Raw genomic sequence first — 56,189 nt, 5'->3', positions numbered from 1 at the left:
TCGAAAAGCGCATCGTTACGAGTAGTTCTATTCCCGGATCGGTAACGGCCATCTTTGAGGCCAACGTCACCTTGCTCACGATGTGCCTTTATCCATTTCTGAATTGCCCGGACGCCAGGAAACCTTTCTGCATGCTTTGCGAAACGCAAATCCGCAAGAAAGTGCTTACGCATCAATATGATCCGTTCTTCCCAATTGAAGCCATCTTGCCTCAATCTCTCGGCCATTTTGATGACTTCAGATCGAAACTGAGCGTTCAATCGCTCTTCGATACTTATGTATCGACCAGAAGCTGATGCCTGTTCATCAGGCGCAACATTGCCACGCGATATTTGAAGCCGGAAATCTATGTCGGATATCTCGTGAACCACGCCCTCAGGCGATTTGAGCTGCACTGCAGGCCGCCCGACAACTCGACCGATGACTTCATGCTGAACGCCATCGATACCACTCTGGCGCCCGTCATACTTTTCGATCATCTCTGTCATAGCGCAAGAATCTCCAGATGCGCAGTGCTTCCACCTGCAGCCTTCAGGGTTGTTTTGGGGCCGAGGTCTTGGTTCTGGATGTCGAAAGCAAGGATTCCGGTCAGGATAGATCGGATGATGTCGCTTTGGCTGAGACCAGTGGCACGCATTGCGTCGGCGAAAGTAAATGGACCCTCACCAAGGTTGGCAATCGCAGAGGCAGGTGCTTTTGCCAATTTTTCCCCGGCATACGGTCTCATGTGTTTGGCGTTTAGCGAGAGCGTTTCTGTGAGGATCTGTTCAGTTATCAAAAGCAACTGGTGACCAAGTTCGGCCAGTTGAGCAGGCAACCTGCGGTAGTCAGGATTGTCTGCAATGAAAAACGTGCTTTTTGTCTCGACGAACACGTGACCGCCACAGTTGAGGGTCAACTTGAGATCCGGAGTATACGGGCGTGGCGTTGTTCCGGAGCCTGCATATTCGAGCGTCAGATCCTCCTTCGTCGCATAGATCTTCCCGGTGTCCAGATCGAAGGTCAGCGGTTGCGGGCGGATCTTCTGCACGCGCGGATCAATCATGGCCAAATACACCGCTGCTGATTCAAACCGGCTTTCCGTCTGAACAATGCCATCCAGCTTATGTCCAGACAGGAAGTTCGCCTTTTGGTTCTTACCGCGTTTGTGAATCCGGCGGGCGGGAGTAAGTGCGTCAGGATCGATCTTCATGCCTCGCCAAATGCACAAGCAACGATGGGAGATCAAGAAAAGAATGTTTTACAGTGAGTTAACGAGAGCGAAACGGAAAATTCTGGGCCAGAATTTTCCGTTTCGCCTTGAAAAAGCAACTTCCAACTGCTTGTCGATAAAATGCCGAATCGCCGAGCGACCAATCAAGCTTCAGATGAGAACTTTCTTCAAGTCATTCAAAACTGTTGGCTGAGCTCTGCCAACACTCAAACACAATACCACCATGACTGATGCGGCAATCCAGGCAGATCACCACTTTGAACGAAACAAACAGCTTCTGGTTGCCTCGCTGCGAACCTTCGGAACTTAGACGTAAGGGTGCGATGGACGCCACCGAGGGTTGAACAAAAGGTTAACCACCGCCACACTGGACCATGGTCGCGAAAACTATTTGAGAAGACGACAGTGAGTGCATTTACCAAATACTCTATAGTAAGGACAAAATGGTTGAAAATAGATCGAAATTAGTTCGTTTATTTGTGCGAAATATTGGCTGCATTGGATCCGACGGCATAAATATAGCTCTTGATGACGTCGTATGCGTCGTTGGCCGGAACAATTCCGGAAAGTCTACATTGCTCCGAGCTTACGAGCTTGCCCAAGGCAGCGAAAAATTTGACTGGTCTCGCGACCGATGTGCCACTGCACCTGATGACCAACCTTCTGAGGTGATCCTTGAAGTTCATATCCCTGAAGGAATTGGCAACATAAATGAAGAATGGAAGGAGGAAAGAGATGGCCTCCGAATTCTCACCAGCAGATGGCAATGGTGGCCGGAGAAAGTCGAAGACGGCAAGGTTTCCCCTATCAGACAAACCCGCAAGCCCGGTCAAGCAGAAGATGAAAACGACGGATACGCCGAAGATGGTAAAGCCGGTGGTGCCGACAATGTGTTCAAGGCTCGCTTGCCTCAGCCGGTCCGGATTGGATCACGGGGAGACCCCATCGAGGCCGAAAAAGCCCTTATGAAACTCGTCCTCGAACCAGTCGGCACTGCGCTCTCAAATGCCGCTGCAGACACGAACACCTCTCTCGCCAAAGCTATCGCGCAGCTTAACGATGGCGTCGACGAAATTGTTCAGGACCAGAAGGCTCAATTCAGCGAGGCGGTCTCGGACGTAGAACAAGGCTTTACTACTGTATTTCCTGAACTATCGGTCAAATTGGATGTTCAGGCCGCGCCTCCGAAGTTCGACGCTGCCAAGTTAATTGCGGATGGTTCCGGATTGCGTGTCACAGACGGCGGGGCGGATGTTCAACTATCGCAGCAAGGCGCGGGCGCGCAGAGAGCGTTGTTTTGGACTATGCTTCAGGTTCGAAATCGCCTCGTTAACGACAAAAAACTTCGTGCAACCAAGGTCAAGGAATTAACGACTGAATTGCGTAAGGCCAAAAAGAGCCCTGAAAAATCGAAAGAGATACAAGCCCAAATCAACTCGATAAATGCTGGCGGCGCATTACCTGACGACGATGATGATCCTGCTCTGCCCGGTTACATCCTTTTGATAGATGAACCTGAAAACGCACTTCATCCACTCGCCGCTCGTGCAGCGCAACGGCAGCTATACCAGCTTGCCGAGCAGGCTGAGTGGCAAGTTATGATGACCACTCATTCGCCGCTCTTTGTGAATCCTGCAATGGATCACACTACTATCCTGCGTCTCGAACGCGAAGGTGAGGGTGAAAACTCCGGACCGCGCACATTCCGAACTGACGAGGCTGGCTTCACCGGCGACGAAAAGGAAACCCTGAAGGCAATTCAGGAGATGGACCCAACCTTCTGCGAAGTTTTTTTTGGAACCTACCCAATATTGGTAGAGGGTGACACAGAGCACGCAGCCTTCATAGCCGCCGTAGTTGAGGTTGGGCACGAACTCATCGATCAAGTCACAATTATTAAGGCGCGGGGAAAGCCGCAGCTCCGAGCGATCATGAAGATGCTCATCCATTTCCAGAAAGATTTTGGCGTGTTGCATGACTGCGATTGGCCATACGGCAGGACCAAAAACAAAGATGGAAAGCTAAAAAAATCCAGCTCTTGGTCGCACAATGCAGAAATACGCAAACTCGTTAACGAGGCAAGGGCACTCGGTATCGGAGTGGCACATGAGGTAAGTATTCCAGATTTCGAACGCCGCATCGGTTTGCCTCAAGGGACCACCGGCAAGCCGTTCGAAGCCTATCGCGCAATAAAGCAAGGCGAGGAAATCAAAAAAGATTTGCAGGCGCTACTGCAACTCCTCAAACAGCCAACGCACCATGAAGATGGAAAAGCCCCGGAGTGTGACGCCGAAGAATTTGTGTCCAAGGTGTTAGAGGAGCTCGGCCAAGCGGTCGCGCAAAATGAGTGGGAGGATAGTTTCCGCCTCGGAGGTTGACCGATCTGGCCTTCTCGTTCCTGACACATAGCGTTTGATCGGGTGACAAAAATTCCAATTTCCGCTCAACTAACTATAGAAAGACTGATACCGTGCATGATTTGAGAGAATAATCATTGAACGATTCAGATCCTGGATAATCGCATGCGTATTCTTCACACAGCAGACATCCATCTTGGACATTGCCTAAACGGCTGGGATCGGGAAGACGAACATCGCGCTTGGTTCGAGGCACTGGCTGACGTCGTCGAGCGCGAAGCAATTGATCTGGTCCTGATTGCGGGCGACATCTACGATAACACGAACCCCTCAGGTGAAATCCAGGCACTCTTCTACCGTAGCCTCATAGCACTTCGCGAGCGCCGTCCGGGTATCTGCGTTGTCATCAGCGGCGGCAATCACGATCCGGTCCGCCGCCTCGAAGCACCCTCTGCCCTTATGAAAGCACACAATTTTCATGTCATCGGCGCGGTGCGCCGCAAAGCCGGTGCACCCAGCGTGGAAACGGGACGGATCCTTCCGGGCGAGATCGATCTCGACCACCACCTCGTTCCCATCTGCGGCGCGAACGGGAAGGCAGTTCTTTACGTTCTTGCAGTTCCCTTTTTAAGGGCGTCGAACCTGCCTGGTCTTTCCTTCGGCGATGCTTCAGCATCATCTGAAAGCCCAATTGCCGCTGCCGCCCGCCGTTTCTTTGAGGAGATAACCGCGTCGGCTGCGTCCCGTATGGACGCGCTCGGCCATTCCGACCTCCCGCTCGTGATGACGGCGCATCTGCACTGCGCGGGTGGGCTCGAGAGCGAAGGCGCCGAACGCAGGATCATGATTGGTGGAAACCATGCTCTTCCTCCGGACGTCTTTCCTCAACGAATTTCCTACGTAGCCTTGGGGCACCTGCACAGGCCGCAGACCTTCACGGGCGAACGAGTGCGATATAGCGGATCCTGCTTTCCCCTCTCGGCCTCCGAAATCGGGTATGACCACGGTGTGACGATTCTCGATCTCACGGACGGCGCGTTGAGCCATCGCCATGTCTCCGTGCCTCGGCCTGTTCCTATCCTACGCATTCCGGACAAAGGGAGCGGTGTAACGGCTATCGACATCGAGGATCTCGACGACGCCCTCGACAAGGTTTTAGAGAAAAACCCTATTGGCGTTGATACCCCCATCGGTCTTCGACCGTTTATTTATCTTGAAATGAAAGCGTCGGACGCGGCGTCTGTCATCATGACCGACGCCACTGACCGTGTTAAGGCGCGGGGCCTAAGGCTTGCTGGCATCCGCGTGCGTAAGGAAACGGATGGTGCGAACCTGATCACGAGAAATACGGCCTCCGTTGCAAAAAGCCTTCGTGAGACAACGCCAGAGGCGCTCTTCGCGCCGGCTTTCCGAGAAAAGCACGGGATCGACCCGGAAGACCGCCATCTGGCAGTCTTCCGTGAAGCGCTCGTGGACGAAGAAACCTGAGCAGTAGATTTGAAGGCATGGAAATTCTCTCAATAAAGGGCGAAAATATAGCGAGCCTGGCCAAGCCGTTCGAGATTGATCTCGAAAATGGCGACCTTGCAAACTGCGGTCTCTTTGCAATCACCGGTAACACAGGTGCTGGGAAGTCGAGTCTGCTCGATGCTCTGTGTCTCGCGCTCTACGGCAGCTGTCCGCGCCTTGGCGCATCCGGCGTCCGAGATACAGTGCCGGATGCATCCGGCGATTTAATCCAGTCCGACGATCCACGGACCCTTTTGCGGCGGGGCGCCACGACTGGACACGCCATTGTTTGTTTCCGTGGTAAGGACGGCATAGACTACGAAGCGAGCTGGTCAGTGCGTCGCGCCTATGGAAGACCCACTGGGAATCTGCAGGCTGTGGACAGGTCGATCACGCGCCTTTCCGACGGGCAAGTGCTCGAAAACCAACTCCGACGCGTGAATGAACGCGTAGTCGAACTCACTGGCCTTACCTATGAAGAATTCCGCCGCTCTGTGTTGCTGGCCCAGGGCGACTTCGACAGCTTCCTGAGCGCCAAGACGAGCGAGCGTGCCGCCATCCTCGAAAAGGTTACTGGAACAGTGCTCTACCGGGCAATCTCCCGCCGTGTCTACTCCGGCACTCAGGTCGCAGAACGGGCTGTTGAAGACCTCACGCTCAAGCTCGGTGAACACACGATCTTGAGCGAGGAGCGAAAGGCGGAGATCAGGGAGCGTCAGAGTATTCTCGCCTCACTTCGAAAGGATACAAAAGCGGCGCTAAAAAACATCCAGGCCGATCTCGATCACTACGCGAAACTCGAGACTGCAAAGCTGAAACTCGCGGAGGCAACAAGCGAGAAAGAGGCGACCCAGAATGCCTGGCAGGATGCTGAGGCAGACCGTGCTCAACTTGCACGGCTGCGAAAGTCAGCCAGCGTTCGTGCGGAGTTCACTGAGGAGCGCGATGCACGCGCCTCGCTGAAGCAGGCCCAAGAGACACTCAATTCTCTCGAAGTGGACCTGAAGTCCGCAGTTGAAGCTGAGGCACAATTAAGGAAGGCTCGGACAGACGCACAGAATGACGTCAATAGGCTGGAAGGCCGGTTCAAAGAGCTCGGTCTGGTATGGTCCGAAGCTGAGCGCCTCGATGCGAACATCACTACTGCAGAGGAAGAGCTCAACAGCGCCTTGGCTGATGTCGAGACGTGCCGTGATCAAGAGAACACACTCAATCAAACGACTGCGGAGAAGCAGGCAACGCGTGATCGAATCCTCGAATCTATGAAGCCTTTTCGGGCGGCGATTAACGCCGAAAGAGCTGACCATGTCTTCGAAACGCAATGGGACATACTGCATGATCGACTCGCACGTCGGATCAAGTGCGCTGAAACTAAGATCAGGACTTCGAAACAGATCACGGATATTGAGAAGGAAATTAAAAGCAAGCAAAAGCGGCTGTTCGAAATCGAAAAACTTCTCTCTGAACATCGTGCAAACAAAAGTCGTTTCGAATTGACTCGAAAAGAGAAAGAAAGCGCGCGCGGCACACTTGCCGAGCGCAATCCGGCGGGTCGACTGACTCGCCTCATAACTTCCGAGGCCAACATCCGTAACCTGTTACAGACGGCGCAATCCCATGTATCTGAAAACGTAAAACAAAAAACGCACGATGAAGAAAGGGAAAAAACCGAGCAATATCTGGCTCAGTCTGAGCAGGATATGAAGTCCGCGCAGTCAGCTCTTGCCGATGCAGAATCGCGCATCCGGGCCTTGGAGGCACCTACAGAGATGGCCGAGGTTGCAATTTCTGCCGAGGCTCGCAGCTTACGTCTGCATTTGGTTGAAGGTGAACCCTGCCCCGTATGCCGGTCAACGCACCATCCCGTGCATGACGACGAACCTACGGCCGAGCTTGCACGCCGGTTGCGGGATGATCTCGAGCAGGCGCGCCGTGACCGGAACACGCAGTCCGGGATCATGGTCTCAAAGGAGGCCTTCATAGCGGAGACGAAAGCGCGGCTCCGGGCTATGACCGTCGAGCGTGAGACGCTCGAGGGAAGTATCGCGAGCCTCGCCCAAGATTATGCTGAGACAGCGCGCACGGAGGACAACGGACCGGTGGCGGAGCATGTGCCGCAGAGCATCGACGGCGCCTCCTCATTAGTCGTGGTTGCTCTGAGCGCGTTACTCGACAGAATGCAGCAGTGGAAGTCGACTCTTGCAGGCAAGCGCGACCGCCAAGACATCCTTGAGCGTGAGATTGAGGATCTTCGCGGTCAAATACACGCCGAAGAAAGCAAGATAGGCACATTGCGAGAAGAAAACATCGAAGTGTCCGACGGCATCGCCCCACAAGAGAAGCTACTGGCGAAGCTGAACGGGGATCGTCAAGCGGCCGAGAGCGATCTTCGAGCGATCGACACAGAGCTTGACAGTCGCCTCGGCGGGCCTGTGATGTTCAAGTTGCCAGGATGGGGCTCGTTTGGCGCGGAAACGTTGACCTATCTCGAAGCACGACGCACGACGCACATGGCAAACATCGAGAAAATCCAGAATGCCGAAACCCGGCTCACTGAGCTGCGCGAGAAGATCGGGGTCGACGAGGCCGCCAAGAAAGCTGCCCAAGAAACCCTTCGCCAAGCGGAAGAAAAGGAGCGCAGCCGCAGAAAACGACTCGACGACTTGCATGAGGAACGCGGTAAGCTCCTCGATGGCCAGCCGACAGGTGCGCATCGGACCGCGTTCAATGCCAACCGTCGAACGGCGATTGCTGAACGCGATCGGATCGCCGGCGAATACACCGAGGCAGCACAGAAGAAGTCGGGCCTTGAGGCCCGCAAGCAGTCTGCAGACATGGCGCTCGAAGCGGTCGAAAGCAGGCTTATAAGGGCTACGGATGCGCTGCGCGAAGCAAGCGCCCGAATCAAGATCCCCGCCGAGGAACTGGCACCTCTTATTTCGTATGAGGACGCCGACATCGAAGCTCTGGCCACGACCCTTCAAGTCTTAGATACACGTAAGATCCAGGCGGAGAAGGCTGAAGAAACGCGTGCCCGAGACATTGAGGAACTCCGCCAGAGCCACGCCCCTCAACAAACTTGCGAAGAACTCGAGGAACGCAAGACGCAAATCTCTGCACAGGAAGAAACCCTTGCGCAGGAGGAAGCTTCCCTGATGACAGAACTCGCGCTCGATAATGAGGCGCGCCAAAAACAAACCGAGATTGTCATAGAACTCGAGAAAGCTAAGCAGGCATATGACACCTGGGTGGCCGTGAACGACGCTGTAGGCTCGTCGAGCGGTGACCGGTTCAGCCAGATCGCGCAAGAGGTGACACTCTCGATCCTGGTCGAACAGGCCAACCATCATCTCGTGGAAATCAAACCTCGCTATCGTTTGGCTTTGGGGGAAGGAAACCTCTCGATCCACGTGGTAGACGAAGACATGGCAGGAGAGGTCCGCTCGACGCGAAGCCTCTCGGGCGGCGAGCGCTTTCTCGTTTCCCTTGCGCTTGCGTTGGCCCTATCGTCCGTGGGCGGAACTGGCACGATTTCCAACACGCTTTTCATCGACGAAGGGTTCGGCACACTTGATGCTGACAGCTTAGAACTTGCCATCGACGCGCTGGAAGCGCTTCAGGCGCAGGGCCGGACCGTAGGTATAATCAGCCACGTGCAGGCGATGAAGGACCGCATTCCAATACAGATCCAGATGCAGGCACAGGGCGACGGATCAAGTGAGGTCGTCATTTGCGCGGGATAACTCTGACGCCCTGAGCGGTTTTCCCAATCAAAGCACTCAGCCGAATTTATTCAGGGACAGGGACGCTGCACCTCTTCAAAAATACACTTCTTTGCACCGTTTCCCGAACATCGGCCTGAAACATCAAGACGAACGATTATGGGCGATCCTACAACCGCTCAAAAATCCAAATTCTCCACACTCAGAGCATTCTTTTGAATGAATTCACGGCGTGGCTCCACCACATCACCCATGAGTTTGGTGAACAGATCATCGGCCTCGACCATATCATCCACGCGTACCTGCAACAGGGTCCGCGCGTCCGGGTCCAGCGTTGTTTCCCAGAGTTGATCGGGGTTCATCTCTCCCAAACCTTTGTAGCGTTGCAGCGACAAGCCTTTTTCGCCTTCTTCCAGAATCGCGCGCAGCAGGTCGAGCGGGCCGTGTATGACTTGACCCCGATCGCGACGCACCAACGTTGCGGGGGTGTTGTAGACCTCTTGCAGGCTTTGGGTGAAACTGCCGGTTTTACGGGCCTCACCCGAGCGCAACATGGGGCCGTCCAGTGTGCGTACTTCTTCCACACCGCGCAGGATGCGCGCGAGGCGGATACCGTGATCCTGTGTGATGCGGCCTTGCCAGCCGCGTTCGTATTCCAGTGCAATCAAGTCAAGGCGCGCCGCGACCTTGTCGGCCACGCCCTGCAAATCGGCATCAACAGCGCCGGGCACGAAGGCACCGGCTACAGCAGCCTGCTCCAGAATATGGCGCGGATAATGCGTTGGGAAGGCGTCCAGCACACGCTTCAGCTGGCGCGCTTCATCCACTACGCGGGTCAGGTCCTGGCCGATGATTTCCTCGCCCGAGCCTAATTTAAGTACTGCGCCTTCGACGCCCTGATTGATCAAATAATCATCCAGCGCAGCCTGGTCCTTCAGGTAAACCTCTGATTTACCTCTAGAAACCTTGTATAGCGGTGGTTGAGCGATGTAGAGATACCCGCCCTCGATCAACTCTGGCATTTGCCGGTAGAAGAAGGTCAACAAGAGGGTGCGGATATGCGCGCCGTCAACATCTGCGTCCGTCATAATGACGATTTTGTGGTAACGCAGTTTTTCGATGTTGAATTCGTCGCGGCCAATGCCGGTGCCCAACGCCATCACGAGGTTACCGATCTCTTGGCTCGACAACATCCGGTCAAACCGCGCCCGTTCCACGTTCAAGATTTTGCCACGCAAAGGCAGAACAGCTTGTGTCAGCCGATCCCGACCGGTCTGGGCAGAACCACCAGCCGAGTCCCCCTCGACCAGGAAAACTTCGGTCTTGGACGGATCTTTTTCAGAGCAATCCTTGAGCTTACCAGCCAGATAGTTCACATCCATCGCAGTCTTGCGGCGGGTCAGTTCGCGAGCTTTACGGGCGGCCTCGCGCGCTAAAGCTGCCTCGATGATCTTACCGACAATCCCCTTAGCCTCATTCGGGTTCTCTTCGAACCATTCAGCCAGCTTCTCGTTCATCAAACCTTCGACCGCTGGGCGCACCTCAGAGCTGACCAGCTTGTCCTTGGTCTGGGAAGAGAATTTCGGGTCGGGCACTTTCACCGATAGCACGCAGGTCAGTCCTTCGCGTGCATCGTCACCGGTAAAGCTGACCTTTTCCTTCTTCGCGATCCCGCTGGACTGCGCATAGTTGTTGATCGTCCGGGTCAGCGCACCTCGGAAACCAGCCACATGGGTGCCGCCATCGCGCTGCGGGATGTTGTTGGTGAAGGGCAGCACGGTCTCATGATAACTGTCGTTCCACCACATGGCGATTTCCACGCCGATATCGTCACGCTCGCCCTTGATATAAATCGGCTCGGGCATCGCCGGGGTCTTGGACCGGTCGAGATATTTGACAAACTCTTTGACGCCGCCCTCGTAGAACAGCTCGGTTTCCAGCCGCTCAGCAGGGCGCTCGTCGATCAGGATGATCCGCACGCCCGAGTTCAGGAAGGCCAGCTCGCGCAAGCGCTTTTCCAGCGTCTCAAACGAGTATTCGAGGTTCGAGAACGTGTTGGTCGAAGCCAGAAATCGTACCTCGGTTCCCGTGCGATCGCCGCACTCGCCGACGACTTTCAGATGTTCCGCCGTCTCACCGCCCTCAAAACGCGCCACATGTTCCTTGCCGGCCCGCCAAATGCGCAGTTCCAGCCAATCGGATAGCGCATTCACCACCGAGACGCCCACTCCATGCAGACCGCCTGACACCTTGTACGAGTTGCTGTCGAACTTACCGCCAGCGTGCAGTTGGGTCATGATGACTTCAGCCGCTGAAACGCCTTCCTCGGGGTGGATATCCACCGGGATTCCACGTCCATTGTCGCTGACCGAAACGCTGGAATCAGCGTGAATTTTTACAGTCACATGGTCGGCATGACCGGCCAGTGCCTCGTCAATTCCGTTATCGACAACCTCGTACACCATATGGTGCAGACCCGAACCATCATCCGTATCCCCGATATACATACCGGGACGTTTGCGAACTGCCTCTAAGCCTTTGAGAACTTTGATGGAATCAGCGCCGTATTCTTGGGGTGCCTGTGCGTCTTCGGACATGCCGTTAGTACCTATATTATTTTGGTAACTTATACGTTTTCTGGTGGGGATTGTCACGTGCTCCCCCCATATTTTGTGGTTCTGATCCGCTTAATTTGCGGATCAAAGCCGATCAAGGTCTGCTGCAATATCCTCGGCAATTTCTGCCGCGTTCACATCGTCCCGTTCGGCTGACAATCGCAACCCCAGAAGGTCGGATTGATAGCGCGCCGCCAAGCGATCCGGGTCATGACTTGGCGCGATTTCTCCGGCCTTCTGCGCGCTGCGAAAGAGGTCCGCAAAACAAGCTTTCATGTCAGCCATATGGGTTTGCGCCTGATCAGCCAGATCATGGTCTTTGGCTTGCAATTCCGCATAAGTCTTCGCCAACATGCAGGCTTTTGTCGGCAGCTCCGACGCCTCGATCACACGACGAGGTTGCACCTTAAGAGCACCAAGCGGGCCCAATTCCTGCGCCAAAGCCTTCATATTGGCAACCCCTTCCCGAGTATACCGCTCTAACGCCAGGGCGTAGAGCGCATCTTTCGACCCGAACGCCGCGTAGAAGCTGCCCGGTTTAAGCTTCAGCTCTCGCTCGAGATCCTTAAGCGACGTCCCCGCCCAGCCGTGACGCCAGAAAATATCTCGCGCCTGCGCGATAAGCGCGTCTCGGTCATATGAGGGTTTGCGGGGCATCGTTTCACCAATTCTTGAACGTTCGCTCAATTATATACTTGAGTGATCGCTCAAGAAACCCTAAATACGACTCATCGCGCCAGAAACAGGAGTTTTGACATGGCCAATTTCCCGTCTCACGACCTAGAAACCGCCCCGGAAGGGTCCAAGCCGCTGCTTGAGAAATCTCAGGCTGCATTCGGCCGCCTGCCCGGTCTTCATAAAGTAATGGCTGAAAGCCCCCAGCATCTGGAAGGCTATCAGGTTCTGCACGGCCTGTTTCTGCAGACCGATTTCAACAACGACGAAAAAACCGTTGTCTGGCAAACCATCAATGTCGAAAACGAATGCCATTACTGCGTGCCTGCGCATACCGGCATCGCAAAGATGATGAAGGTCTCTGACGAGATCACCGAGGCGCTGCGCAACGAAACGCCGCTGCCCACGGCCAAGCTGGAAGCGCTACGCACCTTTACTCTGCAAGTGATGGAAACCCGTGGAAACCCGACTGAAGAACAGTTGCAGGCCTTCTTTGACGCTGGCTATTCCCACCGTGCGGTCTTGGATGTCGTGCTGGGTCTGGCACAAAAAACCATGTCGAACTACGTCAACCACATGGCCAAAACCCCGGTCGACGAAGTGATGCGCGGCTTCCTTTGGGAACGCAAAGTCGGCGAGCCTGCCTAAACGCGGACGACCGAGCCCTCGTCGCCTTCGGTAACGACCAGCGTTTGGGCTCGATCCCCCAATTCCGCAAATAGCTCAGGCCCGGTGCCCGTCATCCAGGCCTGTGCGCCCAGCGCACAAATCTCATCATACAACGCAGCGCGCCGACCCGCATCCAGATGCGCGGCCACCTCATCCAGCAATACAATAGGAGGTGCTCCAACCATCTCCGCCAACGCTCGCGCGTTTGATAGGATCAGCGACACCAGCAGTGCTTTCTGCTCACCGGTCGAGCAATCTTTGGCTGGAACGCCCTTGGCGGAATATACGCCATACAGGTCTGATCGATGCGGGCCGACCAAAGTCCGCCCGGCGGCCAGATCGCGAAACCGGCTTTCATCCAAAGCTTCTCGCAAGTCTTCCGCCGTCTCAGGCATTGCACCTTCGGTTTGAACCAATTCAAGATCCGCTGACGGAAAGGCCGTCTCAGCTTTATCCTGTGCTGAGCGCAGATGCTCCAACGCACTCAATCGCGCAGCGTGGATGCGATGCCCCATCTCGGCCATCTGCCCTTCCAGCGCCGCGTACCAATGGGCATCGCGAACTTGTTCTTTCAGCAACCGGTTCCGCTCGCGCATCGCTTTTTCATAGGTCAGAGATGCCTCGGCATGTGCCGGATCAAAACTCAGCGCGATCCGGTCGAGGAACCGCCGTCGCCCTTCGGCCCCTTCGATCCAGAGACGGTCCATCGATGGGATTAACCAAACTACCCGCGCCAGCTTTCCCAATTCAATCTGGCTTGAGGCTTTCTCATCAATCCGCACCTGCCGCGCCGCACCACCTTCGGACCAGGTTTCAATCTCGAAATTCTGTCCTTGCGCATTCAATAGCCCAATCAGCTTCCACCCCAGCGCCTCGGGGCGCCGTGTCATCTCAGCGGCGCTTGCCCGCCGCATCCCGCGCCCGGGTGAAAACAGAGAAACCGCTTCCAGGATGTTGGTCTTACCGGCACCGTTTGGCCCATGGATCGCGACTGGCCGCCCGTCCAACGACAGGCGCGCCAGCTTATGAGACCGAAAATGCGAGACCGTAAGCTCGGTCAGGGCCAATCCCATGACCCCTCTCTTTCATTAGAGATCACCCAGTCGAGGCAATCAGACGCGCATCGGCATTACGACGTATACTGCGCTTTGGTCGTTGCCTTCGCGCATCAGTGTCGGATCACCCGCCGAGTTGAACATAAACACCGCATTTTCACGATCCACCTGAGACGCGATTTCGAGCAGGTATTTGGCGTTGAATCCGATCTCCAGGCGCTCATCCCCGTAAGCAACTGCCAGCTCTTCCTCAGCCGCACCACTGTCGGGTGCATTCACTGACAGAACCAGCTTATCCGCATCCAACTGCAGTTTGACGGCCCGCGACCGTTCGGACGAAACTGTCGCCACACGATCCACGGCCTGCGCGAATTCAGCCGCGTCCACTTCTAACTTGCGCGTGTTGCCTTGCGGGATGACACGTGTGTAATCCGGGAACGTTCCGTCGATCACTTTCGAGGTGAGCGTGATGTCAGGCGTTGCAAACCGCACCTTGGTTTCACTGACCGAGACGGCGATGTCCATCTCGTCATCATCCAGCAGCTTGCGCAGTTCGCCCACGGTTTTGCGGGGCACGATCACGCCCGGCATATCCGCTGCACCATCCGGCAGATCCGCATCGATCCGTGCCAAGCGGTGACCATCAGTCGCCACGCAACGCAATACCTTGCCGCCCTCGGAACCATCCGCAACGTGCATGTAAACGCCGTTCAAATAATATCTCGTCTCTTCCGTGGAAATGGCAAACTTCGATTTATCGAACAGCCGGCGCAACAATGCCGCCGACGCCGTAAAGTTCGATTGGTATTCTGAAGACGCCATAACCGGGAAATCTTCTTTCGGCAGCGTCGCCAGAGAAAAATTCGAGCGCCCCGCTTCCACAGTCAGCCGCCCAGCTGCACTATCTGCGGTCAGGGTCACCAGCGCCCCATCGGGCAGCTTGCGTACGATCTCATGTAGCGTTGTGGCCGCAACAGTCGTGGCGCCCGCTTTCTCGACCTGCGCGGGGGCCTTGTCGACCACTTCGATGTCCAGATCGGTGGCACGAAACAGCGCCTGATCGCCTTCGGCCTCGATCAGCACGTTGGCAAGTATGGGAATCGTGTTGCGACGTTCGACAACTGACTGGGCCTGCGAAACGGCCTTGAGAAGGGTGCCGCGTTCGATGCTGATCTTCATACCCTCTGTTCCTTTGACTTGCGTGCCGAAATAGGCGGGACTGGCACGTTAGCGTCTCAGCCCTGAGGCACAAGGATTTTTTACGGATTTCTGGGTCGGATTGCCTCGGTGGTCAAGAGGAGCGCGCGTGAAACACACCAGATCATTCTCAACCGTGGACAATAGCGCACAAGAAAACACCCCGAACGCAATAGCCCGGGGTGTTTTTCAAGGATTCAGTGCGGTTTAGGCTTCCAAGGCCCGGCGCAGCATCTCAACATCTTCGGCAATCTGGCCATCGGTCAACTTCAGCTCTTCGATGCGCTTCACGCCATGCATGACCGTGGTGTGGTCGCGCCCGCCAAATCGACGGCCAATCTCAGGCAGCGACCGACTGGTCAGTTGCTTGCACAGATACATCGCCACCTGACGCGGACGCGCATAGGACCGCAGGCGTTTAGGGCCGATGATATCGCTGAGGCGGATGTTGTAATAATCCGAGACCTTTCGCTGGATCTCTTCGACGGTGATCTTGCGCTCGGAGGCGCGCAGTACATCGGCCAGACAATCCTGCGTCAGCTCCATATCGATCTCGCGCCCGACCAGCGAGGCAAAGGCGAACAAGCGGGTCAGCGCCCCTTCCAGCACGCGCACATTGGTCGAGATGCGGTGTGCAAGGAATTCCAATACACCATCAGCAATGGCCAGATCGGGATAGGTGCTGCTGTACTGCTGCACTTTGTTCTGCAGGATTCCCAGACGCAATTCGTAGTCTGTGGGATGAAGATCGACGACAAGGCCACATTGCAGGCGTGACTTTACGCGGTCTTCAAGGTCCTTGATCTCGCCCGGCGCGCGGTCGGCCGAGATGATGATCTGCTTGTTCTGATCCACCAGCGCGTTGAACGTGTGGAAAAATTCTTCCTGCGTCGAATCCTTGCCAGCGATGAACTGCACGTCATCGACCATCAGCACATCGACCGAACGGAACAAGTGCTTGAAATCCATCATGCGGCGCTCACGCAAAGCCTGCACAAAGCGATACATGAACTGTTCCGCTGACAGATAAAGCACATTCAACTCGGGGTGCTTGGTTTTCAACTCCCACGCAATCGCGTGCATCAGGTGGGTTTTACCCAGTCCAACACCACCGTAAAGAACAAGCGGATTGAAAGTTACCGGGCCGCCCTCGGATACGCGGCGAGCTGCGGCATGTGCAAGTTCGTTGGGTTTGCCAACAACAAAGCTATCAAAGGTAAACCGTGCATCCAGTGGCGCAGCCTGTAGTGCTTCAAGCGCATCGTTGGCTGTATCTGTAACAGCGGGCCGGGTTTCTGGCGCGGGAGATGGCTTGGACTCTTCCACCAATGTGGGACGGGCTGACGAATTGGCCGCTGTGCGAAACGCCAAGCGCTGAACCTTTTCGCCCGATGTGTTCAGCTCATAGAGAATAAGGTCCGCAAAATTCTGACTGACATAGTTGCCCATGAAGTTGGTCGGCACCGAGAACACCGCTACACCATCCTGCAACTCCTGAAACTCCAAGGGTTCAATCCAGGTGGTAAAATTGTTCTTCCCAACCGCCTTCATCAATTTGCTACGCAGTTGTCCCCATTTCTCTTGTGTCATTCGGCGCCTCACGCATCCCATTCATTATTGGCCTTAAGGCCTTTTTTAATGTGTCCCGAATTACGGGCCTTTATGGCGCTCACACACAAGGGAACGTTACGCCAAACCTGATGGTCTGGCGGGTACGCTCGAATATCATCGCAGTCCAATACAGCACGGCCCCAAAATGGGGGCACACCCGGAATCCGGGATGCGCATGATATTCCAATTTATCGACAGGGCCAGGATCTTCGGCTAACCCGAGACCCAGAGCAGATCGTCCAACTGACCGAAGCCAGCTTTCGAACATTCGTTCCTAAATCTTTCCGATGCCCGTCGGTCAGATCCTTGGAACAGCCTGTCCCCCCAAGCGAGTGAATCGCTGACTAAGTCGTAGCAAGAGCCCAAGGGTCCGGGCAACGAAACTCTGATATTGACTCGGGGTTCTGGGCGAAAGAATCTCTCGGCTTCGTGAAGACGCGGCTTTCCGGCAACAATGAAAAAGGCGTCGCAATCAGCGACGCCTTTTTCGCAAATCAACGCTTGACGCGTTTTCCCAAAGAATCAGCCCAGCGCTTTGACGCGCGCCGACAGGCGCGACATTTTGCGGGCTGCGGTGTTCTTGTGGAAGACGCCTTTGGTGACGCCACGCATCAACTCGGGCTGAGCGGCGCGCAGGGCTGCGGTAGCCGCGTCCTTGTCGCCGGATGCGATCGCTTCTTCAACTTTGCGCAGGTGGGTACGGATGCGCGAACGACGCGCTTTGTTGACGGCGAAGCGCTTTTCGTTCTGACGGGCGCGTTTCTTTGCCTGGGGCGAATTTGCCATGTGTCTCTGACCTTTTGTTCGGTACGGTTATCTTGGGTTGCGCGCCACGGACATATCCGCACCGGATCAGAAATCACGAGTGTGAGTCGGGCCAAGCGGGCCGCACGCGCATGTATGACGGCGGTCTCTATCCAAGTTTGGCAGGTTTGCCAAGCTGATTCTTCCAGTATGTGATGAGGGAAAAAGGCGGGGTCTGCCCGCCTAATATCACTAAGCGACGATTATGATCACTTGTCGCGGAACTGAGCCGCACGTTTTTCCAGAAATGCGGCCATGCCTTCTTTCTGGTCCTCTGTCGCGAACATCGAATGGAATACCCGACGCTCAAACAGCATGCCTTCGCTCAGCGGCAGCTCATAGCTGCGGTTCACAGCCTCTTTGGCCGCGATGGCCGTGATCTGCGATTTCTCTGCAATCTTCTGCGCCGCACCGGTTGCCTCTTCGATCAGCTTTTTGGCGGGCACGACACGACTGACCAATCCCGCGCGCTCGGCCTCTTCAGCGTCCATGAAGCGGCCTGTCAGGTTCATGTCCATCGATTTGGACTTACCAACGAAGCGGGTCAAACGCTGACTGCCACCAAGCCCCGCGATGACGCCCAGATTGATCTCGGGCTGGCCGAACTTGGCGGTGTCGGCAGCGATGATGAAATCGCACAGCATCGCCAGTTCACACCCGCCGCCCAGCGCGTAACCGGCAACGGCAGCGATGATAGGTTTACGGATCGCGGAAACCCTATCGTTGGCGTCTGCAAACAGATTGACGTCGAATACATCGACAAAACTCATCTCGGACATTTCCTTAATGTCCGCACCGGCGGCAAACGCCTTGTCCGAGCCGGTGATGACGATGCAGCGCACCTTGTCATTGCTATCCGCATCTTCCAGCGCCTCGCACAGCTCACCCAGCAACTGGGTGTTCAGCGCGTTCATCGCATCGGGGCGGTTGAGCTTGATAAGGGCGACGTGGTCTTCGATTTCGACGATGATCGTCTCAAAAGCCATGAGGTGTAAGCTTCCGGTTGTTCCGTTCAGGTACGATTCCTTATCACGCGATTTCGCTGGATCAAGTTATCTTTGGCATTGCGCGCAATAGAAGGATGAGCGACCGGACTGGGTGATTCTCTTGATTTCAGCGCCACAACCCTCGGTTCGACAAGGCTCTCCTTCGCGGCCGTAGACGTCAAAGCTGTGCTGAAAATATCCAAGTTCTCCATCGGCTTGGCGGAAATCGCGCAGCGATGACCCCCCCGCTTCAATCGCGTCCTGCAACACTTTTCTGATGATCGGCACAAGGGCCGCAACGCGTGGCGCAGAAATCTGTCCGGCTTTGCGACGTGGCGACACCTTGCCGCGATAAAGCGCTTCGCAGACGTAAATATTACCCAAACCAGCAACGATTCCCTGATCCAACAACGCTGATTTGACCGGGCTGTTCTTGCCTTTGAAGGCGTCTATCAGGTGCTGTTCGTGAAAATCATTACCCAACGGTTCAGGACCCAGAACCGATAGCAGCTTGTGCTGCTCCGCCGTTGCCGTCGGCAGCAGGTCCATTGCCCCGAACCGGCGCGGATCGTTGAAGGTGATGCGTGCGCCATTAGCCATATGAAACACCACGTGATCATGTTTCTGCGCCATCGGATGCTCATGCGCATACTGTCCGAGCGGATCGCCAGAGACCGTCATCCGCCCCGACATGCCCAGATGGATCAACAACGTCTCGGCACTGCTGAGATCCGCCAGAATGTACTTCGACCGTCGCCGCAGCCGATCCACCCGTTGCCCCGTCAGCCGCTCGGCCATCCGAGCCGGGAAAGGCCAACGCAAATCGGGGCGATTCACGTCCGCCCTTTCGATCACTGCGCCCTCCATTGCGGGGCTCAGGCCGCGTCTTACTGTCTCGACCTCGGGCAATTCGGGCATTACAGGGCTCCTATTCCAAAGGGCCGCATTGTGCCCGCCTCTTATCGCCCTATAACAGAGGCGAAATTCGACAAACGGCAAGGCAAATGTCCGACACCAACGACAAGACCACTCATTTCGGGTTCGAAACCGTGCGCGAGGCTGAAAAAGCCGGCCGCGTACAGGGCGTGTTCAATTCGGTCGCCTCGAAATACGACGTGATGAACGACGTGATGTCGATGGGCATCCACCGGGTCTGGAAAGACGCGATGATGGACTGGCTTGCCCCGCGCGCCGGTCAGCGGCTTCTGGATGTGGCGGGCGGCACCGGCGATATCTCGTTCCGCTTTCTGAAGCGCGCAGGCCACGGCCATGCTACCGTGCTGGACCTGACCGAGCCGATGCTGGTCGAAGGCCGCCAGCGCGCCGAGGCCGACCAGATGTCCGACAGCCTGAATTGGGTGGTGGGCGATGCAATGGCGCTGCCCTTCGAGGATAACACCTTCGACGTCTACACCATCTCCTTCGGCATCCGGAACGTCACCCGCCCGCAAGAGGCGCTGAAACAGGCCTATCGCGTTCTGAAGCCCGGTGGTCGTCTGATGGTGCTTGAGTTCAGCCAGTTACCCAATGACGGGCTGCAGAAGCTTTACGACCTCTACAGTTTCAATGTCATCCCGCGTATGGGCAAGCTGATCGCCAACGACTACGACAGCTATCAGTACCTTGTGGAATCAATCCGCAAGTTCCCGGACCAGGAGACATTCCTGAACATGGTCTGCACCGCCGGGTTCGAAAACGCCAAATTCCGCAACCTGAGCATGGGCATTGCCGCACTGCATTCTGGCTGGAAGATCTAGATGCGCGGCCCTCACAACATCATTCGCCTGGTCCGGACGGGCGCCACACTGGAACGTACCGGTGCCATGAACGTCGTATTGGATGCATTCGAGGCACCGCGTGCCGTACGTATTCTGGCGCATACCCTTGGCAAACCGTTCCAATGGCTGGGCTACAAGGGCGACCCCGAGATGCCGCCCGCCACCCGTGCTCTGACCGCATTGGGTCCGGCTTACATCAAATTCGGGCAGGTACTTTCGACCCGCCCCGATGTGGTGGGAAATGAACTGGCCGAGCAACTGCGTGTTCTGCAAGACAAGCTGCCGCCCTTTTCCAAAGCTGAAGCAATGGCAGAGGTCGAGAAAGAGTTAGGCCAACCGACGTCAGAGATATTCAGCGAGTTCAGTGAACCTATCGCCGCTGCCTCGATTGCTCAGGTTCACAAGGCCAAGCTGACCAGCACAGGCGAAGACGTTGCTGTCAAAGTCCTGAGACCGGGTATCGAGCGCGCCTTCCGCAAGGATGTAGACGCGTTCTATTTCGCCGCGCGTATGGTGCAACTTTGCGCCCCCGGAGCGCGCCGACTACGCCCGATGGAAGTGATCGAGCATTTCGACGGCGTAGTACGCGGCGAGTTGGACCTGCGTCTGGAAAGTGCCGCCGCCTCGGAATACGCTGCCAATACCAAGGATGATGCCGGATTCTGGCTGCCTCCGGTGGTCTGGTCGCTATCCGCACGCCGCGTCATGACGCTCAGCTGGGCTGATGGCATTCCCTTGGGAGATAACAACGCGCTGGACGCTGCCGGACATAATCGCCGCGATCTGGCTGAGCGCGTGCTCCGCCTGTTCCTATTGCACGCGCTACGCGACGGCTATTTTCACGCCGACATGCACCAAGGCAACCTCAAGGTCGCTGCGAACGGGGACATTATCGCCTATGACTACGGCATCATGGGTCATATCGATGAATATACTCGCCGGGTATATGCCGAGATTCTCTTTGGTTTCATCCGCCGCGACTATAAACGCGTGGCTGAAGTCCATTTCGAAGCAGGCTATGTGCCTGCCAATCAGGACGTCGACGAATTCGCCCGCGCCTTGCGCGCGGTAGGTGAGCCGATCTTCGGCATGGACGCCACCCATATCTCGATGGGTCGGTTGCTAAGCTACCTGTTCGAAGTCACTGAACGCTTTGGCATGGAAACCCGCACCGAGCTGATCCTGCTGCAACGCACCATGGTGGTGGTCGAAGGCGTCGCCCGCTCGCTTGATGATCACATGAACATCTGGGAGGTCGCCCGACCGGTGGTCGAGGATTACATCAAACAATCCATCGGCCCCCGCGCCGCCCTGCGCGATTTTGGTAAAACCGCCCTGGTGCTTGCCCGTTTCGGCCCCCGCTTGCCCGGTCTGGTGGAAAATGCCCTGATTGCCCAGACCCAAAAAGACGACCCAAAGACCCCGGGTTTCATCGCAAACCTTCTGCCAGCAGCGATCGGCGCGGCCGCAGGCATAGCCGCGACGCTTGTCATCTTCGCACTCAGCTAAACCAACCCGACCGCTTCATCTGGCCAAAAATACCTTCGGGGGGAATCGCGCCCCGGCGCGATGGGGGGCAGACAGCCCCCCCTTGCCCCGGTCCAACTCAGAGCCGCTCGATGGCGAGGGCAATCCCCTGACCTCCGCCGATGCACATGGTGATCAGACCTTTCGATCCGCCAATACGCTCCAACTCATACAATGCCTTAAGCGTGATAATCGCCCCTGTGGCGCCCACCGGATGGCCCAGTGCAATAGCCCCACCGTTCGGATTCACCTTTGCAGCGTCCAGACCCAATTCCTGATTGACGGCCAGAGCTTGCGCCGCAAACGCCTCGTTGCTTTCGATCACGTCGAAATCATCCGCAGACAAACCCGTTTTTGCGAACAGGTTCTGCACAGCTGGAACCGGGCCGATGCCCATCACCTCGGGTCGCACGCCGGCATGGGCATAGCCAATCACGCGCGCTTTGGGTTTCAAGCCCGCCTTTTCTGCAGCATCCGCTGTCGCCAACACCATCGCCGCCGCGCCGTCATTGATGCCCGAGGCGTTGCCCGCCGTCACCCGCCCATCTTTCTGGAATACCGGGCGCAATCCGGCCAGCGCCTCGGCAGTGGTGGCCTTGGGATGTTCATCGACCTTGAAGTCGACCATGTCGCGCTTGACCTTGACCTGCACCGGCGCGATCTGGCTGTCGAAATACCCGGCCTCAATCGCCGCAGCCGCACGGGTCTGGCTGGTCAGCGCAAACGCGTCCATCTGTTCGCGGCTGATCTGGTGTTCATCCGCCACATTCTCGGCAGTCACCCCCATATGCCCGGTGCCGAATGGGCAGTTCAACGCGCCCAGCATCATGTCGAGCGATTTGACATCGCCCATCTTCGCCCCCCAACGGGCCTGCGGTACGACATAAGGGCTGCGCGACATGCTTTCAGCACCGCCCGCCACGGCAAACTCGGCATCGCCTAGCATCAGCGTCTGCACCGCCGACACTACTGCCTGCGCCCCCGAACCGCACAGCCGGTTCACGTTCATCGCCGGAGTCCCGTTCGGAATACCTGCCTGCATTGCGGCGACTCGCGACAGATACATGTCGCGCGGTTCGGTGTTGATCACATGACCAAAGACAACATGATCAATCTGCGCGCCTTCAACGCCCGAACGCTCCATTGCCGCCTCGGTCGCCACGGTCGCCAGATCGATCGGAGCGGTCGAGGCCAACGCACCGCCAAAGGTCCCGATGGCTGTGCGCGCACCGTCCAGTATTACTATGTCCGTCATGTTTTCTCCTCCAAGTCTCGCGCCCATTATGCACCTGCAGCATGATCTTCATATTAGACTCACTGTCACGCCGGAATTGACATTACGTTGCGCAACACCCATGGATTCCGTCATGACGGAAAACACAGACGATATTCTGACGCGCCTGCCCGCCCGATTGAAAGAGGCGCGCCGCGCCAAAGGCCTGTCGCTTGAGGCGGTCGCCAACCTCAGCGGCGTCTCGCGTTCCATGGTCAGCCAGATCGAGCGTGGCGAAAGCAGCCCCACAATTTCGACTCTGTGGAACCTGACACGCGCTCTGCAGGTGGATTTCGCCGGACTTTTGGAAGACGCCAAAACGACCGACCAGATCGAAGTGCTGCGTCAAGCAGAAGTGCCCAGTATCGACAATATGGGCGAGAAATGCCGGATTCGCATCCTCTCTCCCCCCGAAGAGGCCGGAGGACACGAGGTCTATGATATTCAGTTTCAGGCCAATGGGAGCCTGAACAGCCAACCTCATGCGCGCGGTGCACGGGAGCAACTGACTGTGCTGGAAGGCGCCGTTCGTGTCACTTCGGGAACGGCATCCAGCGATCTGAAACAAGGGGATACCGCCCGGTATGCCGCCGATATTACGCATTCGATAAGCGCTGAAAACCCGGCCCGCGTTTTCCTGATCGTAAAAAACGCCTGAACGGGCAAGATTCCGCCTTCACGGATATTTTTCCCAAATACTGTAATTCTCCTATTTGGGAATTTCATCCGCTATGTTAGACGTGCGACTCAGATTAACGGAGGTCGCCATGGCTGATGCATTCCTGTCCCATATTTCGGATACACTCGCGCAGATTGAGGCAGAGGGTCTGTACAAGCGCGAACGAATGATCACCTCGCCTCAGGGCGGTGAGATTACGGTGGGCGACAAGCAGGTGATCAACTTGTGCGCCAACAACTATCTGGGTTTGGCCGATCACCCCGCGCTGATCAACGCCGCCAAAAGCGTCATGGAGCCCAAGGGGTTCGGCATGGCCTCGGTCCGGTTCATCTGCGGTACGCAGGACATTCATCGCGAACTTGAGCAAAAGCTGGCAAAGTTCCTGAACAAGGACGATTCAATTCTGTTCGCTGCCTGCTTCGACGCCAATGGCGGGTTGTTTGAGCCTTTGTTAGGGCCCGAAGACGCCATCATCTCTGACAGTCTAAATCATGCCTCGATCATCGACGGGGTACGGCTGTGCAAGGCAAAACGCTATCGCTACATGAACAACGACATGAACGACCTCGAAGCGTGGCTGAAACAAGCGCGCGAGGACGGGGCGCGGCATATCATGATCGCAACCGATGGCGTGTTCTCAATGGATGGCTATCTGGCCAATCTGCCGAAGATTCGCGAGCTGGCCGACGAATACGACGCAATCGTGATGGTCGATGACTGCCACGCCACCGGCTTTATGGGGCCAAACGGAGCGGGCACGCCGGACCACTTCGGCGTCGACGTGGATATTCTGACGGGAACTCTGGGCAAGGCACTTGGGGGGGCAATCGGCGGTTATATCGCCGGGCCGCAGCCAGTGATCGACCTGCTGCGGCAGCGGGCGCGGCCCTATCTGTTCTCAAACTCGCTGCCGCCGTCCATCGTTGCCGCAGGGCTTGAGGCAATCCGTCTGGTTGAAGAAGGTGACATGCTGCGCGCCCAATTGTTCGGCAATGCCAAATACTGGCGCGCCGGGTTAGAGAATCTGGGCTTCGACCTACTTCCGGGCGAACACCCGATCATCCCGGTCATGCTGGGTGAAGCGACCCTGGCGCAGGATATGGCATCGCGATTGTTTGACGAAGGCGTCTATGTTTCGGGCTTTTTCTTCCCTGTCGTGCCGCGTGGTCAGGCCCGAATCAGAACGCAGATGAATGCGGCTCTGACACGCGACGAATTAGACCGGGCGCTCGCGGCATTTGGCAGGGTCGGCAAAGAATTGGGGATAATCTGATGCGGCCCAACACGATGAAAGCCCTTGAGAAATCCAAGCCCCAGGAAGGTCTGTGGATGGTGCAGGCCCCGGTACCCGAGATCGGCCCAGACGAGGTTCTGATCCGCATCAACAAGACCGGGATTTGCGGCACGGATATTCATATCTGGAACTGGGATGAATGGGCTGCGGCCACCGTGCCTATCCCGATGATCACCGGCCACGAGTTCGCGGGTGAAATTGTTGAATTGGGTCGCAACGTGACAGGGATGACGGTCGGCCAGCGCTGTTCAGGCGAGGGCCATCTGATCACCCCTGACAGCCGCCAGAGCCGTGCGGGCAAGTTCCACCTTGATCCCGGCACGCGCGGTATCGGTGTGAATGAACAGGGTGCCTTTGCGCAATACCTGAAACTGCCTGCCTTTAACGTGGTGCCCCTGCCTGACGACGTACCGGATGAGATCGGGGCGATCCTCGACCCGCTGGGCAATGCCGTGCACACTGCACTCAGCTTCGATCTGCTGGGCGAGGATGTATTGATTACTGGCGCAGGCCCTATCGGCATCATGGCCGCCGCCGTTGCCCGTCATGCCGGTGCCCGGCATGTAGTGATCACCGATATCAACCCCGACCGCCTGAAACTGGCCGAACACGTGGTACCAACGGTACGCACCGTTGATGTGTCCAAAGAGGATCTGCAGGATGTCATCGCGGAACTGGGCATGACTCAGGGCTTTGATGTCGGGCTTGAAATGTCGGGCTCGCAAGCCGCGCTGGACCAGATGGTCGAAGCGCTGGTTATGGGCGGCAAGATCGCACTGTTGGGGATTCCGCCCGGAAAATCTCCGGTGGACTGGTCGCGCATCGTGTTCAAAGCTATCACCATCAAGGGTGTCTATGGGCGCGAGATGTTCGAGACCTGGTACAAGATGATCGCCATGTTGCAGAACGGGCTGGATGTCAGCCGCGTAATCACCCACCAGTTCGCGGTCGATGACTTTGCCCAGGGATTCAAGGCCATGAAATCCGGTCAATCAGGCAAGGTGGTTCTGGACTGGACCTAACGCTCTGGAACCGTGCGGGTTTTGTCCCTAAACAGGGATAAACCCGCGCGTCTGGAGGAGCACATGGGCGACAAAGACAGGTATACAGAACGGGGAATCGAAGAGTCTCTGGTCACCGATTTCACAGAAACTCACCGCAAAAGCTATGGGGATTTTCTGCAACTTAAGACTCTGCTGAACCTGCAAAAGACCTTTCAGGACCCGGCCCAACCTGATGAGATGTTGTTCATCATCATTCATCAGGTCAGCGAACTGTGGCTGAAACTGATGCACCATCAACTTGTCGAAGTCCGCCGGTTCTTGCAGCAGGACGATTTCGGTCCCGCGATGAAGAACCTCGACCGGATCAAAGCGATCCAACGGCAGTTGATCGCCGCGTGGGAGACGCTACTGACTATGACTCCCGCGGACTACATGACGTTTCGGGACGCATTAGGCAATTCGTCAGGCTTTCAAAGCTATGGCTATCGCCAAATCGAGTTCATTCTGGGCAACAAAGATCCCGCGACCCTGAAAGTGCATGCGCATGACCCAGAAGTGATGGAGATGCTGAACGCGGCTCTTACCAAACCCTCGCTCTATGACGAAGTGCTGCGGTTGCTGGCCCGGCAAGGGTTTGGCGTGCCGCAGGAGCTGATCGAGCGGGATTACGCAAAGCCCTATTCCGGCGATCCGCGTATCGTCAAAATCTGGGTCGAAGTGTTCCGCAACACGGAACAATACTGGGATCTTTACGCGCTGGCCGAAAAACTGATGGATGTGGAATCTCTGTTCCAGAGGTGGCGATTCGATCATGCAACCGCGGTTGAGCGCGTGATCGGAATGCAGCCCGGAACGGGTGGATCTAGCGGCGTGGCCTTCCTGCGCAAAGCGCTGGAGTTGCGGTTTTTCCACGACCTCTACGACGTGCGAACCGAACTGATGTATACTGGGGAATAGGCCATGCTGTATCGCGGATTCACCCAAGAAGAGCTTGAGCAGGAGTATTCCCCTAGCTCAATGATTGGCGGTGATCTGACGCCATATCTAGCCAGCTATTCTGCCCTCAGCGCACAGGCACGGTCTGAAATTAGGATGCAGGAAAACCGTTCCTATGGCGACAGCCCGACGCAAGTTCTGGATTTCTTCCCCGCACCTGGCGCCAACGCGCCTTTGCATGTCTTTATTCATGGTGGCTATTGGCAGGCGCTTAGCCAGCGTGAGTCGGCCCCTATGGCACCGGTATTGCATGAGAACGGGCAAGCCTTTGCCACGCTGAATTATACGCTCGCCCCCGATGCCAGATTGGGGCAGATGGTCGAAGAATGCCGTACCGCCTTGTTGTGGCTTGCGTCACAGGCCGAAACACTGGGTTTTGATCCATCAAACATCACGCTATCGGGTCACAGTGCAGGTGCCCATCTGGTTGCGATGGTGATGGCGACGTCTTCGAAGGCATTTGCGCAGGCTGGCCTGCGGGTGCGCAATGTGATCCTGATTAGCGGGATCTATGACCTTGTTCCGATCAGCCTGACCTCGGTGAATGATCCGCTGCAACTGACCAAGGTCGAGATTCACGATTTCTCACCCTGCCTCAACCTGCCCGCGCCAGGACCCCGTTACAGGGTGACAGTCGCCGAGCGGGATACGCCCGAGTTTATCCGCCAAAGCCGTGACTATGCTGAACTACTGCGCAAGGCCGGACATTCGGTCAGTTTCGATCTGCAGAAGGGCAAGCATCATTTTGACATCATCATGCCGTCGGGCACGTTTCTGTCGTCGCGCACGGACTAACCTAAATGAAAACAGCGGCCTCGTGGGGCCGCTGTTTCAAGTTTCTTTCTAGATCCGGATCAGTCCAGCGTGCGCGTGACCTCTTCGCGCTCGAAGATTTCGATCACGTCGCCAGCGCGGATATCGTCGTAGTTCTCGAACGCCATACCGCATTCCTGACCCGACTGTACCTCGGCCACTTCATCCTTGAAGCGCTTGAGGGTCTTCAGCGTGCCTTCGTGGATCACCACGTTGTCGCGCAGCAGGCGTACGCCAGCCGAGCGGCGGGCAACACCTTCGGTGACCAGACAGCCAGCAACTTTGCCGACGCCGGTAACCTTGAAGACCTCTTTGATCTCGGCGTAACCGATGAACTTCTCGCGAATCTCGGCGCTCAGCAGGCCAGATGCTGCCGCTTTCACGTCATCCACCAGATCGTAGATCACCGAATAGTAGCGAATCTCGACGCCTTTCTGGTTGGCGGTGTTCCGCGCCGATGCGTTCGCACGCACGTTGAAGCCAAAGATCGGTGCACCGGAGGCTTCGGCCAGGCCGACATCCGTCTCGGTGATCGCACCAACACCCGAGTGAAGAACGCGTACGCGCACTTCGTCGTTGCCGATCTTCTCCATCGCCTGAACGATGGCTTCGGCAGAGCCCTGCACATCCGCTTTCATCAGAATAGGCAGCTCGGTGACGTTTTCGTCTTCCTTCGCCTTCTGCATCAGCTGTTCAAGGGTGGTCGCGGCACCAGCAGCAGCGCGTTTGTCCTTGGCGGCTTGCTCACGATAAGCAGCGATCTCACGGGCCTGCGCTTCGGTCTCGGTCACGTTCAGAACGTCACCTGCTTCGGGCGTACCGTTGAGACCCAGAACCTCGACCGGAACTGAGGGGCCAGCTTCTTTGACGCGGTCGCCCTTGTCGTTGATCAGCGCACGGACCTTACCGTACTGCTCACCCACAACGAAGATATCGCCCTGACGCAGCGTGCCGTTCTGAACCAGAACGGTGGCGACGGGACCACGGCCCACATCCAGCTGCGCCTCGATCACGGCACCTTGGGCGGCGCGATCTGGGTTGGCTTTTAGTTCCAGAATCTCGGCCTGCAGTGCAATGGCTTCCAGCAATTCGTCCAGACCCTGACCAGTCATGGCCGAGACCTCAACGTCCTGAACCTCACCCGACATCTTCTCGACGATCACTTCGTGCTGCAGCAAGTCAGTGCGGACTTTGTCGGGATTCGCGTCGGGCTTGTCGATCTTGTTGATCGCCACGATCATCGGCACTTCGGCCGCTTTGGCGTGGTTGATCGCCTCAATCGTCTGCGGCATCACCGCGTCATCAGCGGCGACAACCAGAACCACGATATCCGTGACCTGAGCCCCGCGCGAGCGCATTGAGGTAAAGGCCGCGTGGCCCGGTGTATCCAAGAAGGTCAGCGTGGTGCCACCATCGGTTTTCACCTGATAGGCGCCGATATGCTGGGTGATGCCACCAGCTTCGCCGGCAACAACACGCGCGTCGCGGATCGCATCCAGCAGCGAGGTCTTACCGTGGTCAACGTGACCCATGATGGTGATAACCGGCGGACGCGGTTGCAAATCATCATCGCTGTCTTCGACCTCTTTGATGACGTCTTCAACATCCGAATCAGAGACACGCGTGACCTTGTGGCCAAATTCTTCGATGATCAGTTCAGCGGTGTCAGCGTCGATGGTCTGATTCTGCGTGACCATCATGCCCATCTGCATCAGCGATTTGACAACGTCAGCGACACGCTCGGCCATACGGTTGGCCAATTCCGAGACCATGATCGCCTCGGGCAGCTGAACGTCGCGGATCACCTTTTCCCGCTCGACCGTGCCGCCCATGGCCTTCTGGCGCGCCCGCTCTTGCTTGCGCTTCATCGCAGCCATCGAGCGTTGGCGGTTGCCTTCGCCACCGGTGGCCTGACCCAGTGTCAGCTTGCCCGAGCGGCGGTTGTCGTCACGGCCCTTGCCACGGCCACGCTGCTCACGCTCGCGATCCTGCTTGCGCGGTGCCGCAGCAGGTGCAGGCTTGCTGGATGGGCTGCGTGCGGCCTTGGGCTCGGCGGGTGCCGGGGCTGCGGCAGCACGCTGGGCTGCTTCCTCGGCCTCTTTACGCTTGCGTTCTTCCTCTTCGGCCTTGGCACGGGCACGCTCTTCAGCTTCACGCTGCTCGCGTTCCTTGGCCTCTTGTTCGGCCCGGCGGCGTGCGCGTTCTTCTTCGCGCGCCTTTTCCTGCGCCTCACGGGCAGCGGCCTCTTCAGCCTCGCGCGCTTTGGCGGCTTGCAACGCCTTCATACGACGCGCCATTTCCGCATCGGAAATACCCGCTGGGCGACGCGAAGGATCACCCGAAGGTGTCGCACCACCACTTGGTTTGGTCGCGCCCGGCTTGGGTACGACCACGCGTTTGCGTTTGGTCTCCACCACGACATTCTTGGTGCGTCCGTGGCTGAAACTCTGTTTCACATTTCCGGGGCGTGCCCCGCCACGAAGACCCAATGTCTTTTTGCCGTCACTATCGCTCATAAAGCTTCTTACCCTTCCGAGCGGCCCTTGCCGCCGTCATCCTTTTCGCGCAAGCCACGCAGGCGCTGCGCTTCCTCTACAACACGTTTGGCGAGTCCGCCAGAGGCCAAGGCCGCATGAATCACGGTTTGGCGCCCAAATGCCGCCCCAAGCTCGTCTGCGGTCAGCCAGCCGATGTATTTCCCGAAGTGCGGCGTGCTGAGTTTCGACTTGCCGCGCCCCGATCCATCTGAGGCCTGAATCAGCACCTGGGCCTCTTCCCGGTCCAGCCACGACTTGACCTTTTCATACCCGGCGACCGCGTCACCGGACTTGCGCGCCAGACTGATCAGCTCGATCACACGACGCGCCACCTGTTTCTCGACCTCATCGGTCAGGTCCTTGGCGGCACTCACCTGTGCCTTAAACCCGCGCGAGAACAGTTTCTTGTTCACCGCCTTGTCCAGCGCCGCACGATCCGCCGCCACGTAAACCCCACGCCCCGGCAATTTCGCCGCGACATCGGGAAAGACCTGACCATCCGGCCCCGTCACAAAGCGGATCAAGCCATATTTGGGCTGAACCTCGCCCGTGGCGATGCACTTGCGTTCAGGGCCTTCCGACCGATCCTTATGGACGCCACCGCGACCCATGTCAGCCACCCGAGGCCTGAGATCAGGCCTCGACCTCCTCATCGGTTGCTTCACCGTCTTCTTCGGCCTGCTCCAGCTCGGCCGGATCAACCCAGCCCAGCATGATGCGCGCGGTCATGACCAGATCCTGCGCCTCTTCCAACGTCACGCCGAAGGGCTCCAGTACACCATCATCCTTGATGCGTTCGCCATCGACCGTGGTCCAGCCACCGGCCAGTTCCCAGTCGGCGCAGGTTGCGAAGTCTTCCAGAGTCTTCACATCATCCTTGGCCAGCGCCTCTACCATCTGGGGTGTCAGGCCCTCGAATTCAATAAGACTGTCCTCGGCACCCAGCGCACGGGCTGCATCCAGCGCCGCCTTGGCCTGAGCTTCCAGGAATTCGCGTGCACGTGTCTGAAGTTCTTGCGCGGTTCCTTCATCCACACCGTCGATGACCAGCAGTTCGTCGATTTCAACGTATGCCACTTCTTCGAGGTTGGTGAAGCCTTCAGAAACCAGCAGCTGAGCGAAGAATTCGTCCAGATCCAGCGTTTCCATGAACAACTGGGTACGGGCCTCGAATTCTTTCTGACGGCGCGCCGATTCTTCGGCTTCGGTCATGATGTCGATGTCCAGATTGGTCAGCTGGCTGGCCAGACGCACGTTCTGACCACGACGGCCAATGGCGAGGCTCAGTTGCTCCTCGGGAACCACAACTTCGATCTTGCCGGCTTCTTCGTCCAGAACCACCTTTGAAACTTCGGCGGGCTGCAGAGCGTTGACAAGGAAAGTCGGCTGATCTTCGTTCCACGGAATGATGTCGATCTTTTCGCCCTGCAGCTCGTTCACAACGGCCTGCACGCGGCTGCCGCGCATACCAACACAAGCGCCGACGGGGTCAATCGAGCCGTCATAAGAAATCACGGCAATCTTGGCGCGCGAGCCGGGATCACGAGCAACGGCCTTGACCTCGATGATGCCGTCATAGATTTCCGGAACTTCCATCTTGAACAGCTCGGCCATGAATTCCGGCGCAGTGCGCGACAGGAAGATCTGGTGACCACGCACCTCGCGGCGAACCTCTTTGATATAGGCGCGCACACGGTCATTCGGGCGATAGCTTTCGCGACCGATCTTGTCATTGCGGCGCAGAACAGCCTCGGCACCGCCCAGATCGACGATCACATTGCCAAACTCTTCACGCTTGACCGCACCGTTGATGATGGTGCCGGCACGATCCTTGAATTCTTCGTACTGACGATCACGCTCGGCTTCGCGAACCTTTTGCAAGATGACCTGCTTGGCGGACTGAGCAGCGATACGGCCCATTTCCACGGGCGGGACTTCTTCAACGAAGACGTCACCAACCTCGGGCGCCTCCATGTACTGCTTGGCCTGCTCGACGGTCATCTCGGCCTGATAGTTCTCAAGCTCTTCATCCTCGACCACGGTGCGGACACGGGTAAAGGTCGCCTTGCCGGTCTTGCGGTCGATGCTGACGCGGATGTCCATCTCGGCGCCGTAACGGCTCTTGGCGGCACGGGCGAGCGATTCTTCCATCGCTTCGACAACCAGACCGGGGTCGATCATCTTTTCGCGGGCCACGGCCTCGGCGGTCTGCAGCAGCTCCAGCTGGTTGGCTGAGGTGATTGCCATCAGTTCGTCTCCTCTTCGGACCCTTCGGTCTCAATCTCGTCGAAAGCGTTTTCGTTCAGGGCACCAGCGTCTTTGCGCTGGCGCAGCATTTCCTTAATCAGGTCATCGGTCAGAACCAGCTTGGCGTCGCTCAGCCAGTCAAATTGCAGACCGATGGTAATGGTCTCGTCTCCCTCGGGGATGTTGATCAGAACCTCATCCCCTTCGATCCCGGCCAATTCGCCCTTGAAGCGGCGGCGACCGTCGATCAGTTCTGCGGTTTCGATCTTGGCCTCATACCCTTCGAACGTCTCAAAATCTTTGAGACGGGTCAGAGGACGGTCAATTCCAGGGCTGGAAACTTCAAGCGTGTAGGCGTCCAAAATGGGGTCTTCGACATCCAGCGTGGCGCTGACCGCATTGGAAATCTCGGCGCAGTCATCCACTTCGATTCCGCCATCGGGCTTGTCTGCCATTATCTGCATCGTGGTGGTCTTGCCGCTCATCAGCCGAATGCGGACAAGCTCATACCCCAGATCCTCGATCACAGGGGTGATGATCTCGGCCAGTCGCCGGTCGATGGCAGCTTTGGCTATCAGGTCGTTTGTCATTCAGGTTCTCTACCCTGCTATCGGGCACAAAAAAACGGGCGCGCGGCCCGTCTAATTTTCCGGTGGAGCCCCGGACCAGAAGTCCGACGCGCCGCTGTTGCAACTGCATATACGCAGGAGTTCCTGAGTCTGCAACCCCCGGCGCAAATCGTGATCAAATTTACGCCAGCCACCACCGTTCGGCGATGCGCCCATCATCCAGCGCAGACCGGCTGATCTGGCGCGGCATACCGACATGAGAGGCCATTGCCAACGCCATCTCGGCCTCAGACGGATGATATCGCAGCCCGCGTTGCGCGGTCAGCTCCTCACCAGCCGGGAGCGCTGCGATATCTACATATCCATCGCGCAATGCTTCGGCCCGCACCCCGGCGTCCGGGATCACGATAATCTCAAGCGTATCAACCCATCCTGCCGTTCCGCTTTTGTAGTGATTGGACACCCTGCGTGCGCGGAAATGACGTTCATCCTCGGCCCGCTCAACCCGGTAGCATCCTGTGCCGTTGGCCTGAGCCAGTGGCGTCACGCCCCCTCGCGCAATGACAAACCGTGACCCAGCCAGCAAGAATGGTAGTCCAGGGTTGCCCTCGGCCAATTGCAGCTGCACACGATCAGGTGCAATGGCCTCGGCCTGTCCAATATCTTCCAGAACAGCCAGTACGTCGTTCACGTCCAGCTTGGTGCCATCGTGGAACACAGCATCGTCGCGCAGATCAAAGTTCCAGACCCGCGCATCAGCATCGGTCTGCCAATTTGTAGCCAGCTCTCCGCGCAGGGTACCATCGGGCGCGATCTCGGTCAGGCTGTCAAAGACAGCCCCTCGCGCCACCTGTTCCAGACTGTTGTCGCGTGGCACCGCCAGCCGCAAGGTACCACCCTGTTTCGGCGTATCGGCCAGAGACGCTCCTGTCGCCGCCAGCAAAGCGGCGGCGGCGCCCGAGGCAAATAATGCGCGACGGTCGATGCGAGTCATACCGTTTCCTCCGACACGCGATCCATGATCCGAACCAGTTCCGCGCTGATGCCCGGTTCTGACAGGGCGTGACCGGCTTGCCGCACCATCTTCAGTTCGGCATTGGGCCAGCGCTCGGACAGGTTCCATGCAGCCTGCGGTGGGCAGATCATGTCATAGCGTCCCTGAACGATATGACCGGGAATATGGGCAATCCGATCCATCTGATCCAGAATTTGCCCGTCATACTCAAGAAACGCCTTGTTCGTGAAATAGTGATTCTCAAGCCGCGCAAAAGTTCGCGCGTATTCGCCGGGGCTTTCCCCGACCGACCCGTTGGTGTGGATCGAAGCCAAGGCGTTTTCCCAATGCGACCACGCGCGGGCATAGAGGATCTCGGTCGCGCGGTCGCCCGAAAACAGGCGCTTGTTGTAGGCCGCAATTGCGTCATTTACTTCATGTTCGGGCAAGAGAGAGGTGAACTTGGCCCATTGTTCAGGCCAGAATTTGCCCGCACCACCGCCATAAAACCAGTCCAGCTCGGCCTGTGTGGCCAGAAACACGCCGCGCAATACCAGCCGATTTATCCGATCCGGATGTGTTTGGGCATAGATCAACGCCAGTGTCGCGCCCCAGCTACCGCCAAAGACGATCCAATCTTCGATGTCGAACAATTTGCGCAGACGCTCGATATCCGCCACCAGATGCCATGTCGTGTTGTTTTCGACCGACGCGGTTGGCCGCGACCGACCACATCCGCGCTGATCAAAGAGAATCACCCGATAGGCATCCGGGTTGAAATACCGTCGCATCGCCGGGCTGCAGCCGCCGCCCGGCCCGCCGTGCAGGATCACCACTGGTATCCCATTGGGATTACCGCATTGTTCCACATAAATACGGTGCCCATCGCCCATATCGACCACGCGCTGATCGAACGGATCGATCGGCGGGTAAAGATATTGAACTGCGCGCTTTTGGTCCGGGTACTTATCCATTACGGCCCTATATAGTCCTTAAGCGTAAAAGAGCACACGGAGACAGGAATGCAAGCGCATCCGAACACGGTTGACCCGTCCGAGATCGCAAAATTCGAGGCGATGGCCGCAGAATGGTGGGACCCGCATGGGAAATTCAAACCTTTGCACATGCTGAATCCGTGCCGTCTGGATTATATCACACAGCAGATCGCGGGCGAGTTTGACCGGGATCTGACGGCCCCGCGCCCATTCGAGGGCCTACGCCTTCTGGATATCGGCTGCGGCGGAGGGTTGCTGAGCGAGCCCATGGCGCGCCTTGGGGCCGAGGTCGTCGGAGCCGACGCCGCCGAGGGCAACCTGCCCGTCGCGCGCATCCATGCCGAGCAATCCGGGCTGCAGATCGACTATCGCCACACCACCGCCGAGGACATGGCCGCCGCAGGCGAACAGTTCGATGTGGTGCTGAACATGGAAGTGGTTGAGCATGTGGCCGATCCGTTGGGTTTTCTGACCGCATCGCAGCACTTGCTGAGGCCGGGCGGGTTGCTGATCTGCTCGACCATCAACCGCAACCCGAAATCTTATGCGATGGCCATCTTCGGGGCCGAGGTCGTCATGCGCTGGCTGCCGCGCGGCACGCATGAGTGGAACAAGTTCATCACCCCCGATGAGCTGTTCGACCTGCTGCGTCAGGCCGGGCTGGAGCCGGTGGACCGCAAGGGTTTCGTGTTCAACCCGATCCTGTGGAGCTGGTCGATCTCGGACCGGGATCTGAGCGTGAATTACGTGACGGCGAGTGTGAAGCCGAGGTAGGATGGGCGATTGCACCCATCTTACAATTGCCTATTTGACGGCCAAACGGTGAAAACTGAATGCTGGAGCAAACCCAGCTTCGTCTAACGCTTGTTTAAGAAGCCCATTTAGAAAAACGCGATGTGGTACGCCCGGGTCGCGCCAAATGTCGATCCCGGACGCCGCATCTGCATTGCAGACAACGTCCCCGGGCTTGGCATCCTTCCATTCAGGAAGTCGAAAAAGGTCATCCCGGTCGGGTCGGGCTCGTCGAAGACTTTTTGACTCAGCAATGTTCAGCGTGCCTGATTTGTTTGCGATCCACAGGATCGAGTAGTTCTGCTCAATCGGTGTGATCTTGTCTTTTTCGAATAGGTTGACGGGATAAAGCCCCCCTTGCCCCAAGTCGAAGTTCTTGAGGACATCCGCAACATCTGATCGAACCGCGAGAATTCCAAACAACGTGATTACAGCAGAATACTTGCCGTAGTGAGGCTCAAAATCATGATCTTCAGGTGCAACCTCTTGAAAGAAATCCGGCAAGATATCCTGCTGCTCCAGCGGCTCCCCGTGGCGCTGCCAACGATACAGATTCGCATGATAACCTGATCCGGGTTGCCACCTGAAGGCCTTGAAGCGTTCACTTGGTTCTTCAGGAAAATCATCGGGGACAAGCGCCCGGAATGGCCTTTGCAGGTCCATCCCGACGGTAATGTCTGAAACCCAAATTTCATCCGTCATCTTTTACGATCCTTTAGCGCAGTTGGCGTAAAGCCCCTACTCCCCCTCCAACTGCAACCGCAAATCCCGTAGCACGGGCAGCGTGCTGCGCACCCGCTCCAGCCCCAGCTCTCCGACCACGCGGTTGATCAGCGGGGCAATCGAGGAAATCGCCTGATCGCGTGCGCGTCGGCCTGCGGGGCTGATGGCGACCATCTTGCGGCGGGCGTCGTCCCAGTCGGGGCGGATGTGGATATAACCGGCCCATTCCAGCTTGGCCAAAGTGTTGGTCATTGCGCCTCGGGTCACGTGGAAGGTGTTGGCCAATTGCGCGGGGGTGCGCTCGTCGCCGACAAACACCAGATGGTTCAGCACCGAGAAATGCGAGATTTCCATGCCCTTGGGCAGCACCCGGCTCAGCCGGTTGCGCAATAGCTGATCGGCGGTCAGGATCTCGCTGAACAGCGTGACCGCAAGGGCATTTTTTTCGTCAGTCATGGTCCGGTTCTGGATCAGGGTCCGTCAAAGGGGCGGACATGTGTTAGTGAAGGCACGCGTCGTCGCGCCTCTGTAACAGACCTATCATCCAAATCAAAAAAGTGAATGCCCGGATCGGTGCCTGCGTCGATCAGCACCTCTCCCCACGGGGCGACAACCATGCTGTGGCCGTGGGTATAACGGATCTTTCCGCGTGTCTTCGGATGTTCGCCCGTCTGGGCCGGGGCCAACACCCAGCAGCCTGTCTCAATGGCCCGTGCCCGCAACAGCGCTTCCCAGTGGGCCGCGCCGGTGACCGGTGAAAAAGCCGCCGGGACAGTCAGGATTCGTGCCCCCGCCTGCGCCAGCGCGGCGTAAAGATGCGGGAAGCGGATGTCATAGCAGATGGTCATGCCGACCTTGCCGAATTCGGTGTCGGCGATCACCGCTTTCTGACCGGGACGGTAGTTCTTTGATTCGCGAAAGGTCTCGGATTCCGTGACCTGCACGTCGAACATATGAATCTTGTCGTACCGCGCCACGATCTGCCCCTGCGGGTTGACCATGAAGCTACGGTTGGCAAAGCGCCCGTCCGAGTCATGCGTTTTGATCGCAAGTGACCCGATCAGTAGCCAGACACCCAATTTGGCGGCCTGTTCGCACAGACCCGCCAAAGTAATGTCATCTTCTTCGTGCTGCAGAACCTCGTGCTGGCGTGTGGTGCTGGTGGAGACGCAATTCGTGACCTCGGGCGTCAGAATGAACTGCGCACCCTGCGCTGCCGCGTGGGCCATCATGGCACGAACCATCTCGAGATTCTCAGCCGGATCATCCGACGCGGTGATCTGCAGCAAAGCGGTTTTCATCAAGCCGCCAGCAGGCGGTCCAGCTTGCCCTGACGTTCAAGCTCGTAAAGATCGTCGCACCCACCAACATGGGTGGTGCCCACAAAAATCTGCGGCACAGTGCGTTTTCCTGCCGCGCGCTGGATCATTTCAGGTTTGCGTTTCGGATGCATCAGCACGTCGATTTCCTTGAATTCGACGCCTTTCTGTTTCAACAACCGCTTGGCCGCATGACAAAAGCCGCACAGCGGCGAGGTGTAGATTTCTACCGGCTTCATATTCCGTCCCTTTGGGTTTCGCACATTCTTGGGCGAATTAGGTATCCTTGGCAACGCGCGCCAGTACCAACACGAAAATATGATTTGCCCCTGACGCGCGACAGACACGCGCGCAGGCGTCCAACGTCGCACCCGAGGTCATAACATCATCGACCAGAAGAATATCCCGGCCTCTGATCATGGGTGCACGTTTTCGATGCAGAGATATGGCGTTGGACAGCGCAAGGGATCGCTCAACCGCAGTTTTTCCATCCAGAACAGGGGTGCGTACCGTGCGTACCAGAAGATCGGGGCAGACGCTCAACTCCGCTTCCCGGCCCAGATGCCCCGCCAGCAGCACCGATTGATTGTAGCGACGCTTGATCAGCCGGGTCCAGTGCAGCGGAACCGGCGCGATCAGCATGTTCGGGTGCAACAGCTCTTGCCCGGCTTGAGCCATCCAGCGTGCGGCAGGGCGGGCCAACTCAGGCCGATCCCCGTGCTTAAAGGCAAGTATGAGTGCCTTCGCGCGCCCCTGATACAGCAACGCTGCCCGACCATGCTGCCACGCGCGTGGTGCCCTGAGGCAGTCATCACATTCAATCCGGTGTCCGTCTTGCGCGCCGGGAAGTGGCATGCCGCAGCTTTCGCAGACGGTGCCACCGATGAACGGCGTGTCGCGCCAGCATGCGCCGCAGAGGCCGAAATCGGATTCGGTCAGTGCTCCGCAGGACAGGCAACGCGGTGGGTAGATCATCTCGACAGCGGTTTGAATCCCCTGACGAATGCGATACTTGCGGCTTATGAAGCTTCCGTCCGACACTACACCCTCTCTGTTTGACCGCGCCGTCCTTGCGCTTCACCGCAGCCGCGCGCGGGACGACGCGCTTTTCCTGCACCATGTCGCTGTCGACGAAGTGCAGGATCGTCTGTCCATGGTTAACAAAACCTTTAAGGCCCCCGCCGTCGTGACCCCCTTCCCCCATATCTGGGAGGGGTTGTGGCCCGAGGCTCGGGTGATTGGGGATGAAGATGTTCTCGACTTGACGCCAGGTGCGCATGATCTCGTGATACATGCGATGGCGCTGCATTGGGCAAACGACCCGGTCGGCCAACTGATCCAATGCCATCGCGCCATGAAACCCGATGGATTGCTACTGGCGGTATGTTTGGGGGGTGACACCCTTCAGGAATTGCGCGCCGCTCTGGGTCAGGCCGAGATAGAGGAGACCGGCGGTCTCAGCCCCCGCATCGCCCCCATGGCCGAGCTTCGTGATCTGGGGGGGCTGCTGCAGCGGGCCGGGCTGGCTTTACCCGTCGCCGACAAGGCGACACTGTCTGCGGAATACCGCGATCTGCTGCATCTGATGCGTGATCTGCGTGCAATGGGAGAAACCAACGCATTGGCCGATCGCCTGAAACACGCGACCCGACGTGCTGTTTTTGACAAAGCGCAGGACATCTACGCCGGGCATTACGCATCGCCACAGGGCCGCCTGACGGCAACCTTTGAACTGATCTGTCTGACGGGCTGGGCCCCCGATGACAGCCAACCCAAACCTTTGCGTCCGGGATCCGCCAAGATGCGGCTGGCTGATGCGCTAGGTACGGATGAGGGCAAACTGCCCGATTGACGACCGGCCTTTTCCCTATATCTCAGGCCAGACACCACAAATCAGGAAGCTTTCAATGTTTGATGCCACTCGTCCAACCCATGCCCCTGCAGACCATCCCAAGGTCAAGATGGGCCGCGTCGGCATCCTGCTGGCTAATCTGGGAACTCCAGATGACTACAGTTATTGGCCTATGCGGCGGTATCTGAACGAGTTCCTGTCGGACAAGCGCGTGATCGACTACCCGGCGTGGAAGTGGCAGCCGATTCTGCAAAGCATCATTCTGACCAAGCGGCCTTTCAGTTCGGGTGAGGCGTACAAGTCAATCTGGAATCACGATAAGGGCGAAAGCCCGTTGATGACGATCACCAAAGATCAGACTGCCAAGCTGCGCGCAGCGATGCAGCAGCGGTATGGCGATCGGGTGATGCTGGGTTTTTGCATGCGCTACGGCAATCCTTCAACTCCGTCGAAGGTCCGAGAGATGGTAGAAGAAGGCTGTGATCGCATCCTGTTCTTCCCGCTCTACCCGCAATACGCCGGTGCCACGACTGCTACAGCAAATGATCAGTTCTTCCGCGCGTTGATGAAGGAGACATGGCAGCCTGCCAGCCGAACTGTTCCGGCCTATTTCGACGAACCTGCCTATATCGATGCGTTGGCGAGCTCTGTCGAGCGCGCCTATGCAGATATGGAGACAAAACCGGATGTCCTGGTCTGCTCGTATCACGGGATGCCCCAGCGCTATTTGCAGCAAGGGGACCCCTATCACTGCCAGTGCGTGAAAACATCAAGGCTACTGAAAGAGCGTCTGGGATGGACGGATGATCAGCTGATCTCGACCTTTCAATCGCGCTTTGGACCAGAAGAATGGCTGAAGCCCTACACCGTTGATCACGTGGCTGATCTGGCGCGTCAGGGTAAGAAGAACATCGCCGTCATCGCACCTGCCTTCTCTGCCGATTGCATTGAGACGCTGGAAGAGATCAACGAAGAGATCAAAGAGAGCTTCGAAGAGGCGGGTGGTGAATCGTTCACCTATATCCCTTGCCTTAACGACGATGATTCGCATATCGCCGCGCTGAGCAAGGTGATCGAAGACAATCTGCGTGGTTGGTTAGACTAATCGCGCGCTTTCACCAGACACGAAAAAAGGCGGTGGTTTGCACCACCGCCTTTTAAGTGCATAAAGTCTCGTCGACTTAGCTTGCTGCAACAGCTGCGGCAACAACAACCAGCAGGATCAGCGGCAGGATGATGCCCTGCGACGAACCTTGGGTCTCTTCGACAACAACAGGTGCTTCAACAACCGGCTCTTCCAGGTTGCCAGCATATGCGGTCGAAGCAGCAGCAGTCAGAGCAGCAGCGAGAACGAGTTTCTTCATATTAACCTCCAGAATTTGCGCGATTCCCAATAGCGAAACCACGCATCTAAGACTTACCTCGTGAGTTTTTCTAATCAGCAATGCAGGCGGATTGCAATTGCAACTTGTCCCGCAAGCGGGTTCGTGCGCGAAAATGTCGTCAAATTAGCAACACTTGCGTGCCGACCTTGGCCATAGAAAACAGTTCGGCGATGTCATCGTTGAACAAGCCAATGCACCCGTTCGACGACCGGCGTCCAATTTTACGCGTATCGTGGGTGCCATGGATGCGATAGTACTTCCAGCTCAGATATAAAGCGTGTGTTCCCAGCGGGTTATCAGGACCCGGCGGAATATAATCCGGCCATTCAGGGTTGCGCTTCTTCATCGATGGCGTCGGTGACCAGCTTGGGCCTTCCACCTTGCGAATGACACTGGTGCGTCCGCGACGGGTCAATTCCTCGGTCAGAGGCACCGAAGAGGGGTACAGTTTGTATACGGATTGATCATCTGACCAATAATGCAGCGCTCTGGATACGGTATCCACCAGAATAGCACCGTTTCGAGTGTTCGAAAAATAGGGCTGCCAGTCCAGCGCACGGAATCCCGACACATTGCGGCGTACCGGAGCTTCCGGTTCCGGGGCGGGGCGTAGCGGGTCGCCCGGAATATACTGAGCCAACGCAGGCGAGGCCAAGCTGGCGGTTGCACCGGCCAGGAATCCCCGGCGCGTCGATGTAAGAATATGTTTCTTGACCATGGAGATCGGTCCTCTGCTAACAGCAAATGCAAAATCTAAGGCATTTTATGGCCAGAATGCTTCAGTCGCAAATCAAACCGGCAGAATCACGCAAGGTTGGGGCATTGTAGGTTTGCTCCGGGCGGTCAAGCAGGCTATTTCCCTTCTCGACACAATATTTAGGCCGATCATGACACGTATTCTTTCTCTACTAGCGATTTGTTTTGTCGCACTTGCGGCATGTACCGATTCGGGCACATCCGCTATTGGCGCCGATGGCAGGCCGCTGCCATCCGTGTACAAAATTCGTGGCAACCCTGAAAAGCTGCAGTTTAGAATGCTGGATTCGGTGAATGCCTTGCGGCAGGCATCTGGCCTGCAACAGGTCCAATTGAACTCGCAACTGAATGCAGCTGCCGCCACTCATGCGAAAGACATGGCGCGACAGAATCGGCCATGGCATTTCGGTTCGGACGGTTCGTCTCCGTTGGATCGCGCGGCGCGCGCCGGTTACTTCGGTACATTCCTGGGTGAAGCGATCTCGGAAACCTTTGAGACCGAGACCGAAACGCTGGCCGCATGGATGCAGGAACCCGGTCCTCGTGCCGTGATCATGGACCCGCGCGCCACCCAGATGGGATTCGCCTGGCACCAAGAAGGCGGTGGCAAGATCTGGTGGACGCTGGAGATGGGATCCGGCGGCTGATCACGCCAGATAAAGAAACAAAAAAAGCCCCCGACAAATCGGGGGCTTTTTTTGTTGATAAGTGGGCCAATCAGGCAGCTTGCATCGATTGCGCTTCAGTCAGAATGGCATACAGCTTTACCGGGTCAGGGTTGGCCCGCAGCTTGGCGCAGACCGATTGCTCGCGCAGCGTGCGCGAGACCAACGCCAGCGCCTTAAGGTGTTCAACCCCCGCCTCTTCTGGCGCAAACAGGGAAAACGCCAAATCGACCGGCTGACGATCGACCGAGCCGAAGTCGATGGGCTTTTCCAGCATGACAAACACACCCGAAACCGATTCTAGTTCGGAAAGCCGTGCGTGCGGAAGTGCAACACCATGTCCAACACCAGTTGGGCCAAGGCTCTCCCTCTCAAGCAGGCTGTCTACGATCGTCTGAGCATCCAGCCCAAGCGTCGCGGCGCCCACATCGCCAATTTCCTGAAACAAACGCTTCTTGCTGGAAGCAGCGGACAGTACACGCACCGCTTCTGGCTTTAGAATGCTCGAAAGCTCCATCATTTTGCTCCTAAGCCGTGCCCCCAGCTATTCGGGGGCAGGCCGATTAGTCTTGCCTGTTACGGATCGATCCAACCGATATTGCCGTCCTCGCGGCGATAAACGACATTCAATCCGTCCTTGTTCTCATTTCGGAACACCAGTACCGGAGCACCAGCGAGTTCCATCTGCATGACGGCTTCACCAACACTGAGCGATGGGATCTTGGTTTCCATCTCAGCCACGATCATGGGCTGCAGCGATTCGGGTTCGTCTGCCGTCTCCGATTCGTCAGAGGCGAGGATATAAGAGGACGCGCCAAAGAGTTCAACCGGCTCGGACCGATCCTTGTGGTGGTCTTTCAGGCGGCGCTTATAGCGCCGCAGTTGTGTCTCCATCTTGTCGCAGCAGCCTTCGAATGCCGCGTAAATCTCGGTCGCGTGCGCCTTGGCCTGTGCGGTCAGGCCGGTCGACAGATGCACGGTGGTTTCGCATACATATTCATGCGCCGAACGGGAAAAGACGACGTTGGCGTCTGTAGGCCGCTGGGCATATTTGCCCACGACCTCGCCCAGTTCGGTCTGCACATGGGTCTGCAGGGCCGCACCGATGTCGATCTGTTTTCCGCTGATTTGGTAACGCATGTGATCTCCTTCACAATTCACACCCATTCTGACGTCGTGTAACGCGACTGACTTGTTTTTATCGGGTGGGGGGTATCGGCATGTTCTGCGGTTGCCGTTGGCCCGGCCCTTCAACGAAGGGAGATCGAGATCCAGTTTGGAACCGAAGAAATGCCATATGCCAATTGAGCCAAGAGGTGAGGGAAGAGTCAATCAAAACAGGTGTGTATATACGTGATTTCCGTCATGCATCAGGCGCATCTCCGCACAACCTTATGAAATACGGAAGTTTTCACCCAGATAGACCCGGCGAACATTTTCGTTTTCGACAACTTCATCGGGCGTGCCTGACATCAAAACCTGGCCGTCATGCAAGATATAAGCCCGATCCACAATCTCCAGCGTTTCCCGGACGTTATGATCCGTGATCAGTACTCCGATGCCACGCTTTTTCAGATCGGCCACCAGATGCCGGATATCACCGACACTGATCGGATCGACACCCGCAAATGGTTCGTCCAACAGCAGATATTTCGGATCGGCGGCCAGACAGCGCGCAATTTCGACCCTTCGGCGTTCCCCGCCGGACAATGCCAATGCAGGCGCTCGGCGCAGGTGTTCGATGGAAAAGTCCGATAGCAGCTCTTCCAGCCGCTCCTTGCGGCGATGGGCATGTTTAACCGTGATATCTAGAACCGAAGCGATGTTGTCTTCAACGCTCATCCCGCGGAAAATCGACATCTCCTGCGGTAGATATCCGATCCCCATCCGGGCACGACGATACATCGGCAGGGTCGTGACGCTCTGCCCATCAATCGTGACCGTGCCTGCTTCGGGGAAAACCAGACCCGCGACAGAATAAAAAGTGGTGGTCTTGCCCGATCCGTTCGGGCCTAGCAACGCCACGACCTCGGAGCGGTTCAATTCCATGGACACATCGCGAATGACGGTCTTCTTGCGATAAGACTTTCGTAGCTTTTCGATCTTCAGACCGGAAGAACCTTCAGCGATGGAGAGTTCGGGCTGGTTCATCAGTTGCCACCTTGTTGCAGAATGGTTTTGACACGCCCTGACATCGTCGCAGTTCCCGTCGTCAGATTTGCAATCATCTCGTCGCCGCTGATGATACTTGGGCCCTGCGTCAGCAACACGTTGCCCTTCATCTCAATCACGCCGGAATCGATGGTGTATTCTGCCCAATCGCCCTCGGCTGCGTCGGGCGGACTGACCAGAACCACGTTTTCGGTGGCCTCCATCCGTTCGATGGCCGAGCGTTCTTCGTTATAGATGACAAGAACCCGGTCTGCCGTCAGGCGCATCTCGCCCTGGATGACAATGACGTTGCCGATAAACTCGGCCGATCCATCTTCCTGATTCACGTTCAATGTCTCGGACGTCACCTCGACCGGCAGCGTCGGGTCGGCATTGACCGAGCCGAACGCCACCTGAGCCTCTTGTGCAGAAACAGGTGTGGCTCCGACAGCCACGGCTAGACACAAAAAGGCGACACGTAAATCGAACACAAGTTATCTTTCTGCTTTTTGCGGCTCATATATCAACTTCACGCCGCCTGTAAAAAGAATATGAACCGGACCGTCCTTTTTTTCGGTCCCAAACACCATTCTTCCGGCAGTAAAGTCGCCAATCGGACCGGTTCCGTCAATCTGTCCAGGGCTATCACCACGTATTTCATCCAGCGACGTATTCAACAGGTCGGTGGTGACCTGGATGCCGTCTCTGGTGGTGATGACCACATCCCCTGCAAACGTTGCAGTACCCTTGTCTGGCCTGATGATGCCTGTGTTGGATTCGAGTGTGATCTCGCCCCCATTGCTTAGTCCAAAGCGGCCCTGCACTTCGGCTGCCGTCGGTGTGTCGCCATCGCCACCCTGACTGGCCCTTCGGGCTTCGACGCGGATTTCCTCGCCCTTGCGGGTGACACCTTTATAGTCGGGCCGCGTGACCACCTGGTCTGTCAGCCGGTCGTCAATATCCTGATCACTGAACGGCACCGAGACATTGGTGTCGACGCTGCGAGAAAGAAGAAAGACAGAAGACAGCAACAAAATCGCCACAAGCGGTAACAGTACCTTCAGGAACTGCACCCATCGGGAATGGCGATCAACTTCAGCCATCTTTCTAACCCAATCCTACACGCAGACAGTCATGTATGTGCAGCAGACCCAAAGCTGGGCCATTTGTGTCAGGATCAACCACAAAGAGTGACGTGATCTTGCGATCGTTCATGATTGCAACCGCCTCCTCCGCCATGGCACTTGGCGCAATGGTCATTGGGTTTTCGGTCATCACCTCTTCGGTGTTTTTGCTCAACAGTCCGTCCATGTTCCTGCGCAGGTCGCCATCGGTCACAATACCCAGCAAACGACCTGCATGATCAGTGACTCCCACAACACCAAAGCTCTTCTGACTCATGACCAGCAGCGCCTCGCTCATCGGGGTGCCAGCGGTCACCAAGGGCAAATCTTCATGCATCAGATCACGCACAGTTGACAGTTGCGCCCCCAACTTTCCACCGGGGTGGTAAGCGCGGAAATCTTCGGGTTTGAAATCCCGGTACTTCATCAGCGCAATCGCCAGCGCGTCGCCCATCGCCAGTGTCAGCGTCGTCGAGATTGAAGGCACCATCCCAAAACCACAGGCCTCTCCCAGTGACGGGATAAGCAGATGCACATCCGCCTGTTTCATCAAGGTGCTTTCCGGCTTGCTCGACAACCCGATCAGCGGAATTCCAAAGCGACGCGTAAAGGCCAGCAAGTTCGCCAGTTCCGGCGCTTCACCTGAGTTCGAGATCGCAAGGACCACATCGCCTTTCGAGACCATGCCCAAATCACCATGGCTGGCTTCGGCGGGATGGACAAAATAGGCGGGCGTACCAGTGCTGGCCAGAGTCGCCGCGATCTTGTGGCCAATATGGCCGGATTTGCCGATACCACTGATGATGATGCGGCCAGTGGCTTGCAGGATCAGCTGTACGGCCTCGGCGAAGTGCTCGTCCAAGCCATCGGCCAGGACATCCAGCGCACGGGCTTCGTCGGTGACAACCTGCCGGGCGGTTCTGAGGAATGCTTCGGTATCAGTCATGAATGCGCAAAAATATCGGTTTCGGGCCAGCCTGCGAGGTCAAGCTTCGCACGCATTGGCAGGAAGTCAAAACACGCCTGCGCCATTTCGGTGCGGCCTTCGCGGGCCAGACGTCCGTCCAGTGCATCCCGCAGTTGGTGCAGGTACAAAACATCCGATGCCGCATAGTCCAACTGGGCATCAGTCAGCGTTTCAGCGCCCCAATCGCTCATCTGCTGCTGCTTCGAGATATCGACGCCAATCAGTTCCTGACACAGATTCTTAAGACCATGACGATCAGTATAGGTGCGCACCAAACGGCTGGCGATCTTGGTGCAATAGACCGGGGCGGCCAAAGCGCCGAAGGTGTGATACATCGCAGCAATATCGAAGCGGCCAAAGTGGAACAGCTTCAAAACATTCGGATTTTCCAGCATCGCACAGAGGTTCGGCGCCTGCGTCTGCCCAATCTCGACCTGAACGATATGGCTGTTGCCGTCCCCTCCTGACATCTGGATCACGCACAGGCGATCTCGATGCGGGTTCAACCCCATGGTTTCGCAGTCAATGGCCACGGTGGGGCCCAAATCCAACCCGTCCGGCAGGTCATTTTTATACAGATGGTTCGCCACGGAAATGTCCTTTGTGCGCTTTCGGCCCCGAGATAGGCGGTTTGGTCCGCAAACTCAACGCCGTCCTTGGAAAAGCGGCACCCTTGACCTTATGGCCAACACGAGAACTATGGATGCGACACCGCGATTGAGAAATTCCGACAATGCTCAGCATCCTGAAAAACCGTACCTACAGACACCTGTTGGCCGCGCAGGTCGTGGCACTGACCGGAACCGGGTTGGCGACGGTGGCCCTTGGGCTGTTGGCTTTTGATCTGGCCGGAGAGTCCGCAGGGTTGGTTCTTGGTACCGCTCTGACGATCAAAATGATCGCCTATGTCACCGTTGCCCCGCTTGCTGCTGCCTTTGCCGAGCGGCTAGATCGTCGCCGGATGCTGGTTGCACTGGATCTGGTGCGCGCTGTGGTTGCGCTCTGCCTGCCTTTCGTGTCCGAAATCTGGCAGGTCTACGTGCTGATCTTTGTGCTGCAATCCGCCTCAGCCGGATTTACACCCGCGTTTCAGGCCACCATCCCGGATGTGCTGACCAACGAACAGGACTATACCAAAGCCCTGTCCCTGTCGCGGCTGGCTTATGATCTGGAAAGCCTGCTGAGCCCGATGCTGGCCGCCACCTTGCTGCTGTTCGTCAGTTTCGACAGCCTGTTTTTGGGCACCTGTGTCGGTTTTGTCGCCTCGGCCTTGCTTGTGGTGTCTGCAACCCTGCCCTCACCCAAACCCTCCCAGCCGCGTGGCATCTATGACCGCACCACGCGCGGCATTCGAATTTATCTTAAAACCCCGCGCCTGCGGGGGCTGCTGGCGCTGAGTTGGAGCGCGGCCGCGCTCAGTTCGATGGTCATCGTCAACACGGTCGTGATCGTGCGCGGCGATCTTGGTCTTTCTGAAAGCGCCGTTGCCGTCGCGCTGGCCGGGTTCGGTGGCGGTTCGATGCTCGCGGCATTTGCACTGCCACGCCTTCTTGATCACATTCCAGAGCGTCGCGTCATGCTGGGAGGTGCATCATTGGCGACGGGCACCATGGCAGCAGCGGCGCTGCTATCTGCCACCCTACCGATGACGCTGGGCTTATTGACAACGACCTGGCTATTGGTCGGCTTTGGATACTCCAGCACGTTGACGCCCTCTGGCCGCCTGCTGACCCGATCCGCCCACCCCGAAGATCGATCCGCTGTGTTTGCCGCACAGTTCACTCTGTCTCATGCTTGCTGGCTAGTGCTTTATCCCCTGGCCGGGTGGCTGATGACCCGATTTGGCGCAACTGTGGCGATGGCCGGAATGGTAACTGCCGCGATTCTGGGTCTGGTTCTTGTGCTCATTGCCTGGCCACGGCGCGAAGACAATGCGGTGGTCCATCACCATCCTGACCTCCCACAGGATCACCCCCACCTGTCTGGGCCGAAACCTCATGCGCATCCGATCATCATTGATGAACTGCATCCCCGTTATCCGCACCAGCCTTGAGCCCGAACACCAAACTACCCTAAACCGAGGCGAAGTTTCCTGAACCCGGAGCCGCAATGGACCAGCTTGACCGACGCATCATCGCCGCCTTACAGCACAATGCGCGCGACTCGACGACCCGCATTGCAACAACACTTGGCGTCGCGCGGACAACGGTGCATGAACGCATCAATCGAATGGAAGAGCGGGGCGTCATCGCTGGTTACTCGGTCGTCCTGCGCGAAACCGAAGATACGCCACGCGTTCAGATCATCGTTCTGCTTGAAGTGCAGCAGAAAGAAACCACACGTATCATCAAGCGTCTTGAAGCTTATCCCGAGGTCAAACTGTGTTTGTCAATCAATGGCGAATTTGACCTGCTGCTTTCCGCCGAAGCGCCACGGATCGATGATCTTGATATTCTGGTCGACGAACTTGCGCGCATCCCCGGCGTATTGCGTACCAACACCAGTGTGGTTTTTGGCCGAAAGATTGATCGAAACTAAGGCGCGCTAACTCTCTGTAAACAGATGATTGGTTAACTTGGCCCGGACTGATTAGAATTCCGGACCGGCAGAATGCCAACTCAAAACCTACTAGTTTCCGCGCTCTTGGCGCAGGCCCTTCTGGCGCAGGCCGGATACGCATCGCCAACATCGGCGCTGTGTGATCAAGCGGCCCGGCGGGCTGCGCAGGCCGAAGGCGTCCCGCTCGATGTTCTCAAGGCAATTGCCCGCGTAGAAACAGGCCGCACGCAGAACGGATTACTGGAACCCTGGCCATGGACCGTCAATCGTGAAGGACAGGGATATTGGTTTGCCTCCGAGGTTGAGGCAAAGTCTTACGTGTTCGACATCTTCAAATCCGGTGTACGCAGCTTTGATGTCGGTTGCTTTCAGATCAATTATCGTTGGCATGGTAAGGCTTTTCGCTCGATCGACGCGATGTTCGATCCGGATGAAAACGCAACCTATGCAGCACGGTTTCTGGCCCAGCTTTATGCGGAACTTGGATCATGGCCTGCCGCTGCCGGGGCCTACCACTCGCGCACGCAGCACCTTGCGGCCTCATATTCTGATCGTTTTCAGACCGTCCTGGCGCAGCTGGATGGCTCGGGCACAGCCCACGAACGCGATCCATTCACAGCATCTGCCAGTCCGCTCATCCCGCTGAACGCTCATCCGGTCGGCCAGAACGCGCTGGGGTCACTGGTTCCCGAAACCTCTACAGCCACCGCCTTTATCGCTTTCAATTAGGAGCAGATAGTGCCCCGTATCGATCCGCGCACCTTGTTCTCTCCGACCATATTGCTGGCGCTGGCGCTGATGGCGGTCATCGTGATGATGATCCTGCCCATGCCAGCCTGGGTACTGGACGTGGGGCTGGCGGCATCCTTTGCGCTGGCGATACTGATCTTCACATTGACGCTGTTCATCGAACGGCCACTGGATTTCTCATCCTTCCCGACGATCCTGCTGGCCTCACTGATGTTGCGCTTGTCGCTGAACGTGTCCTCAACCAAGCTGATCATCGGTCAGGGGCACACCGGCACCAACGCCGCTGGTGACGTGATCGAAGGTTTCGCCCAGTTTGTCATGGGCGGCAGCATCTTTCTGGGCCTTGTGGTGTTTGGCGTTCTGCTGATCGTGAACTTCATGGTCATCACAAAGGGTGCTGCCCGCATGGCCGAAGTGGGTGCCCGGTTCGCGCTGGACGGGATGCCAGGCAAACAGTTGGCCATCGACAGTGACATGTCGGCTGGAGCCATCGATCACCAGCAAGCCAAAGAACGGCGCGAGCGCGAGCAGCAGGAAACCACCTTTTTTGGTTCGCTCGACGGCGCGTCGAAATTCGTCAAAGGCGATGCGATTGCCGGGTTGCTGATCACACTTCTCAACCTCGTGATGGGATTGGTCATGGGGGTCATCGTGCATGGGATGCCGGTATCGTCCGCCTTCGAAACCTATGCAATTCTGACCGTTGGGGACGGGTTGGTGTCACAGATACCAGCAGTGATCATCTCGATTGCGTCCGCCTTGTTGTTGGCGCGTGGCGGTACGCAGGGTGCAACCGACAATGCGCTCTTCTCGCAACTTGGACGCCACCCGGCGGCGTTGGGCACCGTAGCGGTTCTGATGGTGCTGTTCGCCCTGGTGCCCGGTTTGCCGTTCTTACCGTTCATTCTTGGGGCCGGGGTGCTGGGCTATGCGGCTTATTCAGGCCTCAGACAACGCAACGCCAGCGAGGCAGAGGCTCAGACCCCCGAGGCCGAGTCTGATACTCCGGTCTCGCAGGCTATCGGTGATATCCTGGACCTCGACGACGTTCACTTGGAATTCGCCCCTGATCTGGTCAGCATGGTGCTGAACCCCGGTACCGGCCTTGACGCGCGGATCGCCAGCATGCGGACCTATGTCGCCTCAAGCTTTGGGCTTATCCTGCCCGAAATTCGATTGACTGACCGCGCCGATCTTCCGACCGGAACTTATGTGATCAAAGTACAAGGGGTCGAACAGGCGCGTGGTGTTCTGAATTCTGAACTTGTGCTCGCGCTGCTACAGGACGGGCACGACTTTTTACCTGATGGCACCGATGTGACCGAACCCGTCTACGGTGCCCCGGCGCGCTGGATATTGCCCAAGGACCAGGAGGTCGCCGCACTGAATGGGGCCACCATCGTCACCCCTCCTGAAATTCTGGCGACCCATCTGCTAGAGATCATCAAACAGAATTTCTCGCGCCTTTTGACCCTGAAATCCCTTCGCCGCCTGCTGTCCGAGATGACGCGGCTTAGCGATCCGACCCGAGCTGAAGCCAACCGCAAAATGCTGGACGAATTGATCCCAGACAAGGTGCCGATCGACACACTGCATGCTGTTCTGCGGCTGTTGCTAGACGAACGGGTCTCGATCCGAAACATGGCGCTGATCCTTGAAAGCGTGGCCGAAGCACGATTGACCACCACCCAGCCCGAAGGGATCTGCGAACTGGTCCGCCAGCGGCTGGGCTTTCAACTGGTTGCCGACATGAAGCGCGAGGACGGCTCGATCCCTCTGATCCAACTCGCGCCGGAATGGGAGGACACATTTGCCACCTACCAGATCGACGCCGCGAACGCAGGTATCGACGTGGCACTACCGCCCAACCTGTTCAATAAGCTGGCCGATGGAGTTGTCGATAGCGTCGCAAAATCAGCAGATCACGGGTTGTTCCCGGCGGTCGTAACCACGACCCGCCGACGCAGATTGCTCAGGACCATTATGCACGCGCGCGGCGTCGCCAACCCCGTCCTGTCTTTTGAAGAGATCGGGCTTGAGGCGCGCCCCGCCTTGGTCGGAACGGTGCCCGCGTGATCTCAGTCCCGTCAGAGCTTTTGCCACATCTGGGGCAAAACCTGTGGCATCTGTTCGCCGTATTTCTTCGTGTGTCCGCATTGGTTTCGCTGCTACCGGCCTTTGGTGAACGCAGCGTCCCTGTGCGGGTCAAACTGGGCGTGGCAGTTGCTTTCACAATGATTGTCATTCCCGCCATACCCGCATCGGGTGTTATGCCGGGCTTTCACGAAATGATTGGATTAATCACCATCGAAGTCTTGATTGGTCTTATGCTCGGCATCGGGTTGCGCCTATTTGTCCTTGCACTACAAACTGCAGGTTCAATCGCGGCGCAAGCGACATCCTTGTCTCAGATCCTGGGCGGAGCGGCCGCAGAGCCTGTCCCGGCGATGGGGTATCTGCTGACGCTGGCCGGCTTGGCGCTGGCGGTATTGCTTGGCCTTCATATCCGTGCAGCGCAGTTCGTGATCCACAGCTACATGCTGTTTCCGATGGGCGCGCTTCCAACTGCGCCTGATCTGTCGCAATGGGGCGTTGCGCAAGTCGCCCACAGCTTTGGACTGGCCTTTGCGCTGGCTATGCCCTTTGTCATCGCATCGCTGATCTACAACCTCGCACTGGGCGTAATTAACCGCGCCATGCCGCAGCTCATGGTCGCTTTTGTCGGTGCCCCAGCAATCACTTTCGCAGGCCTTTTCCTGCTTTTCGCCGGGGCACCATTGATCCTGGCAACCTGGTCTGACGCTTTGTTCGCCTTTCTCCAAAATCCTCTGGGAGGGCTGAGGTGAGCGCATCAGACGACAGTGATAAGTCATTTGAGGCGACCCCGCAAAAGCTGGAAAAAGCCCGAAAAAAAGGCGAGGTAGCGAAGTCCAATGATCTGTCGGTGGTGGCTGCATACATGGGACTGCTCGTCGCATTTTTGCTCACGGGGCAATTCACAGCAGAGCATCTGGGGGCTCTGTTCGTGGTCTTGATCGACCAATCAGATCAATTCGCAAGCTTGCTGACCGTCGGACCCGCGACATCCACCGTCGCTGGGATTCTGAGATCAACTATGGCACCAATCGCCGCGTTGTTTGTCGTTCCGGCAGTCGCGGTGTTGCTCAGCCTGATCGCCCAGCGCGCACTGATCTTCGCGCCGGAAAAGCTGAAACTACGCGGTTCACGCATCTCGATCGTCTCAAACGCAAAGAACAAGTTTGGCCGGGGCGGGTTGTTCGAATTCGCCAAGAGCTTTGTTAAATTGTTGATCTATGGAACATGCCTGACCCTATTTTTGCACGCCCACCTGCCCGAGATTCTGACAGCCAGTGCAGCCGCCCCGAGATCCTCAATTCTGTTGATGATGAACTTACTCAGCCAATTTCTGTTTATCGTCATAATGATCGCGCTGGCGATCGGCGTGATAGACTATCTGTGGCAACATGCCGAACACCTTCGCAAAAACAGAATGTCACGCAAAGAAATTCAGGATGAAACCAAGGATTCCGAGGGTGATCCGCACGTCAAACAGCAGCGTCGCCAACGCGCGCAGGACATAGCAACCAATCAGATGATGGCGGATGTGCCCAAGGCCGATGTGGTGATCGTCAACCCGACGCATTATGCGGTGGCGCTGAAATGGTCGCGTGCAAGTGGCAGCGCTCCGGTTTGCGTCGCCAAAGGAGTAGATGAAATCGCGGCAACAATCAGGGCCACGGCCGGAGACGCAGGCATTCCTATTCATTCCGATCCACCAACAGCACGCGCATTGCACGCGACCGTCGGGATCGGACAGGAAATTACCGAAGAATACTACCGACCCGTTGCAGCTGCTATTCGGTTTGCCGAAGCCATGCGCAAACGAGCGAAGGGTCAGGTCGGATGACGCAAGATCGCATGGGCAACCTTTTGACCGTCGCCGAAGCTGTTTATCAACGGGAACACCAAAAATTGCACCCTTTGTTGCAGCGCGAAGCCCAGTTGCTTCAGCAATTGACGCGTCTGGATTCTCAATTAGCCGAAGTAAAATCGACGAGTTCACAGTCGGATGGCTATCAGGTCACCGGCGCAGACCTGTTGTGGCACGGCTGGGAATCTTTGACACGGCGCAACCTGAACACCGAGTTGGCGCGCCTGCGATCACAAAAGCTTGCGGCAATGGAAGAATTGCGTGGGGCATTTGGGCGCAAACTGGCCGTTGCCGATCTGTCGCGCCGCCTGCAAGAACACAAGCGACGCGTGCGACAATCTAAGGCTCAGGAATCGTAACCGGAACCCGTTCAGGTATCCTGTCGGCTGACACTCATGATCAGAACTTGCGAGACATCTTCGCCCAGATCCTTTCTCGCAACCTCCAGCAACGCATTGCGCAATGCCGTCAGGTTGTCTGACCGCGTGAATGCGCCGTCGAACCCGCCGATATTGGCGTGGTCAAACAGAACTTGCAGAAACCGGTCCCTTAATTTGGGCTCGATCTCATAAAACGCTTCGGCAATCCCCGGCCTCACCTCAAGGCTGAGGGACATGGTGACGAGCGCCGATATCTCGTCCTCGGAAACCACGGGGACCACGAACTGTTTGGTGAGTTTCAGATACTCATGTGTTTCTGATTGATCATCTTTGCCGGGTTTAGTTTTGTTTTTCTTGTCTTCATTGGGTTTTTGCCCAACCTCCGCAAGATCTTCAGCTTCCCCGGAAGGGGACAATAGGATCCGGGCGCCCGCACCGGCAGCCAGGCCGAAAACCAGAAAAACGATCGGTAGTAGTTTTCCCATCAGAACGGCCCTCAGAACGGTAGCAAGGTATCAAGTATCTGTTGTCCATAGCGTGGTTGCTGCACATCCGTGATCTGCCCGCGGCCACCATAAGACACCCGCGCTGACGCGATCTTGTCATAGGTGATTTCATTCTGGCGCGAGATATCTTCGGGGCGGACATAGCCCGAGACCAGCAGTTCCCGAAGTTCGAAATTCACCCGCAGTTCTTGCGATCCAGAAATCGAAAGCACACCGTTAGGCAGCACGTCGACGACCGTTGCCGCCACGCGCAAGGTCAGTTTCTCTTTGCGTTTGACCGATCCCTTCCCTTTGCTGACCGAAGCGGAGTCAATTGAAACGGCATCATCAAGTGAGGCCCCTTCAGGTAGTCGTTCACCTGCACGCTGCGGCAGGCCGAAGAGTTCCGGCACTGCAAGGCTTTCCGACCCCGCGCGCGATCGATTGGTATCGTTGGAAATTTCGGCCTTTTCATCCAGCTCGATCACGACCGTTAGAATGTCCCCTTTTTTCATCGCGCGCTGATCCCCAAGCAAGGAATGCTGACCGCCACTCCACAAAGATGACTGATCAACGGTTCGCTGAGGCTGGCTGTGCAAAGGTAGTCCGGGCCACAGCATCGCTACATGCTCAGGCGATTCCGTGTTTGGTGTCAGGCTGGGCGGCTTGCCAAGGTGGTCCAATCGTCCACACGCCGCAACACTCAGAACGACAAATAGCAGGGGTTTCGAAAGGCTCGGCATCATTTAACCTCAATTTGTCCATCGGGACGGATTACGCCCGTTACTGTTGTGCGAGACGCCAGATTCATGACACGGATACGCTCGCCTGCTGCGCCCCGGCCCAACGCGCGGCCTTCGGCAGTGATCGATAGCGCGACGTGATCGAACACCAGCGTCACCAGATCGTTTCGGTCCACGATCGCAGGCGGACCGACATCGGCAGGGCGGATTGGCCGACCTGGATAAAGCGCAACACGTGCCTCCTGACCGATAAGATCCTCTGGCCTACGAACCGCCCCATTGACCTCGGAGGTTTTGACTTCGAGGTCGGATGAGACAATGACCTCTTTGGCGCGGATCGTGCGGGTCGGCACAACGATCTCGGCCAAGCTTGGCATCGGCATCATGCATAGTATGAGGGTTAACAGGCGCATCACCGCACCTGCGTGGTCGCGCCCATCATCTGGTCGACGGCGGAAATAACTTTG

The 56,189-nt window shown here is 57.1% G+C and carries 57 protein-coding genes (2 of these 57 only partly in view); 22 read left to right on the top strand and 35 right to left on the bottom strand.

The features are described from left to right. Positions 1-227 carry the beginning of a hypothetical protein gene (locus tag AC2TEM_RS13245; RefSeq protein ID WP_480856245.1) on the bottom strand. 772 nt of this gene lie to the left of the window's left edge, so the window shows 227 of its 999 coding nt (coding positions 1-227); its start codon is at positions 225-227; its stop codon lies off the left edge, out of view. Positions 228-484: 257 nt separating this feature from the next. Then, entirely contained in the window at positions 485-1,192 is a 708-nt protein-coding gene (locus tag AC2TEM_RS13240) for a hypothetical protein (RefSeq protein WP_170423370.1), read from the bottom strand. 596 nt (positions 1,193-1,788) lie between these two features. Here AC2TEM_RS13240 and AC2TEM_RS13235 point away from each other — a divergent pair. From AC2TEM_RS13235 to AC2TEM_RS13225, 3 genes are all read left to right on the top strand, one after another. Continuing rightward, a complete protein-coding gene (locus tag AC2TEM_RS13235) occupies positions 1,789-3,591 on the top strand; it encodes an AAA family ATPase (protein ID WP_170423368.1) in 1,803 nt (600 codons plus the stop codon). Positions 3,592-3,735: 144 nt separating this feature from the next. Further along, a complete protein-coding gene (sbcD, locus tag AC2TEM_RS13230; RefSeq protein ID WP_170423367.1) occupies positions 3,736-5,058 on the top strand; it encodes an exonuclease subunit SbcD in 1,323 nt (440 codons plus the stop codon). Positions 5,059-5,075: 17 nt separating this feature from the next. Next, positions 5,076-8,822: an AAA family ATPase gene (locus AC2TEM_RS13225; RefSeq protein ID WP_480856244.1), complete on the top strand. Its 3,747-nt coding sequence runs from the start codon at positions 5,076-5,078 to the stop codon at positions 8,820-8,822. A gap of 158 nt (positions 8,823-8,980) precedes the next feature. On the opposite strand, the gene gyrB is transcribed toward AC2TEM_RS13225, so the two are convergent. Together gyrB and AC2TEM_RS13215 are read right to left on the bottom strand one after the other, a co-directional pair. Next, positions 8,981-11,398 (bottom strand): DNA topoisomerase (ATP-hydrolyzing) subunit B, encoded by a 2,418-nt coding sequence (gene gyrB, locus AC2TEM_RS13220; RefSeq protein ID WP_170395385.1) that lies wholly within the window; start codon positions 11,396-11,398, stop codon positions 8,981-8,983. A 102-nt stretch (positions 11,399-11,500) separates the two neighbouring features. Beyond that, positions 11,501-12,073 carry a TetR/AcrR family transcriptional regulator gene (locus AC2TEM_RS13215; RefSeq protein ID WP_170408653.1) on the bottom strand — a complete coding sequence of 191 codons (573 nt, stop codon included), beginning with the start codon at positions 12,071-12,073 and terminating at the stop codon, positions 11,501-11,503. Positions 12,074-12,172: 99 nt separating this feature from the next. Here AC2TEM_RS13215 and AC2TEM_RS13210 point away from each other — a divergent pair, with 99 nt between their 5' ends. Beyond that, positions 12,173-12,739 (top strand): carboxymuconolactone decarboxylase family protein, encoded by a 567-nt coding sequence (locus tag AC2TEM_RS13210; RefSeq protein WP_170423365.1) that lies wholly within the window; start codon positions 12,173-12,175, stop codon positions 12,737-12,739. On the opposite strand, the gene recF is transcribed toward AC2TEM_RS13210, so the two are convergent. From recF to mutM, 6 genes are all read right to left on the bottom strand, one after another. Beyond that, complete coding sequence (recF, locus tag AC2TEM_RS13205) at positions 12,736-13,833, bottom strand: DNA replication/repair protein RecF (RefSeq protein ID WP_170423364.1); 1,098 nt, start codon at positions 13,831-13,833, stop codon at positions 12,736-12,738. The two genes, AC2TEM_RS13210 and recF, sit on opposite strands and share 4 nt — an antisense overlap. Positions 13,834-13,872: 39 nt before the next feature. After that, the gene (gene dnaN / locus AC2TEM_RS13200) at positions 13,873-14,994 is read right to left on the bottom strand and encodes a DNA polymerase III subunit beta (protein ID WP_010442547.1); all 1,122 of its coding nucleotides are present in this window, start codon (positions 14,992-14,994) and stop codon (positions 13,873-13,875) included. A gap of 225 nt (positions 14,995-15,219) precedes the next feature. Beyond that, positions 15,220-16,602, bottom strand: coding sequence for a chromosomal replication initiator protein DnaA (gene dnaA, locus AC2TEM_RS13195; RefSeq protein ID WP_170423363.1), 1,383 nt, complete (start codon positions 16,600-16,602; stop codon positions 15,220-15,222). 543 nt (positions 16,603-17,145) lie between these two features. Further along, positions 17,146-17,409: a 30S ribosomal protein S20 gene (rpsT, locus tag AC2TEM_RS13190; protein WP_010442545.1), complete on the bottom strand. Its 264-nt coding sequence runs from the start codon at positions 17,407-17,409 to the stop codon at positions 17,146-17,148. Positions 17,410-17,636: 227 nt separating this feature from the next. Continuing rightward, on the bottom strand, positions 17,637-18,413 hold the full coding sequence (locus tag AC2TEM_RS13185) for an enoyl-CoA hydratase (RefSeq protein WP_170395375.1): 777 nt from the start codon (positions 18,411-18,413) through the stop codon (positions 17,637-17,639). A gap of 66 nt (positions 18,414-18,479) precedes the next feature. Beyond that, positions 18,480-19,331: a bifunctional DNA-formamidopyrimidine glycosylase/DNA-(apurinic or apyrimidinic site) lyase gene (mutM, locus tag AC2TEM_RS13180; RefSeq protein WP_170408657.1), complete on the bottom strand. Its 852-nt coding sequence runs from the start codon at positions 19,329-19,331 to the stop codon at positions 18,480-18,482. A gap of 86 nt (positions 19,332-19,417) precedes the next feature. Between mutM and ubiE the strand changes: the two genes are divergently transcribed. Next, positions 19,418-20,170 (top strand): bifunctional demethylmenaquinone methyltransferase/2-methoxy-6-polyprenyl-1,4-benzoquinol methylase UbiE, encoded by a 753-nt coding sequence (ubiE, locus tag AC2TEM_RS13175; RefSeq protein ID WP_170423362.1) that lies wholly within the window; start codon positions 19,418-19,420, stop codon positions 20,168-20,170. Next, positions 20,171-21,700: a 2-polyprenylphenol 6-hydroxylase gene (gene ubiB, locus AC2TEM_RS13170; protein ID WP_170408659.1), complete on the top strand. Its 1,530-nt coding sequence runs from the start codon at positions 20,171-20,173 to the stop codon at positions 21,698-21,700. Positions 21,701-21,797: 97 nt separating this feature from the next. On the opposite strand, the gene AC2TEM_RS13165 is transcribed toward ubiB, so the two are convergent. Further along, entirely contained in the window at positions 21,798-22,973 is a 1,176-nt protein-coding gene (locus AC2TEM_RS13165) for an acetyl-CoA C-acyltransferase family protein (RefSeq protein WP_170423361.1), read from the bottom strand. Between the two features lie 112 nt (positions 22,974-23,085). Between AC2TEM_RS13165 and AC2TEM_RS13160 the strand changes: the two genes are divergently transcribed. The 5 genes from AC2TEM_RS13160 (at position 23,086) to AC2TEM_RS13140 (ending at position 27,759) form a co-directional block, all read left to right on the top strand. After that, a complete protein-coding gene (locus AC2TEM_RS13160; RefSeq protein ID WP_170395365.1) occupies positions 23,086-23,649 on the top strand; it encodes a helix-turn-helix domain-containing protein in 564 nt (187 codons plus the stop codon). 109 nt (positions 23,650-23,758) lie between these two features. Beyond that, complete coding sequence (locus AC2TEM_RS13155; protein ID WP_170423360.1) at positions 23,759-24,943, top strand: glycine C-acetyltransferase; 1,185 nt, start codon at positions 23,759-23,761, stop codon at positions 24,941-24,943. A 14-nt stretch (positions 24,944-24,957) separates the two neighbouring features. Next, complete coding sequence (gene tdh / locus AC2TEM_RS13150) at positions 24,958-25,986, top strand: L-threonine 3-dehydrogenase (protein ID WP_170396071.1); 1,029 nt, start codon at positions 24,958-24,960, stop codon at positions 25,984-25,986. A 63-nt stretch (positions 25,987-26,049) separates the two neighbouring features. Further along, a complete protein-coding gene (locus AC2TEM_RS13145; RefSeq protein ID WP_480856243.1) occupies positions 26,050-26,925 on the top strand; it encodes a tryptophan 2,3-dioxygenase in 876 nt (291 codons plus the stop codon). Between the two features lie 3 nt (positions 26,926-26,928). Then, the gene (locus AC2TEM_RS13140) at positions 26,929-27,759 is read left to right on the top strand and encodes an alpha/beta hydrolase (protein ID WP_170423357.1); all 831 of its coding nucleotides are present in this window, start codon (positions 26,929-26,931) and stop codon (positions 27,757-27,759) included. Between the two features lie 59 nt (positions 27,760-27,818). Here the strand turns inward: AC2TEM_RS13140 and infB are convergent, their stop codons facing one another. The 6 genes from infB to pip form a co-directional block, all read right to left on the bottom strand. Further along, positions 27,819-30,293, bottom strand: coding sequence for a translation initiation factor IF-2 (gene infB / locus AC2TEM_RS13135; protein ID WP_170395359.1), 2,475 nt, complete (start codon positions 30,291-30,293; stop codon positions 27,819-27,821). Between the two features lie 8 nt (positions 30,294-30,301). Continuing rightward, positions 30,302-30,925, bottom strand: a complete 624-nt coding sequence (locus tag AC2TEM_RS13130) for an RNA-binding protein (protein WP_170395356.1) — start codon at positions 30,923-30,925, stop codon at positions 30,302-30,304. 22 nt (positions 30,926-30,947) lie between these two features. Beyond that, the gene (nusA, locus tag AC2TEM_RS13125) at positions 30,948-32,561 is read right to left on the bottom strand and encodes a transcription termination factor NusA (RefSeq protein ID WP_170423355.1); all 1,614 of its coding nucleotides are present in this window, start codon (positions 32,559-32,561) and stop codon (positions 30,948-30,950) included. Next, positions 32,561-33,151 carry a ribosome maturation factor RimP gene (gene rimP, locus AC2TEM_RS13120; RefSeq protein ID WP_010442531.1) on the bottom strand — a complete coding sequence of 197 codons (591 nt, stop codon included), beginning with the start codon at positions 33,149-33,151 and terminating at the stop codon, positions 32,561-32,563. The genes nusA and rimP overlap by 1 nt, the downstream gene beginning before the upstream one ends. Before the next feature lie 160 nt (positions 33,152-33,311). Further along, positions 33,312-34,124: an ABC transporter substrate-binding protein gene (locus AC2TEM_RS13115; RefSeq protein ID WP_170423353.1), complete on the bottom strand. Its 813-nt coding sequence runs from the start codon at positions 34,122-34,124 to the stop codon at positions 33,312-33,314. Further along, entirely contained in the window at positions 34,121-35,098 is a 978-nt protein-coding gene (gene pip / locus AC2TEM_RS13110) for a prolyl aminopeptidase (protein WP_170423351.1), read from the bottom strand. Before pip ends, AC2TEM_RS13115 begins: the two co-directional genes overlap by 4 nt. A 48-nt stretch (positions 35,099-35,146) precedes the next feature. On the opposite strand from pip, the gene ubiG reads away from it, so the two are divergent. Next, positions 35,147-35,893: a bifunctional 2-polyprenyl-6-hydroxyphenol methylase/3-demethylubiquinol 3-O-methyltransferase UbiG gene (gene ubiG, locus AC2TEM_RS13105; protein ID WP_170423349.1), complete on the top strand. Its 747-nt coding sequence runs from the start codon at positions 35,147-35,149 to the stop codon at positions 35,891-35,893. Positions 35,894-35,923: 30 nt separating this feature from the next. Here ubiG and AC2TEM_RS13100 read toward each other — a convergent pair whose 3' ends face one another. The 5 genes from AC2TEM_RS13100 to AC2TEM_RS13080 are packed head-to-tail and all read right to left on the bottom strand — an operon-like array spanning position 35,924 to position 38,994. Next, the gene (locus tag AC2TEM_RS13100; RefSeq protein WP_480856242.1) at positions 35,924-36,613 is read right to left on the bottom strand and encodes a hypothetical protein; all 690 of its coding nucleotides are present in this window, start codon (positions 36,611-36,613) and stop codon (positions 35,924-35,926) included. A gap of 36 nt (positions 36,614-36,649) precedes the next feature. Beyond that, a complete protein-coding gene (locus tag AC2TEM_RS13095; protein WP_170395340.1) occupies positions 36,650-37,090 on the bottom strand; it encodes a MarR family winged helix-turn-helix transcriptional regulator in 441 nt (146 codons plus the stop codon). Between the two features lie 14 nt (positions 37,091-37,104). After that, entirely contained in the window at positions 37,105-37,935 is an 831-nt protein-coding gene (locus tag AC2TEM_RS13090; RefSeq protein WP_480856241.1) for a carbon-nitrogen hydrolase family protein, read from the bottom strand. Then, the gene (gene grxC / locus AC2TEM_RS13085; protein ID WP_170395334.1) at positions 37,935-38,192 is read right to left on the bottom strand and encodes a glutaredoxin 3; all 258 of its coding nucleotides are present in this window, start codon (positions 38,190-38,192) and stop codon (positions 37,935-37,937) included. The genes AC2TEM_RS13090 and grxC overlap by 1 nt, the downstream gene beginning before the upstream one ends. A gap of 37 nt (positions 38,193-38,229) precedes the next feature. Next, positions 38,230-38,994 (bottom strand): double zinc ribbon domain-containing protein, encoded by a 765-nt coding sequence (locus AC2TEM_RS13080; RefSeq protein WP_480856240.1) that lies wholly within the window; start codon positions 38,992-38,994, stop codon positions 38,230-38,232. Here AC2TEM_RS13080 and AC2TEM_RS13075 point away from each other — a divergent pair. Both AC2TEM_RS13075 and hemH read left to right on the top strand, forming a co-directional pair. Next, positions 38,975-39,805: a methyltransferase domain-containing protein gene (locus tag AC2TEM_RS13075; protein WP_480856239.1), complete on the top strand. Its 831-nt coding sequence runs from the start codon at positions 38,975-38,977 to the stop codon at positions 39,803-39,805. The genes AC2TEM_RS13080 and AC2TEM_RS13075 overlap by 20 nt on opposite strands. Before the next feature lie 55 nt (positions 39,806-39,860). Further along, complete coding sequence (hemH, locus tag AC2TEM_RS13070) at positions 39,861-40,910, top strand: ferrochelatase (protein ID WP_170423342.1); 1,050 nt, start codon at positions 39,861-39,863, stop codon at positions 40,908-40,910. Positions 40,911-40,986: 76 nt separating this feature from the next. On the opposite strand, the gene AC2TEM_RS13065 is transcribed toward hemH, so the two are convergent. Both AC2TEM_RS13065 and AC2TEM_RS13060 read right to left on the bottom strand, forming a co-directional pair. Beyond that, positions 40,987-41,169 (bottom strand): hypothetical protein, encoded by a 183-nt coding sequence (locus AC2TEM_RS13065; RefSeq protein WP_010442520.1) that lies wholly within the window; start codon positions 41,167-41,169, stop codon positions 40,987-40,989. A 139-nt stretch (positions 41,170-41,308) separates the two neighbouring features. Then, the gene (locus AC2TEM_RS13060) at positions 41,309-41,908 is read right to left on the bottom strand and encodes a L,D-transpeptidase (RefSeq protein ID WP_170395325.1); all 600 of its coding nucleotides are present in this window, start codon (positions 41,906-41,908) and stop codon (positions 41,309-41,311) included. A gap of 169 nt (positions 41,909-42,077) precedes the next feature. Between AC2TEM_RS13060 and dalA the strand changes: the two genes are divergently transcribed. Then, complete coding sequence (dalA, locus tag AC2TEM_RS13055) at positions 42,078-42,593, top strand: divisome-associated lipoprotein DalA (RefSeq protein ID WP_255611997.1); 516 nt, start codon at positions 42,078-42,080, stop codon at positions 42,591-42,593. Between the two features lie 70 nt (positions 42,594-42,663). On the opposite strand, the gene AC2TEM_RS13050 is transcribed toward dalA, so the two are convergent. The 7 genes from AC2TEM_RS13050 to AC2TEM_RS13020 all read right to left on the bottom strand — a co-directional run bounded on the left by AC2TEM_RS13050 (position 42,664) and on the right by AC2TEM_RS13020 (position 47,443). After that, positions 42,664-43,128 carry a PTS sugar transporter subunit IIA gene (locus AC2TEM_RS13050; protein WP_170395318.1) on the bottom strand — a complete coding sequence of 155 codons (465 nt, stop codon included), beginning with the start codon at positions 43,126-43,128 and terminating at the stop codon, positions 42,664-42,666. 59 nt (positions 43,129-43,187) lie between these two features. Beyond that, positions 43,188-43,751: a ribosome hibernation-promoting factor, HPF/YfiA family gene (gene hpf, locus AC2TEM_RS13045; RefSeq protein ID WP_039541074.1), complete on the bottom strand. Its 564-nt coding sequence runs from the start codon at positions 43,749-43,751 to the stop codon at positions 43,188-43,190. Positions 43,752-44,003: 252 nt separating this feature from the next. Beyond that, positions 44,004-44,762, bottom strand: a complete 759-nt coding sequence (gene lptB / locus AC2TEM_RS13040; RefSeq protein WP_170423341.1) for an LPS export ABC transporter ATP-binding protein — start codon at positions 44,760-44,762, stop codon at positions 44,004-44,006. After that, on the bottom strand, positions 44,762-45,253 hold the full coding sequence (locus AC2TEM_RS13035; RefSeq protein ID WP_255611996.1) for an LptA/OstA family protein: 492 nt from the start codon (positions 45,251-45,253) through the stop codon (positions 44,762-44,764). Before AC2TEM_RS13035 ends, lptB begins: the two co-directional genes overlap by 1 nt. Positions 45,254-45,256: 3 nt before the next feature. Beyond that, complete coding sequence (locus AC2TEM_RS13030) at positions 45,257-45,865, bottom strand: LPS export ABC transporter periplasmic protein LptC (RefSeq protein ID WP_170408672.1); 609 nt, start codon at positions 45,863-45,865, stop codon at positions 45,257-45,259. Between the two features lie 4 nt (positions 45,866-45,869). Further along, positions 45,870-46,832, bottom strand: coding sequence for a KpsF/GutQ family sugar-phosphate isomerase (locus AC2TEM_RS13025; protein ID WP_170423339.1), 963 nt, complete (start codon positions 46,830-46,832; stop codon positions 45,870-45,872). Beyond that, positions 46,829-47,443, bottom strand: coding sequence for a ribonuclease D (locus tag AC2TEM_RS13020; RefSeq protein ID WP_170395306.1), 615 nt, complete (start codon positions 47,441-47,443; stop codon positions 46,829-46,831). Before AC2TEM_RS13020 ends, AC2TEM_RS13025 begins: the two co-directional genes overlap by 4 nt. Positions 47,444-47,586: 143 nt before the next feature. Between AC2TEM_RS13020 and AC2TEM_RS13015 the strand changes: the two genes are divergently transcribed. The 7 genes from AC2TEM_RS13015 to AC2TEM_RS12985 all read left to right on the top strand — a co-directional run bounded on the left by AC2TEM_RS13015 (position 47,587) and on the right by AC2TEM_RS12985 (position 54,473). Beyond that, positions 47,587-48,906 (top strand): MFS transporter, encoded by a 1,320-nt coding sequence (locus tag AC2TEM_RS13015; RefSeq protein ID WP_480856238.1) that lies wholly within the window; start codon positions 47,587-47,589, stop codon positions 48,904-48,906. A 56-nt stretch (positions 48,907-48,962) separates the two neighbouring features. Continuing rightward, positions 48,963-49,391 carry an Lrp/AsnC family transcriptional regulator gene (locus AC2TEM_RS13010; RefSeq protein WP_170423335.1) on the top strand — a complete coding sequence of 143 codons (429 nt, stop codon included), beginning with the start codon at positions 48,963-48,965 and terminating at the stop codon, positions 49,389-49,391. Positions 49,392-49,463: 72 nt separating this feature from the next. Then, complete coding sequence (locus AC2TEM_RS13005) at positions 49,464-50,141, top strand: lytic transglycosylase domain-containing protein (RefSeq protein WP_170423333.1); 678 nt, start codon at positions 49,464-49,466, stop codon at positions 50,139-50,141. A 9-nt stretch (positions 50,142-50,150) separates the two neighbouring features. Continuing rightward, positions 50,151-52,238, top strand: coding sequence for a flagellar biosynthesis protein FlhA (gene flhA / locus AC2TEM_RS13000; protein ID WP_170423331.1), 2,088 nt, complete (start codon positions 50,151-50,153; stop codon positions 52,236-52,238). Then, positions 52,235-53,008 (top strand): flagellar biosynthetic protein FliR, encoded by a 774-nt coding sequence (locus AC2TEM_RS12995; RefSeq protein ID WP_170423329.1) that lies wholly within the window; start codon positions 52,235-52,237, stop codon positions 53,006-53,008. The genes flhA and AC2TEM_RS12995 overlap by 4 nt, the downstream gene beginning before the upstream one ends. Continuing rightward, complete coding sequence (gene flhB / locus AC2TEM_RS12990) at positions 53,005-54,090, top strand: flagellar type III secretion system protein FlhB (protein ID WP_170423327.1); 1,086 nt, start codon at positions 53,005-53,007, stop codon at positions 54,088-54,090. The genes AC2TEM_RS12995 and flhB overlap by 4 nt, the downstream gene beginning before the upstream one ends. A gap of 23 nt (positions 54,091-54,113) precedes the next feature. Further along, positions 54,114-54,473: a hypothetical protein gene (locus AC2TEM_RS12985; protein WP_480437394.1), complete on the top strand. Its 360-nt coding sequence runs from the start codon at positions 54,114-54,116 to the stop codon at positions 54,471-54,473. Between the two features lie 11 nt (positions 54,474-54,484). On the opposite strand, the gene AC2TEM_RS12980 is transcribed toward AC2TEM_RS12985, so the two are convergent. The 4 genes in view from AC2TEM_RS12980 to flgG are tightly spaced (at most 11 nt apart) and all read right to left on the bottom strand, a layout consistent with a single transcriptional unit that may run on beyond the window. After that, on the bottom strand, positions 54,485-54,979 hold the full coding sequence (locus AC2TEM_RS12980; RefSeq protein WP_170423323.1) for a flagellar basal body-associated FliL family protein: 495 nt from the start codon (positions 54,977-54,979) through the stop codon (positions 54,485-54,487). Positions 54,980-54,990: 11 nt separating this feature from the next. Continuing rightward, the gene (gene flgH, locus AC2TEM_RS12975; RefSeq protein ID WP_170395282.1) at positions 54,991-55,722 is read right to left on the bottom strand and encodes a flagellar basal body L-ring protein FlgH; all 732 of its coding nucleotides are present in this window, start codon (positions 55,720-55,722) and stop codon (positions 54,991-54,993) included. Next, positions 55,722-56,135, bottom strand: coding sequence for a flagellar basal body P-ring formation chaperone FlgA (gene flgA, locus AC2TEM_RS12970; RefSeq protein WP_170423321.1), 414 nt, complete (start codon positions 56,133-56,135; stop codon positions 55,722-55,724). Before flgA ends, flgH begins: the two co-directional genes overlap by 1 nt. Continuing rightward, a protein-coding gene (gene flgG, locus AC2TEM_RS12965) for a flagellar basal-body rod protein FlgG (RefSeq protein ID WP_170408683.1) crosses the window boundary here: on the bottom strand, positions 56,135-56,189 show its end. The gene runs 731 nt beyond the window's last position; only the last 55 of its 786 coding nucleotides appear in the window; the start codon falls outside the window, past its right edge; the stop codon is at positions 56,135-56,137. Before flgG ends, flgA begins: the two co-directional genes overlap by 1 nt.

This window comes from Ruegeria sp. HKCCD3925 (assembly GCF_057221175.1).
This window is presented reverse-complemented; position numbering and strand designations above follow the sequence as displayed.

Excerpts from the sequence above, each read along its gene's own strand:
- AC2TEM_RS13240 (WP_170423370.1), bottom strand. The coding sequence starts at position 1,192 with ATGAAGATCGATCCTGACGCACTTACTCCCGCCCGCCGGATTCACAAA.
- sbcD (WP_170423367.1), top strand. The coding sequence starts at position 3,736 with ATGCGTATTCTTCACACAGCAGACATCCATCTTGGACATTGCCTAAAC.
- AC2TEM_RS13225 (WP_480856244.1), top strand. The coding sequence starts at position 5,076 with ATGGAAATTCTCTCAATAAAGGGCGAAAATATAGCGAGCCTGGCCAAG.
- gyrB (WP_170395385.1), bottom strand. The coding sequence starts at position 11,398 with ATGTCCGAAGACGCACAGGCACCCCAAGAATACGGCGCTGATTCCATC.
- AC2TEM_RS13215 (WP_170408653.1), bottom strand. The coding sequence starts at position 12,073 with ATGCCCCGCAAACCCTCATATGACCGAGACGCGCTTATCGCGCAGGCG.
- AC2TEM_RS13210 (WP_170423365.1), top strand. The coding sequence starts at position 12,173 with ATGGCCAATTTCCCGTCTCACGACCTAGAAACCGCCCCGGAAGGGTCC.
- recF (WP_170423364.1), bottom strand. The coding sequence starts at position 13,833 with ATGGGATTGGCCCTGACCGAGCTTACGGTCTCGCATTTTCGGTCTCAT.
- dnaN (WP_010442547.1), bottom strand. The coding sequence starts at position 14,994 with ATGAAGATCAGCATCGAACGCGGCACCCTTCTCAAGGCCGTTTCGCAG.
- dnaA (WP_170423363.1), bottom strand. The coding sequence starts at position 16,602 with ATGACACAAGAGAAATGGGGACAACTGCGTAGCAAATTGATGAAGGCG.
- rpsT (WP_010442545.1), bottom strand. The coding sequence starts at position 17,409 with ATGGCAAATTCGCCCCAGGCAAAGAAACGCGCCCGTCAGAACGAAAAG.
- AC2TEM_RS13185 (WP_170395375.1), bottom strand. The coding sequence starts at position 18,413 with ATGGCTTTTGAGACGATCATCGTCGAAATCGAAGACCACGTCGCCCTT.
- mutM (WP_170408657.1), bottom strand. The coding sequence starts at position 19,331 with ATGCCCGAATTGCCCGAGGTCGAGACAGTAAGACGCGGCCTGAGCCCC.
- ubiE (WP_170423362.1), top strand. The coding sequence starts at position 19,418 with ATGTCCGACACCAACGACAAGACCACTCATTTCGGGTTCGAAACCGTG.
- ubiB (WP_170408659.1), top strand. The coding sequence starts at position 20,171 with ATGCGCGGCCCTCACAACATCATTCGCCTGGTCCGGACGGGCGCCACA.
- AC2TEM_RS13165 (WP_170423361.1), bottom strand. The coding sequence starts at position 22,973 with ATGACGGACATAGTAATACTGGACGGTGCGCGCACAGCCATCGGGACC.
- AC2TEM_RS13160 (WP_170395365.1), top strand. The coding sequence starts at position 23,086 with ATGACGGAAAACACAGACGATATTCTGACGCGCCTGCCCGCCCGATTG.
- AC2TEM_RS13155 (WP_170423360.1), top strand. The coding sequence starts at position 23,759 with ATGGCTGATGCATTCCTGTCCCATATTTCGGATACACTCGCGCAGATT.
- tdh (WP_170396071.1), top strand. The coding sequence starts at position 24,958 with ATGAAAGCCCTTGAGAAATCCAAGCCCCAGGAAGGTCTGTGGATGGTG.
- AC2TEM_RS13145 (WP_480856243.1), top strand. The coding sequence starts at position 26,050 with ATGGGCGACAAAGACAGGTATACAGAACGGGGAATCGAAGAGTCTCTG.
- AC2TEM_RS13140 (WP_170423357.1), top strand. The coding sequence starts at position 26,929 with ATGCTGTATCGCGGATTCACCCAAGAAGAGCTTGAGCAGGAGTATTCC.
- infB (WP_170395359.1), bottom strand. The coding sequence starts at position 30,293 with ATGAGCGATAGTGACGGCAAAAAGACATTGGGTCTTCGTGGCGGGGCA.
- AC2TEM_RS13130 (WP_170395356.1), bottom strand. The coding sequence starts at position 30,925 with ATGGGTCGCGGTGGCGTCCATAAGGATCGGTCGGAAGGCCCTGAACGC.
- nusA (WP_170423355.1), bottom strand. The coding sequence starts at position 32,561 with ATGGCAATCACCTCAGCCAACCAGCTGGAGCTGCTGCAGACCGCCGAG.
- rimP (WP_010442531.1), bottom strand. The coding sequence starts at position 33,151 with ATGACAAACGACCTGATAGCCAAAGCTGCCATCGACCGGCGACTGGCC.
- AC2TEM_RS13115 (WP_170423353.1), bottom strand. The coding sequence starts at position 34,124 with ATGACTCGCATCGACCGTCGCGCATTATTTGCCTCGGGCGCCGCCGCC.
- pip (WP_170423351.1), bottom strand. The coding sequence starts at position 35,098 with ATGGATAAGTACCCGGACCAAAAGCGCGCAGTTCAATATCTTTACCCG.
- ubiG (WP_170423349.1), top strand. The coding sequence starts at position 35,147 with ATGCAAGCGCATCCGAACACGGTTGACCCGTCCGAGATCGCAAAATTC.
- AC2TEM_RS13100 (WP_480856242.1), bottom strand. The coding sequence starts at position 36,613 with ATGACGGATGAAATTTGGGTTTCAGACATTACCGTCGGGATGGACCTG.
- AC2TEM_RS13095 (WP_170395340.1), bottom strand. The coding sequence starts at position 37,090 with ATGACTGACGAAAAAAATGCCCTTGCGGTCACGCTGTTCAGCGAGATC.
- AC2TEM_RS13090 (WP_480856241.1), bottom strand. The coding sequence starts at position 37,935 with ATGAAAACCGCTTTGCTGCAGATCACCGCGTCGGATGATCCGGCTGAG.
- grxC (WP_170395334.1), bottom strand. The coding sequence starts at position 38,192 with ATGAAGCCGGTAGAAATCTACACCTCGCCGCTGTGCGGCTTTTGTCAT.
- AC2TEM_RS13075 (WP_480856239.1), top strand. The coding sequence starts at position 38,975 with ATGAAGCTTCCGTCCGACACTACACCCTCTCTGTTTGACCGCGCCGTC.
- hemH (WP_170423342.1), top strand. The coding sequence starts at position 39,861 with ATGTTTGATGCCACTCGTCCAACCCATGCCCCTGCAGACCATCCCAAG.
- AC2TEM_RS13065 (WP_010442520.1), bottom strand. The coding sequence starts at position 41,169 with ATGAAGAAACTCGTTCTCGCTGCTGCTCTGACTGCTGCTGCTTCGACC.
- AC2TEM_RS13060 (WP_170395325.1), bottom strand. The coding sequence starts at position 41,908 with ATGGTCAAGAAACATATTCTTACATCGACGCGCCGGGGATTCCTGGCC.
- dalA (WP_255611997.1), top strand. The coding sequence starts at position 42,078 with ATGACACGTATTCTTTCTCTACTAGCGATTTGTTTTGTCGCACTTGCG.
- AC2TEM_RS13050 (WP_170395318.1), bottom strand. The coding sequence starts at position 43,128 with ATGGAGCTTTCGAGCATTCTAAAGCCAGAAGCGGTGCGTGTACTGTCC.
- hpf (WP_039541074.1), bottom strand. The coding sequence starts at position 43,751 with ATGCGTTACCAAATCAGCGGAAAACAGATCGACATCGGTGCGGCCCTG.
- lptB (WP_170423341.1), bottom strand. The coding sequence starts at position 44,762 with ATGAACCAGCCCGAACTCTCCATCGCTGAAGGTTCTTCCGGTCTGAAG.
- AC2TEM_RS13030 (WP_170408672.1), bottom strand. The coding sequence starts at position 45,865 with ATGGCTGAAGTTGATCGCCATTCCCGATGGGTGCAGTTCCTGAAGGTA.
- AC2TEM_RS13025 (WP_170423339.1), bottom strand. The coding sequence starts at position 46,832 with ATGACTGATACCGAAGCATTCCTCAGAACCGCCCGGCAGGTTGTCACC.
- AC2TEM_RS13015 (WP_480856238.1), top strand. The coding sequence starts at position 47,587 with ATGCTCAGCATCCTGAAAAACCGTACCTACAGACACCTGTTGGCCGCG.
- AC2TEM_RS13010 (WP_170423335.1), top strand. The coding sequence starts at position 48,963 with ATGGACCAGCTTGACCGACGCATCATCGCCGCCTTACAGCACAATGCG.
- AC2TEM_RS13005 (WP_170423333.1), top strand. The coding sequence starts at position 49,464 with ATGCCAACTCAAAACCTACTAGTTTCCGCGCTCTTGGCGCAGGCCCTT.
- AC2TEM_RS12980 (WP_170423323.1), bottom strand. The coding sequence starts at position 54,979 with ATGGGAAAACTACTACCGATCGTTTTTCTGGTTTTCGGCCTGGCTGCC.
- flgH (WP_170395282.1), bottom strand. The coding sequence starts at position 55,722 with ATGCCGAGCCTTTCGAAACCCCTGCTATTTGTCGTTCTGAGTGTTGCG.
- flgA (WP_170423321.1), bottom strand. The coding sequence starts at position 56,135 with ATGCGCCTGTTAACCCTCATACTATGCATGATGCCGATGCCAAGCTTG.